General features: G+C 45.2%; 36 protein-coding genes and 2 pseudogenes (2 of these 38 running past the window's edge). 30 read left to right on the forward strand and 8 right to left on the reverse strand.

The window, feature by feature from the left end; all coding sequences use genetic code 11:
• The 3 genes from B050_RS0108400 to B050_RS0108410 all read left to right on the forward strand — a co-directional run.
• Positions 1-1,617: the 3' portion of a sialidase family protein gene (locus tag B050_RS0108400; RefSeq protein ID WP_018473467.1), read on the forward strand. The gene continues 1,035 nt to the left of window position 1, outside the view; 1,617 of the gene's 2,652 nt are visible here — the last part of the coding sequence; its start codon lies off the left edge, out of view; it ends in the stop codon at positions 1,615-1,617.
• A gap of 68 nt (positions 1,618-1,685) precedes the next feature.
• Complete coding sequence (locus B050_RS0108405) at positions 1,686-3,488, forward strand: sulfatase-like hydrolase/transferase (protein WP_018473468.1); 1,803 nt, start codon at positions 1,686-1,688, stop codon at positions 3,486-3,488.
• Between the two features lie 57 nt (positions 3,489-3,545).
• Positions 3,546-5,327, forward strand: a complete 1,782-nt coding sequence (locus B050_RS0108410; protein WP_018473469.1) for an arylsulfatase — start codon at positions 3,546-3,548, stop codon at positions 5,325-5,327.
• A 122-nt stretch (positions 5,328-5,449) separates the two neighbouring features.
• Here B050_RS0108410 and B050_RS0108415 read toward each other — a convergent pair whose 3' ends face one another.
• The 4 genes from B050_RS0108415 to B050_RS0108435 form a co-directional block, all read right to left on the reverse strand.
• Positions 5,450-6,670 (reverse strand): NAD(P)/FAD-dependent oxidoreductase, encoded by a 1,221-nt coding sequence (locus B050_RS0108415; protein ID WP_018473470.1) that lies wholly within the window; start codon positions 6,668-6,670, stop codon positions 5,450-5,452.
• An 87-nt stretch (positions 6,671-6,757) separates the two neighbouring features.
• Positions 6,758-7,066, reverse strand: coding sequence for a 2Fe-2S iron-sulfur cluster-binding protein (locus B050_RS0108420; RefSeq protein ID WP_018473471.1), 309 nt, complete (start codon positions 7,064-7,066; stop codon positions 6,758-6,760).
• 42 nt (positions 7,067-7,108) lie between these two features.
• Entirely contained in the window at positions 7,109-8,260 is a 1,152-nt protein-coding gene (locus B050_RS0108425) for a cytochrome P450 (protein ID WP_018473472.1), read from the reverse strand.
• 547 nt (positions 8,261-8,807) lie between these two features.
• Complete coding sequence (locus B050_RS0108435) at positions 8,808-9,650, reverse strand: AraC family transcriptional regulator (RefSeq protein ID WP_018473474.1); 843 nt, start codon at positions 9,648-9,650, stop codon at positions 8,808-8,810.
• A 166-nt stretch (positions 9,651-9,816) separates the two neighbouring features.
• Between B050_RS0108435 and B050_RS0108440 the strand changes: the two genes are divergently transcribed.
• The 3 genes from B050_RS0108440 (at position 9,817) to B050_RS0108450 (ending at position 14,142) form a co-directional block, all read left to right on the forward strand.
• Entirely contained in the window at positions 9,817-10,944 is a 1,128-nt protein-coding gene (locus tag B050_RS0108440; protein ID WP_018473475.1) for a Zn-dependent alcohol dehydrogenase, read from the forward strand.
• The gene (locus B050_RS0108445) at positions 10,941-11,768 is read left to right on the forward strand and encodes an alpha/beta hydrolase (protein ID WP_018473476.1); all 828 of its coding nucleotides are present in this window, start codon (positions 10,941-10,943) and stop codon (positions 11,766-11,768) included. The genes B050_RS0108440 and B050_RS0108445 overlap by 4 nt, the downstream gene beginning before the upstream one ends.
• A gap of 64 nt (positions 11,769-11,832) precedes the next feature.
• Positions 11,833-14,142 (forward strand): FdhF/YdeP family oxidoreductase, encoded by a 2,310-nt coding sequence (locus B050_RS0108450; protein WP_018473477.1) that lies wholly within the window; start codon positions 11,833-11,835, stop codon positions 14,140-14,142.
• Positions 14,143-14,510: 368 nt separating this feature from the next.
• Here the strand turns inward: B050_RS0108450 and B050_RS22850 are convergent, their stop codons facing one another.
• Both B050_RS22850 and B050_RS22855 read right to left on the reverse strand, forming a co-directional pair.
• Positions 14,511-15,464, reverse strand: coding sequence for a tail fiber protein (locus B050_RS22850; RefSeq protein WP_157492614.1), 954 nt, complete (start codon positions 15,462-15,464; stop codon positions 14,511-14,513).
• Between the two features lie 11 nt (positions 15,465-15,475).
• On the reverse strand, positions 15,476-16,483 hold the full coding sequence (locus B050_RS22855) for a pyocin knob domain-containing protein (RefSeq protein WP_018473479.1): 1,008 nt from the start codon (positions 16,481-16,483) through the stop codon (positions 15,476-15,478).
• 1,676 nt (positions 16,484-18,159) lie between these two features.
• Between B050_RS22855 and B050_RS0108465 the strand changes: the two genes are divergently transcribed.
• From B050_RS0108465 to B050_RS0108485, 3 genes and pseudogenes are all read left to right on the forward strand, one after another.
• Complete coding sequence (locus tag B050_RS0108465; RefSeq protein ID WP_018473480.1) at positions 18,160-19,224, forward strand: serine aminopeptidase domain-containing protein; 1,065 nt, start codon at positions 18,160-18,162, stop codon at positions 19,222-19,224.
• Positions 19,225-20,134: 910 nt separating this feature from the next.
• Positions 20,135-20,965 (forward strand): annotated as a pseudogene (locus tag B050_RS0108480) (RHS repeat-associated core domain-containing protein); the annotation flags it as partial.
• 26 nt (positions 20,966-20,991) lie between these two features.
• Positions 20,992-21,312 carry a hypothetical protein gene (locus B050_RS0108485; RefSeq protein ID WP_157492616.1) on the forward strand — a complete coding sequence of 107 codons (321 nt, stop codon included), beginning with the start codon at positions 20,992-20,994 and terminating at the stop codon, positions 21,310-21,312.
• Positions 21,313-22,240: 928 nt separating this feature from the next.
• On the opposite strand, the gene B050_RS23740 is transcribed toward B050_RS0108485, so the two are convergent.
• Complete coding sequence (locus B050_RS23740) at positions 22,241-22,369, reverse strand: hypothetical protein (protein ID WP_262485347.1); 129 nt, start codon at positions 22,367-22,369, stop codon at positions 22,241-22,243.
• Positions 22,370-22,458: 89 nt separating this feature from the next.
• Here B050_RS23740 and B050_RS22860 point away from each other — a divergent pair, with 89 nt between their 5' ends.
• From B050_RS22860 to B050_RS0108545, 8 genes and pseudogenes are all read left to right on the forward strand, one after another.
• Entirely contained in the window at positions 22,459-24,318 is a 1,860-nt protein-coding gene (locus B050_RS22860; RefSeq protein WP_018473488.1) for an RHS repeat-associated core domain-containing protein, read from the forward strand.
• A gap of 7 nt (positions 24,319-24,325) precedes the next feature.
• Complete coding sequence (locus tag B050_RS0108510) at positions 24,326-24,829, forward strand: hypothetical protein (RefSeq protein WP_018473489.1); 504 nt, start codon at positions 24,326-24,328, stop codon at positions 24,827-24,829.
• Between the two features lie 336 nt (positions 24,830-25,165).
• Positions 25,166-25,702, forward strand: coding sequence for a hypothetical protein (locus B050_RS0108515; protein WP_018473490.1), 537 nt, complete (start codon positions 25,166-25,168; stop codon positions 25,700-25,702).
• Positions 25,703-26,081: 379 nt separating this feature from the next.
• Positions 26,082-26,258, forward strand: coding sequence for a hypothetical protein (locus B050_RS23405; RefSeq protein ID WP_157492619.1), 177 nt, complete (start codon positions 26,082-26,084; stop codon positions 26,256-26,258).
• A gap of 13 nt (positions 26,259-26,271) precedes the next feature.
• Positions 26,272-26,727: a hypothetical protein gene (locus tag B050_RS0108520; protein ID WP_018473491.1), complete on the forward strand. Its 456-nt coding sequence runs from the start codon at positions 26,272-26,274 to the stop codon at positions 26,725-26,727.
• Between the two features lies 1 nt (position 26,728).
• On the forward strand, positions 26,729-27,232 hold the full coding sequence (locus tag B050_RS0108525; protein ID WP_018473492.1) for a hypothetical protein: 504 nt from the start codon (positions 26,729-26,731) through the stop codon (positions 27,230-27,232).
• Positions 27,233-27,457: 225 nt separating this feature from the next.
• Entirely contained in the window at positions 27,458-27,904 is a 447-nt protein-coding gene (locus B050_RS0108535; protein WP_018473494.1) for a hypothetical protein, read from the forward strand.
• A 240-nt stretch (positions 27,905-28,144) separates the two neighbouring features.
• Positions 28,145-29,362 (forward strand): annotated as a pseudogene (locus B050_RS0108545) (ISL3 family transposase).
• 93 nt (positions 29,363-29,455) lie between these two features.
• On the opposite strand, the gene B050_RS0108550 reads toward B050_RS0108545, so the two are convergent.
• Positions 29,456-29,977: a hypothetical protein gene (locus B050_RS0108550; RefSeq protein ID WP_018473497.1), complete on the reverse strand. Its 522-nt coding sequence runs from the start codon at positions 29,975-29,977 to the stop codon at positions 29,456-29,458.
• A 387-nt stretch (positions 29,978-30,364) separates the two neighbouring features.
• On the opposite strand from B050_RS0108550, the gene B050_RS22865 reads away from it, so the two are divergent.
• The 13 genes from B050_RS22865 to B050_RS0108615 all read left to right on the forward strand — a co-directional run.
• Positions 30,365-31,498 carry a LamG domain-containing protein gene (locus B050_RS22865; RefSeq protein WP_018473498.1) on the forward strand — a complete coding sequence of 378 codons (1,134 nt, stop codon included), beginning with the start codon at positions 30,365-30,367 and terminating at the stop codon, positions 31,496-31,498.
• Between the two features lie 69 nt (positions 31,499-31,567).
• Positions 31,568-32,563 carry a LamG domain-containing protein gene (locus B050_RS0108560; RefSeq protein ID WP_018473499.1) on the forward strand — a complete coding sequence of 332 codons (996 nt, stop codon included), beginning with the start codon at positions 31,568-31,570 and terminating at the stop codon, positions 32,561-32,563.
• A 343-nt stretch (positions 32,564-32,906) separates the two neighbouring features.
• On the forward strand, positions 32,907-35,477 hold the full coding sequence (locus B050_RS0108565) for a sugar-binding domain-containing protein (protein ID WP_018473500.1): 2,571 nt from the start codon (positions 32,907-32,909) through the stop codon (positions 35,475-35,477).
• A gap of 66 nt (positions 35,478-35,543) precedes the next feature.
• Positions 35,544-37,187 (forward strand): sodium/sugar symporter, encoded by a 1,644-nt coding sequence (locus tag B050_RS0108570; protein WP_018473501.1) that lies wholly within the window; start codon positions 35,544-35,546, stop codon positions 37,185-37,187.
• A 585-nt stretch (positions 37,188-37,772) separates the two neighbouring features.
• On the forward strand, positions 37,773-37,916 hold the full coding sequence (locus B050_RS23620) for a hypothetical protein (protein ID WP_157492621.1): 144 nt from the start codon (positions 37,773-37,775) through the stop codon (positions 37,914-37,916).
• A gap of 271 nt (positions 37,917-38,187) precedes the next feature.
• The gene (locus B050_RS0108580; protein ID WP_018473503.1) at positions 38,188-41,262 is read left to right on the forward strand and encodes a SusC/RagA family TonB-linked outer membrane protein; all 3,075 of its coding nucleotides are present in this window, start codon (positions 38,188-38,190) and stop codon (positions 41,260-41,262) included.
• A gap of 19 nt (positions 41,263-41,281) precedes the next feature.
• Positions 41,282-42,841: a RagB/SusD family nutrient uptake outer membrane protein gene (locus tag B050_RS0108585; RefSeq protein ID WP_018473504.1), complete on the forward strand. Its 1,560-nt coding sequence runs from the start codon at positions 41,282-41,284 to the stop codon at positions 42,839-42,841.
• A 66-nt stretch (positions 42,842-42,907) separates the two neighbouring features.
• Positions 42,908-46,210 carry an FG-GAP-like repeat-containing protein gene (locus B050_RS0108590; protein ID WP_018473505.1) on the forward strand — a complete coding sequence of 1,101 codons (3,303 nt, stop codon included), beginning with the start codon at positions 42,908-42,910 and terminating at the stop codon, positions 46,208-46,210.
• Positions 46,210-48,357 (forward strand): thioredoxin domain-containing protein, encoded by a 2,148-nt coding sequence (locus B050_RS0108595; protein WP_018473506.1) that lies wholly within the window; start codon positions 46,210-46,212, stop codon positions 48,355-48,357. Before B050_RS0108590 ends, B050_RS0108595 begins: the two co-directional genes overlap by 1 nt.
• A gap of 167 nt (positions 48,358-48,524) precedes the next feature.
• Positions 48,525-52,688, forward strand: coding sequence for a two-component regulator propeller domain-containing protein (locus tag B050_RS0108600; protein WP_018473507.1), 4,164 nt, complete (start codon positions 48,525-48,527; stop codon positions 52,686-52,688).
• Positions 52,689-52,848: 160 nt separating this feature from the next.
• The gene (locus B050_RS0108605) at positions 52,849-54,441 is read left to right on the forward strand and encodes an alpha-L-fucosidase (protein WP_018473508.1); all 1,593 of its coding nucleotides are present in this window, start codon (positions 52,849-52,851) and stop codon (positions 54,439-54,441) included.
• A 161-nt stretch (positions 54,442-54,602) separates the two neighbouring features.
• Positions 54,603-56,279 carry a sulfatase-like hydrolase/transferase gene (locus B050_RS0108610; RefSeq protein ID WP_018473509.1) on the forward strand — a complete coding sequence of 559 codons (1,677 nt, stop codon included), beginning with the start codon at positions 54,603-54,605 and terminating at the stop codon, positions 56,277-56,279.
• Between the two features lie 34 nt (positions 56,280-56,313).
• Positions 56,314-57,671: the 5' portion of a sulfatase family protein gene (locus tag B050_RS0108615; RefSeq protein ID WP_018473510.1), read on the forward strand. Its footprint extends 37 nt past the window's final position; 1,358 of the gene's 1,395 nt are visible here — the first part of the coding sequence; the start codon lies at positions 56,314-56,316; its stop codon lies beyond the right edge, outside the window.

Raw genomic sequence — 57,671 nt, forward strand, 5'->3', positions numbered from 1 at the left:
GAGTTGGATCGGTATCATCGCAGCATGGCCCATTGGTTTGGGATCAGCAAGCAGGAATCCAAAGCGCGCTTTAGCCAATTGCCGCAGGCCATAATGCCGGTGTACAATAGGATAGTGGTAAGTCCACTGGACAAGGATGAGCTGTATATAAGTTATAATAAAAAGCATGATTTCAGCTTCGGTCCTGGCGACGTATGGAGAAGCCTAGACGGTGGCCGGTCCTGGAAGGTGGTGACGCGCCACGGTACTTATTGGGAAAAAGGCAGCGACGAGGCGTATTGGTCAGAGCGCTCCAATCCCAGTGAGCCGAATATAGATTTTGCCCATCTCGAGGAGTATATGAAGAGCAGCTCAGAGAGCTCCGGAAATCGCATGATGGAGATCAATTCACTAGGTGAGCTGTTTGTCGGCATAGACCAGCAGACGCTGAAGTCCACCGATAAGGGCGAGTCCTGGAAGCAGATCGATGATGATGAGACCAGCCCAGACTCTGGCCACTGGATCGGGAGAGGAGGAAGTAATCTTCCGGGTAGATATATGCTGCTCGAGACGGGGATTACTGAGCGGAGGCTGCTGAGCAGTGGCGAGCATGGCCTCTGGCAGACGGTGGCAGCGATCGACTGGCCAGATCCCCAGGCGGTGGCAGTACAGCAGATCGAAGGTCAGGTTCATCCTCATGGAGCACATTCCGTATCCACCGTGGCTGTCCATCCCCAGGATCCAAATATCATCTATATTCTGTCTTGGCGACAGGATCATAGAGGCAAGCTGAGGAGGACCCTTGATGGAGGAAAAACCTGGGAGAATATTGCCAGCATCTTTGATGCCGACAATAATGGTTGGGAAGGCCTGGCCGCCCAAAATTCTCTGCTAATAGACCCCCAAAAGCCCGACAATATGTACTTCTGTGCCACCAAAAACATGATTTCTGAGGTAGGCGCCGGCAATGGCCCTAAACTCAGCAAAGGAGGCTATGGTTTTTATAAATCCACCGATGGAGGATACACCTGGACCCTCTCCAATGCCGGACTGCCGGCGGATGCGAGTGTCCGCAGGTTGATGCTGGATCCCGCAGATCCTAAGCAGATCTATGCCGCAGTCAATAGCCAAAATGGAGGCTTATACAAATCGGTCGATCAGGGTGATAGCTGGGAGAAGCAGACTATTCCCGCTCAGATCCAGTCCGTCAATAATGTATTTATCGACAGGAATACACAGGCTATTTTCCTGTCCACCGGCCGACGGACAGGCAGCTATGAAGAGGGAGGGGTGTGGAAGTCCTCCGACCAGGGACAGACCTGGCAGCAGCTATTCAAAGCTCCCTTTGTATGGCAGGCAGAAAGCTCCCCTGTCAATCCGGACCTGATAGTGATCAGTGTGGCTGGACAGGCGGTGAGCATGGCGGATGACTTCATGAACCCCGGCATCTACCTCTCCACAGATGCGGGAGCCTCATGGACCAAGATCAATAAGGGACTTGGTCAGCCGGACAAAATCGTGGATGTGAAGCCTGATCCCTATAACGAAAATATCCTCTGGTGTGCCTCCTGGGGCGCTGGATGGTATATCACTTACCTGAATGGATACCAAGGCTCCTGGCTCCCTTCGGGAAAATAGATTGACCTCGGTTGGAAGAATTTTCTTTGCCGCAGGCCAGATAAATACACACTAAACTCCTCATTACGATGAAAATCAACCTTGGCTTAAGCCTATTTATCCTCCTTCTTCTCCCTCAGGGGAGCTATGCTCAGCAGAAAGAAGAGCAGCCTAATGTGCTATGGATCCTTACGGATGACCAGCGATATGATGCGATTCAGGCCTTTAATGAGATTCTAAGCGGTCAGGAGATGAGTGAATTGGGCTATGTGGAGTCTCCTAATGTGGATCGGCTGGTGGCGGAAGGGACCACTTTTATCAATACTTACTGTCAGGCGGCGGCCTGCGCCCCATCGAGGGCTTCCATGCATTTTGGACGCTATCCCTTCAAGTCTGGGGTGTATGAGTTTGAATACCATAATACTATGGCGGCACACGTGAGCCCCACCTTGCCGGAGCAGATGGAGGCGATGGGCTACCAGACCTTGCATATCGGAAAGCTGGGAGTGCGGCTGAAGACCCTGGAAAACCAGCGTATGGTCAATGCGGCGATTTACCAGACGAGCATCGACTCAAAGCTGCTTGCGAAAGAGGGACTTTGCGAATGGGGTAAAGATTGGATATATGAGGTGGACGGGCAGAAATTTTCTCCTCCACTGAAGAGTATAGAGTTTTTTGTTAGCCCTTCGGGCCAAATTGAATATTGCTCCAACGAGCTGGAGGATAGGCTCCCCGAGCGGGCTGGTACCACTGCAGCAACGGTGGAGAAGTATGATTTGCTGCGTCATTATAATGAAAAGAAAGGAAAATCGGATGAGTCGGGAATGATACTCGCCGGGGTTAGCCCGCGCCCCGCCGGATATACTCGAGATGGGTATTATGTCCAAGCTTTACAACAGTTCCTGACTCACCCCAATACTGATTTTGAGATGGGCAAATTATCCTTTCAGGGTGTGGATAGTTCCAAGCCTTTGTTTTGTCATATTGGTTTTGACTTTCCCCATACCCCAGTCCTGCCACCGGAAGATTATAGGAAGCGGTTTGCGCAGCATCAGTATCAGGTCCCGGACTTTAGTGAGGAGGAGTGGGAGCAGCTTCCAGCACAGCTGAAGAAGCAGGTGGCCAACGGCTATTCGGATCACTTCACCGCGGAAGAAAAGCAAAAAATGATTCAGGATTACTATGCTTTTTGCGCGTATGGGGATGCCTTGGTGGGGCAGGCAGTGGAGGATTTTGTGGATTATAGCGAGTCCAATGGCCAGGAATGGATGATCGTCTATGTCTGCGGGGATCATGGCTGGAAGCTGAATGATCATGGTTCGGTATCAAAATTTACTCCCTGGGAGGTGGATACTCATAATCCCATCGTGGTGGTCTCCTCGGATCAGAAGGCTTTTCCTCCGGGGAAGGTGGTTTATGATTTTACGGAATTTGTGGATATCGCCCCCACCATCATGGCAGCTGGGGGAGCGGATTTATCAGCCACAGCCTATGGCTATCTGGATGGCTATGACCTATCGCTGATAGAGAAGGGGCAGGTAAGTCCACGCTCTTATGTGCTGGGAGAAAATCATGCTGTCACTGGCCCGCGTGCGTTTATTCGTACCAAGGACTATGTCTTTTCGATGCAAAGCCGCCCCGATAAGGTGCGAGGAAATCAGATGGACTGGGCCCAAAATGCCTCCTATGAGGAGCTGGACCCCGCGCTATACCATACCAGTGCTGATCCGAAAGAGCTTCATAATCTGGCCTTTGAGGCGGAGTATCAGCAGATAGCGATGGAACTTAAAGAAATCCTACTCTCCGAGGTACTTGGTGAGGATAGGGTGGAGGTAAATTGGGGGCAGGATGCCCGGGGAACAGAAGTCTATACCCTCAGCCAGCAGAAGTAGTCGAATTGTTCTCGGCCGATTGTATCAATTTTGCCCCAAAACCTTAGCAATAATCCTATGAAAAATCAGCTTCTTTTTGGCTTTCTGATTGCGGCACTAGTTCTTCAGCGGAGCTTCGCTCAAAGTACTGCCTTTGCGCCAAATGTGATCCTTATTCTTACCGATGATCAGGGGATTGGGGATTTGGCTTGCCACGGAAACCCATGGATCAATACGCCGAATATAGATGCATTTTATGAGGAGGCGGTGCGGATGACCGATTTTCATGTCAGTCCAATGTGCACTCCGACGCGGGCAGCGATCATGACCGGGCAGTACCCGATTCATAATGGGGCCTGGGCGACCTACAAAGGCCGGGATATGCTGGCCGCTTCGCAGCAGACGATGGCGGATATTTTTCTGGCAAATGGCTATCAAACCGCCTTATTTGGTAAATGGCATTTAGGGGACAATTATCCCTCTAGACCTACGGACAGTGGCTTTGGCTATGCCGTGCACCATAAAGCGGGCGGGGTAAATGAACTTTCCGATTATTGGGGTAATAGCTATTTTGACGATGTGTATTATGTGAATAATACCCCCACAGCCTTTGAAGGGTACTGCACGGATGTATGGTTTGAGGAGGCGATGAAGTATATGAAACAACAAAAGGAGGATCCATTTTTCGTGTATCTGGCCACCAATGCGCCTCATTCCCCATTTTATGTGGATGAAAAATACTCCGATCCTTATAAGCCCTTGGAGGAAGCCGGAAAAATCGTTGATGCTAATTTCTATGGAATGATCAGCAATTTGGATGAGAATTTCGGGAAATTACGAGAATTTCTATCCAGCGAAGGCTTGGCGGAGAACACCATTATCATCTATATGACGGACAATGGCAGCTCTGCGGGAATCAGTGCAGATGGCAAAACGGGCTATAATATGGGGCTGAGGGGTAAAAAAGGTAGCCCCAGCGAGGGAGGACATCGGGTGCCGTTTTTTATCCACTGGCCCCAAGCGGGCATACTAGGAGGTAAGGACCTGGCAGCACCCGCCCAGCATGTGGACTTGATCCCTACCTTAGCCTCGCTATGTGACTTAGATATTCCCGATGATCAGGCCTTGGATGGGATGGATTTTTCTCCTTTATTATTAGCAGAAGAACAACAGCTCCCTCCGCGAAATCTATTCATTCATCACAGGCAAGACTGGCGCCCTCCTCATGCCCTGCAAGGGACCTGCATCATCAATGGAGCTTGGAGGCTGGTCAATGGGACGGAACTGTATGATATCGAGCAGGACCGCATGCAACTAAAGGATCTTTCGGCCAGTCATCCTGAGCAGCTAGAGGAGATGCTAGAGGCCAATGCGTTATTTATTGAGGAAGCTCGCGAGACGGATGAATACCAGCAGCTGCCCGTGGTGGTGATTGGTCATCCTGCTCAGGAAGAAATCACCCTGACCATTCAGCATGCTATCGGCGAGGATCAGGGAATATGGATGACCGAGCAGGTCGCCGCAGGAATGAAAAATACTAATAATACCCATGCGCTGGAAGTGGCGAGTAGCGGCACATATATCATCTCCTTGCGCAGATGGCCCATGGAATGCCCCGGCCCGATCTGGGGGATACCCGCCCATAATCCCAAAGGGCGGATGAATTACCAAACCATCCATCCCCAAAAAGCTTCCATCAGAATTGCCAATCAAATCCATGAAAAAGAGATTGTAGGAACAGAGGAGGCGGTAGAATTTAGATTGCAGCTCGAGAAGGGGAAAACCTTACTGGTCAACGATTTTCTGGAAGGAGATGAGCGCTATGGAGTCTATTATACCTATATCAGTAAGGTCGATTGAGGTGGGATTGGCCTTGTCACCTGAACCTCGCTCCTAAACTTCTTTCCACTTTTTCTGCCCATGAAGGCAGAGTACAAGAGGAAATCCTGTCCTAAAGAAAATCAGTCTCTATGGCCAAGGATTTATTTAGAGAGGGGAACTTCAGGGTTTGCCAGGAGCTCTTTATCGAGTAGGCGATCTTCCTTCATGTATTTGGTTCCCAGCACATAGGCCTTGGCATTATTGATGGCATCCACGGCCAGCAGTCGAGTTCCTTCAAAATACCATACGCTTAGCTTACGGTCGTTATCCAGCTCCCGGCGGACCACTAGATTATCATATCCTTGATTTATCCCTACCATTTGCAGCTTGGTATCATACTGATCTGACCAAAACCAAGGCAAGGCTTCATAGGAGAGAGATTGTCCCATGATGTTTTTTGCGATCAATTTGGCCTGATCCACGGCATTTTGGACGCTTTCTATCCTTACCAATCGCCTGTATCGGGGATGGATAAAGCTACAGCAATCCCCAAGGGCATAAATATCGGCTATGGAGCTTTGACAGTGATCATCGATGAGAATGCCGGAATCGGTGGTTAGCCCTGCTTCCTGAGCAAGCCGCACTGCGGGGCGCACCCCGATGCCGAAGATGGCCAGGTCGGCCACCTTGGTGGATCCATCCGTAAAAATCATAGTTACCCGATTCCCTGTTTCAGAAACAGAGCTGAGTGTTTTGCCCGGGAATAGTTGTACCCCATGGGCTTGGTGAAGGGCGCTGAAATAGTCAGCCGTCGGCTGGGCGGCTACACGGGAGAGGATCCTCTCTTCACGCTCATATAGGCTGACGGGATGGCCTAGCTTGCGCAAAGATGCGGCGGTTTCTAGCCCAATAAATCCTGCACCGATGATGGCGATTTCGGGATTTTGCAGGGATTTTAACCTTTCTTTGATGGCGACCACATCCGCAGCTGTCCTCAGGGTGTATAGGTTTTTCGCTTCCTCGATACCTGGCAGGGAAGGCATTATAGCCTTGGCACCAGTGGCCAGGACGACTTGGTCATAGGGAAGTATTTCCCCCGTGTCCAGCACAATTGTTTTGGACTCCGGGAGGATCCGGAGGACTCGTTTACCCAAGTGTAAATTGATGTTTTCGGAGCTATAGCTCTCCTCCGCCCAGAGGCTGTACTGGCTTATGGGTAGGTCTTCATTGAGGAAGGTTTTGGAGAGGGGAGGCCGGTGGTAAGGGAGGTTTGGGTCGGCATCGATCAGGTCGATACTGCCTTGATAGCCTTCCTTGCGCAGGGCAAAGGCACAATTGACGCCACCGTGGCTGGCACCGATGATGATACACTTTTGATTCATGAGACTATATATTTTACCTTTTTGGTAGAGGATGTTAGAGTGGTTCCTGCTCCTGAGGAAAGTACGAGATGGAGGGTGGTTTGAGAGTTAGTTGGCCACCGTAACGATAAGGCCTTCTGGCGCATCCTGGACCTTCACCTGACAGGCAAGCCGACTGGTATCGCTCACATTATCCTCCAGCTCCAGCATCTCCAATTCTATTTCGGAGGCGGCAGGAAGCTGCTCAAAGTGGTCCGGGTGAATGTGAATATGGCAGGTAGCGCAGCTGCAGACTCCGCCGCAGTCCCCGTCGATTCCAGAGATCCTATTGGCTTTGGCGAGCTCCATGAGGCTTCCACTTTCGGCAGAGAGTTCATAGCGCTCTTGGTTTTGGGTGATGAATATTATTTGACTCATTGGTATATAGTTTTATTGACTTAAATAAAGTTTTCTCAGTAATTAAGAAAAGGAAAGATGGATCTGATCATAGCCCACTTTTCGCTGAAATTCTCCCCAATCTTCAATATTTTCCTTTGCTTCAAGCAGTGATATTTTGATGTCATCCTCCGCTAATACCTGAAGTAGTGTCCGCAATACCTGTCGGGCATGGGTGGCACCCAGGCATTTATGAATTCCAAAGCCAAAGCCCACATGAGGGTTTAGCTGTCGCTCAAGGTTGATTTCATTAGGATTTTCGAAGGTATTTGGATCCCGATTGGCGGAGGCCCAGCAGAGTGATACCCGGCTGTCGGCCTTTACGGCATGTTCACAGATTTCGGTATCTGCAGTGACCACTCTACCCATATGGGTAAGGGGCGAAAAGTACCGCACCAGTTCTTCCACGGCGGTGGTGATGATCGCTGGGTTTGCCTTTACCGCAGGCAGCACCTGAGGTTTTGAGGCAATATAAGCAAGGGTGTTGGTGACAGCATTGATTACAGTATCTCGTCCACCCGCAAAGGTCAAAATCATTACGCCCCGTACTTCTTCTTTGGTGAATTTGCGGCCATCGATTTCACTATTCAACAATATGCTATAGAGGTCTTCGCCGGGCGATTCTTCTGCTTTCAGGATTTGTCGATCGATATAGCTATAGAGTATCTCAGCTTTGTCGCCATCCACGGCGCTGTCCTCACTTCTGAATACATGAGTACCCCAGGATATCCATGTTTCTGCCTCAGCATAAGGGATATTTAGTAATAAGGTTAAGGCCCTGGATTGCAGTTTCAAGGAAAACTCCGAAACGGCCTCTACGGAACTTTTGGCCTTCACCTCTGATAGTAATTCTCTGATGATGGCTGCTATAGCTTGCTGGTAATCAGTGTTTTCAGGTCTCCGAAACCAGTCCTCCAGAACTGAGCGGTACTTCCCGTGCAATGGAGGATCCACCTCAAAAGGTATCTGCCTTGTGTCTCGAATGCTTACTTCGGAGGGAACGACGATCCTTCCGGGTTTTGCTCCCGACTGAAAGGTTTTGACATCTTTGGCGGTTTTTCGTACATCCTTGAGCCTCAGTAGCATCATTACATCATCCTCCTGATCCTGTACAGTGCCAAATCCCTTGGCCTCTCTCTCTCCCTCGAAGGGGTCTGGAATCCCAAATTTCTCCATTGCTTTTATAGTTTATCGCTCAATAATTACTTGATGTCCTAAGGAATGAAAATAATCCTATAAACATGCTCACTACAAATTTGAGAAGTACTGCGTCCTTATTCATCCTTTATTTTGATGATTTTATACTCTATTATGTAAGGTATAGAGTATAGTAATTGGATTAAATGACAAAAAAGAATACTATGCATTAGGCAAAAGGGGATATTTAGTTTTGGATGCGGGTAGTATTTGCGGCTTATTCAGGGGGCACACCTTTGAGTATAGGCTTTGAGAATGGATGCGAGTTTCATGTGATTATCTATACCAAAGGTAGAAAAGGATTGCATTTTATACATCCCAACTATCCTCCCCTGAGGGGAAGGGACTTGGGAGATATTTGGTGGGAGTGTATAATCTATATTATTAAGAAAAAATCTAGGGCTGTTATTTTGAAGGAGGAAAATTTTAGTTTGTGCACTTTTTGCCCCTTTAGGCGTGGAGTCGATGATTCGGTTGGGGTAATGGACGATCAGTTTTATTGATAACTAATGACAAAGGTGAAAAACTAGATTTTTTGGAACATTTTTCGAAATTCCAAGGGGCTATGCTTTTTAAACTTTTTAAATTGCTTATAAAAGAAGGCTAAGCTTTCGTAGCCGCAGTCATAGGCTATTTCGGTCATCTGCTTATCTGTTTCCAGTACCAATCGGCTTGCTATATTAATTCGGTATTCGTTTAGGAAAACAAAAAAGGGCTTATGCCAGGTTTTGCTAAAAAACCTTGAAAAGGATTGCTCACTCATATGCAGATGGCCAGCCACATCCGCAAGTTTGATTTTCTCGTGAAAGTGATTTTTCACATAGTTCTGAACCTTTTGGAGTCGGTCGGTGGTGGCTGAAGACAGATCATATGAATAGGATGCCCCCGCCAATACCTCAAACTTCACCTCGGTAGCCAGATAATGCAATAGCTCCACCATTCGCAGGTATTTCTCAGTTTTAGAGGAATTTAGCACCTTAAACATCCCCTCAGTCACGGCTTTTCGGTATTCTGGAAGGAGGTATAATCCCCTCTGGGCCTGATGACATAGCTGCCTGATGTCCTTAAACCAGGGCTGATCGGCAATGATTTCCTCCCTCCATTGCAGAACCAGCGACTTGCTGGAATGACCGGCCACAGAATTGTTTTTCCAGCAATGCGGGATATTAGTTCCCAAAAGCACCAAATCCCCCGGTAGATAATCGGAGATATTATTGCCCACATACCTTATTCCACTGCTCTCTATAATGAGGGTAAGCTCCATCTCCGGATGAAAATGATAAGGAGCATCAAAATCACCTTTATGATACACAAAGGAGCGTACAGGATCCTGGTCTTCCAGGAGGACTTTTTCGAGTATGGCTTTCATGATTATGCTAAAATGCTAATTTATTTCCTAAAATATAAAATATCGTGACATAATAGAGTGGTATTAGGTCAAGATAAGTGAAGTTTAAGCAGAAGTTCCTTGGCAAATTTGTAATACTGTCCATTTTTCAGGATGGTGAATTAATAGAAGTAAACACAATTTAGCTATGAACAAAAATTTTATATCCTCCCGAGCGGCTATTGCAGATGGCAAGGGAGCATTTACCATTGAGGAGATAGCGGTGGCTAGCCCACTAGCGGATGAGGTGCTGGTAAAGGTCAAAGCAGCGGGACTCTGCCATACTGATCATGATTCACTGACTTGGGGTAAGCCCATCATTATGGGCCATGAGGGAGCAGGCTTAGTCGTGGAAGTAGGGGAGAATGTAAAGCATCTAAAGGCGGGGGATGCGGTGCTCTTAAACTGGGCCACACCCTGCATGCACTGTTTCCAATGCCAGGAAGGCAATCAGCATATTTGTGAGAATAATTCACCCGTCACCGCAGGAGGCAATGGCTATACGCCTGGCCATGCGCATTTGGATGGGAGTACCTGGAAGGGGGAGCCGATTGAGCGATCCTTTAATATAGGGACCTTGTCGGAATATACGCTGGTGAAGGCTAGCGCCTGTGTGAAGATCGATATAGCCATTCCTTTTGCAGCGGCCAGTATCCTGAGCTGTGGCGTGATGACTGGCTATGGCTCCGTGGTGAATGCGGCGCGACTTAAACCGGGCTCTTCGGCGGTGGTTTTGGGTGCTGGAGGAGTAGGGCTGAATGTCATTCAGGCCTGCCGGATAGCGGGTGCCTCCCGTATCATAGCGGTGGACATAAATAGCGAGCGGCTGAAGATGGCGAGAGCTTTTGGTGCCACAGAGCTGATCCTGGCGGATAAAGAGGATAGAGGTCTGTCAGGAGTAGCTGAGCAAGTTAAAGGAATGACCGCTGGCCGAGGTGCCGATTATGCCTTTGAGTGCACCGCTATCCCTGCGCTAGGAGCAGCCCCGCTAGCCATGGTGAGAAATGCCGGAGTGGCCGTTCAGGTGAGCGGAATAGAGGAGGAGATCACGGTGGATATGCGCTTATTTGAATGGGATAAAATATATATTAATCCACTTTATGGGCAATGTAGGCCAGAAATTGACTTTCCCAAATTATTTGATCTCTACCAAAAAGGTGATCTGATGCTCGAGGAAATGGTGACCACCACCTATCCCTTGCAAGATCTAGGTCAGGCTTTTGAGGATATGCTAGCCGGCAAAAATGCCAAGGGAGTAATTGTTTTTGAATCATGAAGAAATCAGCATTTAGAACTACGGAGATTTCCGAAGAACATATTTCAGCCGAAGGCTTAAGGTTTATCACCATCAAAAGCCCGCATCTGCAAGGCCGCGGGGATCTGTGTGTGTATATTCCCCGAGGCGTCAACACCGAAAATCTACCCATGGTGACGCTGCTGCATGGTGTCTATGGAAGTGCATGGGTCTGGGCCTTGAAAGGAGGCGCTCATCTGACCTTGCAGCGCCTGGTGGACGAAGGAAAAGTACAGCCTATGGGCCTGTTGATGCCTTCAGATGGGCTTTGGGGAGATGGTTCGGCTTATCTTCCACATCATCAGCGGGATTTTATGTCCTGGATCGCCGAGGACCTGCCTACGGCCGCCATGGAGAATTTCCCCGCTTTCAGTCCTGCGTCGCCTAGATTTATCTCAGGTCTGTCGATGGGGGGATTTGGAGCGCTGGTGGTGGGAGGACATCATGCTAGTCGATATCAGGGAATATCCGCGCACAGCGCCATCACCGATCTGGAGCAGATGGCGGATTTCGTGGAAGAATCGTGGCTGGAAATGAAGAAAGCCAGTGATTTTGGGAATGCTTTTCAGGTACTAAGCAGGGCAGGGAAAAACCTGCCACCGCTGAGATTTGACTGTGGAAAGGACGATGATCTCGCTGAGGCCAATCGTCTGCTGAGCAGGCAGCTACAGGAAGCAGGCATTGCACATGCTTTTGAGGAATTTCCTGGCGCCCATGAATGGAGCTATTGGAATAGGCATTTAGAGGATACTTTAGTATTTTTCGACCAGATCATCCAAGATGCTGACACCAAATCAAAACATTGATCAGCCTATAAAGGTTATCCAAAAAGAATAAGCGCTGGCAGTAACAAGGGCATAATCACCAATTATGGAAGTGGAGAAAATCAGAAAAGTATCGTTTACAGGACCTATAATGCCCGATGGAGGAAGTTTTGGGAGTCCTAAAGTTTACGCAGCAGGTATTCCTGCGGTGAAGGTGGCCCTGGAGCATGCCTTAAAAGAAATGGGCTTAAAGCGATCTGTGCTGACCCTCTCCAAACTTAATCAGCAGGAGGGGATAGACTGCCCAGGCTGTGCCTGGCCAGATCCCGAAAAGCGAAGCCCCTTAGGGGAGTTTTGCGAAAATGGAGTGAAAGCCATCGCTGAGGAGGCCACCAATCAGCGTGTAGATCCGGCTTTTTTTGAGAAATATTCTGTCGAAGAAATGGCCTCTTGGTCTGACTATCAGATTGGCAAGAGTGGAAGGATCACCCATCCTATGGTCCTTCGGCCAGGTTCTTTGCACTACCAGGCCATATCCTGGGCAGAGGCTTTTGACCTTATTGCCGAGGAGCTACACGGTTTGGACCATCCTGATGAAGCTGTTTTTTATACCTCAGGAAGGTCAAGTAATGAAGCTGCATTTCTATATGGCTTGTTTATCAGGGCCTTTGGAACTAATAATATGCCCGATTGCTCGAATATGTGTCATGAATCCTCAGGCGTTGCCCTTACCGAAACTCTGGGGATCGGCAAGGGATCGGTGACTTTGGAGGATATGTACCTCGCGGATGTGGTCATGATCCTGGGACAAAACCCCGGCACCAATCACCCCAGGATGCTGTCTGCTCTAGAGAAATGTAAGGGGAATGGAGGCAAAATAATCTCCATAAACCCACTTAAAGAAGCGGGTTTGGTGCGATTTAAGAATCCTCAGGAAATCATTGGGATGATCGGGCAGGGCACAGGTCTCACCGACCTGTATCTTCAGGTGAAGATCAATCAGGATGTCGCTTTATTAAAATTGATCCTAAAAAAACTATATCATAAAGAACTACAGGAATCAGGGATTTTTGATTGGGAATTTATCCAGGAAAAGACCCAGGGAGTAGAGGCTTTTTTGGAGGACCTAAAAAGATATTCTTCCGAGGAGCTGCTGCGTTCCTGCGGGCTGGATGAGGAGCAGGTGGATGAGGCAGTGGAAATCATTGCGGCCGGCAAAAAGCTGATCATCTGCTGGGCGATGGGGCTTACTCAACATAAAAATGGGGTGGACAATATTCAGGAATGTGTCAATTTACTCCTGCTAAAAGGCAGTATAGGAAAGCCAGGCGCGGGCACCTGCCCCGTTCGCGGCCATAGCAATGTGCAGGGGGATCGCACGGTGGGGATTACCCACCATGTTTCACCACGTCTCAATGCGGCATACCAAAGGGTGTTTAATTTTATCCCTCCCACCAAGGTAGGCTTGGACGTGGTGCATGCGATACAGGCCATGCATGAGAAGAAGGCGAAAATTTTTGTAGCCTTGGGAGGCAATTTCCTTTCGGCTGCCAGCGATACTCACTATACAGGTGCCGCCCTGCAAAACTGCCGCCTCACGGTTCAGATTAGCACTAAGCTGAATAGAAGTCATCTGGTGACTGGCAAAACAGCCTTGATCCTGCCCTCCCTGGGCCGCACAGAACAGGACCTGGAAGGAGGAGCCAAAAGGTATATTACAGTAGAAAATAGCATGGGCAGAGTACATCGCTCTCAGGGGAGGCTGCAGCCGGCTTCAGACCAACTCAAAAGTGAACCAGCGATCATCGCCACTATGGCCAAGGCCTATTTCAAAGATACTGGAAGCATCGATTGGGAGGCATTAGGAGAAGATTATGATCTGATTCGGGAAAAAATAGCCCAGGTATTTGGAGGATTTGAGGACTATTCAGAGCGATCGGCAGGGGCAGGTTTCGACTTGCCCAACAATTCCCGGGAAGCAGATTTTTCCTCCTTGCCGGGAGGCAAAGCCCATTTTACCCGTTGCCAGCTACCCAATCATCAGCTGACCAATGCCAAATACCTACTGATGAGCATACGGTCTCATGATCAGTTTAATACGACCATCTATGGCCTAAATGACCGGTATCGTGGCGTGAAAATGGAGCGTAGAGTGCTATTTATGAACCCGCAGGATGTCGCAGAAGAAGGCCTGAAGAAGATGGATGTCGTTGATCTCATAAGTAAGTACGATGGCCAAATTCGTAAAGCCGAGAACTTCCTGATATTCCCCTATGACATCCCTCAAGGAAACCTGGCGGCCTATTTCCCCGAAACCAATGTACTGGTGCCCATCCATCATTTTGCAGACAAAAGCCATACCCCGATCAGCAAATCAATAGAGGTAGATATCCTCCCCAAACCCAATTCCCAATAGCCTGGGCCAAAATACGGGTTGGAGTATGAATTAAAAGAGGCAATATGAGCTAGATGAAGAAAGGGTAAGGGGGGATAGTTTTAAAGTTTAGCTGGCAGTTTTATAATGCTGCTGTCTAGGGTAGCAGCCTCCCTTTTACTTGCTGCAGTCTTCGATCTCACCCTAGCGGTGTAATGCTTCTGCCTCAAAACAGCCTGATATTCATTAAGTTTCAGCCCTCATTCTGATAACTAATGCATAATGCTGGCTAAAAGGGGGGACTATGGACGAATGGAGGGTGAAAATTTAAATCATTCATTATTTCCAAAGGAGCGGGGATTGGGTTGATTTTTTGGACAATACCGAGTGCATCACATATAACCTGATTTTCATTCCACCTTGCTACTGATGCCTATCAGTTCTTTTTGAAGCAGCTTGTTTTCAATTTCCAGCAACTGGACTTTTTTATTCAAATCGATTACATATAAGGTTAATTCCTCGATTTTCTGTAGAAGCGTGGCATCCATTTTCCCAAGTTCAATACCATTTTCTATCACCTCTTTTTCACTAGGTACATCTGGCAGATGCTTGTGCTGTATTATAAAAAGTTCGACCTCTTGAAGTGAAGGAAGGGAGTAATTATCATTAAACACAAAATCCGACCAACTGCTGGATTCTACTTTTACCTCCCGGGCGCCTATAGAGCCATGTACTGCCAATTTATGGGAGCCCATTGATGTGGTACCTATCCCGATTTGATTAGAGGTGTTGATGGTGAAAACCTGGGACTTATTAGAGTAATTATAAAAGATAAAACTCCCGGAATTGATAGGATAGTTGGAGATAAATCCCCATTTGTTCTCATTGGCATTCATAAACCGAATTACGGATGCATTTGCGGTGGAACTGGTATTGATATGAATGTCTGAGTTCTCGTTGGGGGCAGACTTTACCTCTAAACGCGCGCTAGGATTGGTAGTGCCTATCCCTACATTTTTGGTAATATAGTGTGAAAAGATAGAAATATATTTTTCATCTTGTGCTCCCAAAGGCAAAGTAGGCCCCTCCATACCAGCCCCAATACCAAAACCAGTAGGAAGTGTTACTAAGTCAACATAGGAGTTATGCCGTCCTATTCGGATTCCAGTCATGGTATCGGTACTTAAAGAGTGAAAGCGGGAAATGTATTTAGTGTCAGAATGGACCGATAAGGGCATATCAGGTGTTGCGACATTTATTCCAACATTATCGGTGGTAATAATAGAGCTGCCTTTGTCGGTCCATTGGGCAAAGGATGGCAATGAAATCACTGTAAGGAGCGAAGTAATAATTAGTAGTTTCATAGGGTGTATTTTTAGTTTGAAAGTAAGGCGGTGAGAATCTCTTCCAGCTTTGTAATCTTTTGTTCTAGCATTTCCATCTTTTTCTCCGTGGCCTTTAAAGTCTGATTTTCTACTTTGAGCGCATCCAATTCGTCTTGTTGTTGAATGGTGTGGAGGGTAAGTTCTTCAATCTTTTTCAGGAGCCTCATATCCATGTCTCCAAGATCAAAACCGTTTTCGGCAATTTCAGCCGCTGAGGGGATTTCAGGCAGGTGTTTGTGTTCTTGAATATAGGCTTTCGTGTCTTTAATAGTTCTCAAATTATAACTCTCTTCGAATACATAGTCTGGGACAGTTATATCGGTTTTGACTTTAACTTCCTTGGCAAGGATATTTCCATTAACAGATAGCTTAGCGATAGGATCAGACATTCCAATCCCAACATTACCTGAATTTTCACCGGCATAGGGGATCGTTAAGACCTCTTTATCGGTACCGTTAAGCCTGGTTCTTAAAGTGAATTTATCAGTGATACCGTTTAGAGATAAGCGTACTCCGTGAGAGGAAGGCCCTTCATAAATATTGATATACGCTTGTTCTTCCAAATTAAATTCCCTAGACCCTATGCGCATGCCCGATGACGAAATGTCCAATGATTCTAAAGGGGAGTTGGTGCCTATACCTACCTGACCATTACCGTCGTCCACAATCACCTTTTTCCATTTTTGCCAGGTACTATTGGTGTGAAACCTAAGCCACATCTCCTGCCGGTTTAGGCCAAAAGCCAGCTGGGCATCATACCTGGAGTCTGCAAACTGCGTTTGAAACATCGTCCACCAGTTTTGTTCATTGGGCCAATTATTTAATGTCGTTGGGCCCATAGTGGAATTTCGCCATACCGCAGTGGCTTCTCCAATTGCATTATTTGCATCATTGCCAGGAATAGTTACCTTCATTTTTACTGGAATATCCTGAGCATAAGATATATGACTATATAAGATTGTCAGTAAGAAGAGAATGAAGTAGTTGTATTTTTTCATAGTTGTCTTTAATTAATTGAATAGTGTCCTATTGTTTGATAGAAAGAATTATGATAATAGTCTTTACCCCACATGGCTTTCTATCTTGCACCATTGCACCTACCTATACAATATCGATAGGACCATTTCCTCGGCAATTGATTTCACGAAATTCAGAAAGGCCAAATGAATAAAGATTCTTGTGCCACCTTAGTTAAATAGTTTTTTAGTGGTTGATTTTTATTATTTCAATAGTGAAATTCTATATAGTGTAGGTATAAAAATAAATTGGTATATGAATAAGGTAAAATGTATTTTGTAATAATTGATAAATGGAATTGGTTTTAAAAATAAATATTATTATTTAAAATAAAAGTTATTTTGATGAAATTAATTTTAAAATTTGATTTTTTTTGAGTGGTTGATTAGAGGTTCTGGTTTTATTAATAATGTATGATGGAATTATGATGTATAAATATGAATTGAGCTAAAATATGGGTTAGTGGCAATGTGATTTTTATATTTATTCTTAAATTATATTTGATATAAGACAGGTTTTGAGATAATATCAATAGAATTTTAGATTATAAAAATAATGCTAATATAGCTTCATGATAAAAGGAGGGAGTAGAAATACAGTTAGAGATAGGCTTTAGCCTTAAGAAAGACTTCTATCCTTGCTTTCGAAAGTGTTGATTTGGTATCCAAAATATTTGACAATCAGTATAGACCTACTTTCTAGTGACAGAATAGAGTAATGGATCATAGATCTAATGAAGTCATGAATCAAATCCCTATGTTGAACCTGTTTTTAAGTAGTTTATGTATTTTTTTTAAATTTTCACCTTGTTTTTAATAAAATTCATGATTTTTTATAAATAGGTAGCTATATAAAAAAAACAGCTTTTATAGTGCTCACAAAGAGAGGTTATGATGGTAAAAAAAAATAGTTTTGAAGGTAAAAAAAAATCAATTGGTTAGGAATGATTTACAGTTATGTCAAGTCCACACATGAGTTCGGATTTATCTTTGAACAAAATATAATCAATATTGAAATTATTTTCCCACACCTCCCTAAAATTTATCTAGTCAATTAGTACCAGTTTTAAGTCTGAAAAGAATGGTCTTAGTTAATGTTTGCATTAATAGACGCAAATAAATGGTAAAAATGCATTATTGATTTCTGATTTTATTTTTTGATGGATTTTAATATTTTATTTAAACTTTTGTTTTAATTTTTTTTTTTATATTTTTGATAACGATATGAGTTTTAAGATTTGTATCAATTTGTTAGGTTTGTGTCTATTGTTTTTAAGTGGATCTAAGGTTAATGCGGTAGTGTGAAATATTTAATAAGTTTATCTGTTTGGGTCAATTGGTGATTTTGCAATGGAATGAGAGGTTTAATCTTTAAATAATTACCGTTTATTTTCCTGATCAATTTAAAAAGTATACAGAAATATTAACGCTTTTATAAACCAAGAAAAACAAATCTTAAAATATAATAATTATCTAAGTTCTTTGCTAAAAGAAAATATTAATGGAATGCAAGACAAAAATATTTTAAAGAAAAAGTATTTTAGTAATACCTCATTATTGAACATGGAAGAGCTAGTACTTTTAAACTGAAACCAAAACTAAATATTAATTAATCTTGTGAAAAAAAACTCAGAACAACATATCCTAGAAATTTAATTATGAAAGCATTTAATTTCGGACATAAAAATATCCTGAAAAGAATACTAATATATACAATCTATTTAACTTTAACGATTTCCACTTGTTTTTCACAAAGTGTACTAAGCCATGAGAGAGAAGTAGCGAGTCCTGAAAATTATAATTTTGTAGATATTGAATTCGATAATGAGGAGGAAGGTTTTACACTATCGGGTACTTTGATAACACCAAAATCCAAATTTGATAAAATATTAGTTATTGTCCCAGGTACTGGTAAAGATGGAAGGAATAGTCATTTTAAACTAGTAGATAGTTTATTACAAAACAATGTAGCAGTATATAGGTATGACGAGAGAGGCGTTGGTAAATCTCAAGGGAAATACTCTAACCTATATCTATTTTCCAATATAAGAAAGTACAATGACTTGTATTATTGCTTAAACAAATTGCGTGAAATCGATGAAATTAAAGAAAAAAAAATTGGAGTACTAGGCCACAGTGAGGGAGGATTGGCTTCTATTGAAGCATATGAAAAGGGTGCACAAATTGATTTTTTCATACAGTGGGCAGTACCTATTAAACCTTATGATACTGTTAGATTTCAATATGAAAAAGGATCCAATAAGGGATTTTTTAAAACTTTAAAAATCCCCTCTGATAGACATGCGGAATTTATCGATCTAGTCAATACTACTATCCAATTAAATAAGTATGAAAAAAATTCAAAAATCAGGAAAGTAATTGATAAAGCAGCAAAATCTTCGGGTTTCAACAAAGGGGATTATCAAGAGTACTTATCCAGCACCCTATTTATAAGTTTGCTTAAAAAAGATTATGAAGCAACATATAAAAATATAGAAAGTCCAGTATTTTATATAATAGGCTCAATGGATGAAATAGTAGACCCAATCAAAAACACACAAATTTTAAGAGAAATTAAAAATAACAATATTGATATTTGTGTTATGCCCAACTTATACCATATGCTTAGTAAGGAGAAATTCAGTGAACCAGGGCCCAAAGTATACTTAATTGAAGACGAGGCCAATAGTAAAATAATCCAATGGATCACAAAATCTTTTTAAACCTAACCTAATAACGAATTATGAAATTCTAACTAAAAATAGAATTATACAATAAGAGAATATAAATAAATTGGAGAAAGCCGAAAATCCATTTAAGAGTAGGCGCCATTTAGGGCAAAATAAGCCAGAGGACTGGCGATTTTCAACAATGAGCGCTTTTTGTTATGAGGTAAGCATCTTGCGACCACTTGATGAGAGTCGGACATTTTTGATTAGTTCTTCGATCATTTTGTTCCTAGTTTAGGCAACAAAACCAGTCCAGTTATTTAAGCAGTTAGGAACAGGTTGTTTATTATCATCCTGATGGTGCAATTAATTACACCGAGGTTTACAACAAAAAAGGAAAGCTTAAGAAAACAATAAATGAATAGAATGAAAAATCCTGGTATTGTCCAGGCTTTTTTGCTTTATAAAGCAGCTATATTTTTATTAAAGAAGTCCTGGAACTTCTTTTTAATCAGCATGGTATCAATCATTTTAAAAATCACATTCTGACATCATCTTCGTGCTAATTGATCAATATTAATTGTTGGGTCAATGGTTCATCTTCAGTTACCACTTCAGGGATGCCTTCTTCGAGATTGATAAGCTGGTCAGTAGTCATGGTAAATAGTTTAGCCAATTTGTAAAGAGCTTCAATAGAGAGCTGTCGTTAACCATTTTCGATTTTATTGTAGTTGGACTGATCCAGACCTACTACCTGCTTTCGCAGCATACCATTTTCTTCCCTGGCCTTCTTAATATTCTATCCGATCAGGATTATAAAACTTAGATATGTGTATATTGATGTACCTTGGCACACAGGCCTATCAAATGAAACTGGATCCCGCATTGAAGTGTTTTTCGATGATTTTAAAGTAAGTCATGAAAACAGCCTGATCGTGCAGAAGGATGATTTTATCCTTTCGGCCCCAGCTTTAACTCGTATACAAGGCCGGGTTCAGTGGGGCAGAAGTACCTTTATCAGGGCAAGGATCGCCAGGAACTGACAGGCTGGGATGACTTTGGAGCGAGGATGTATGACCCCGCTATAGGTAGGTGGGGAGTTGTGGATCCGATGGCGGAAATCTATCAGGCGTTCAGTCCTTACAATTATACGTTGAATAACCCTATAAAACTGATTGACCCCGATGGGATGTGGCCGGATAGTCCTATTCCTGTGAGTAATCCTTTTATAAGAGCGATGTTTGATCCTGAAGTATTGCAACATATTGAATCAGCCAGGTCAAGTGCATCAAATATCTTCACTGGAAGTATTAAAATAGGTGAAAAGGCAGGTCCAGGAATAAGTGGGTCGGTAACGTTGGGGCCTGTAAAGGGAGATATTGATTTAGGTACGGTCAGTGTTGGCTTAAGCACAAATGTTTCCAATGGAGGAGAGCTTGAGGGCAATGCCAATATAACAGTTGGAGATGCTTCAGCTTCTTTAAGTGTAAAAGATACAAAACTGGAAGGGACTGCCAGTGCTTTTGAAGTGAATGCGGACTATTCATCTTCAGAAGGGATCGATGTTTCAGCAGAAGGGTTAAAATTAGATGGAAGTTTCAACGAAGGGACAACTGGGGTTGAAGCAACCAATGAGGACCTAACAATTGGGGGAGAGGCGAAAATAGGCAAAGTAGTTAAAGTTGGGGGATCCATTAGTTTAGGAGATGTTTATGATACCGTAAAAAGTACTGCTGAAGCGACAGGAGCATATTTAGAGGCTTTAAGGAATGAGTTTTCAGAATCCTTATATTAGAAATGGAGAATGTTAAATTGAAGGTTATGCGTAGTACCAAGGAGCTAATTAAATCATTGAGCACAAAAAGCCTATTTAAACTTATAGGGATTTGTTGTTCCGCTTTCTATATTCCCGTGGCCATCATTATGGCATTTTTGGCGTTAGCTGGAATAGTTCCAGCTAACCTGAATGGACGGGAATTGACGGGATTCTTAGGGTTTATTGTTCCTTTGTTTACAGCCCCAATATTTATAGCAATCCTAACCGTTGCTCATTGGGCTGTTTTAGCCATAGGGCTGGCCATAGCCAAGTATTGGTTTAGGAAACGGGAAGATAAAATAAAAGGAAACTCTGTTCAGATTTAATTGAGGGACTTGGATGAGTCCACAAGCTCATCAAGTAAATCGTCATCAAACAGGAAGTTTTGTGCCTTCCAATTATTGTCGGGGTTGTAAAAGATAAAAGTAAACCTGATAGGTTGGAGATCGTATTTCATTACATATGAATATAAAATCACTGAATCTCCAACTTTCTTAGTGGCAATAAGTTCATTACCATGAAATTCCCCTAATAATTTAATAGAGCGAGTTAATTGATTTTTTTAAATTTTCTATTTGGGAAGATGATGTATCGGATAACTTATTAGTGGAAAAAAGGTAGTCCAAAGCTTCCGAAGCTTTATTCTTTTCAAACATGGAGAAAAAATTATCAACAATTTTTTCAGGAGAATCCTGTGCTTGGCAAGTAAATGAAAAAGGCGATTGATAGAATTATAAGGTAGATGATATTGAAGGTGCAGGTAATGTTCATTCTGAAGTAGGAAATGTTGCGACTTCTCACGGAAATGCTTCATTTACTAGAGAGGTTGGAGCGTTTCTTTTTGCGGTATCAAGCGGTGATGGTGACAAGACAAAGACTGTAGAGGCGTTTAAGAAAAAGATGGAGGAGCTGGGAATTGAATTTACTTTTAAGAGAAATAATGATAAGAGTTGTTCTTCTTGTGCTTGTTAATGTGGCATTGTTTGCTGGGTTAAGAATATTAAGTGTTTTGATGTCTTTCTTGTTTGGCATTGGAGCAAGTGCTTCAAGCGAAAAGTATACGGACTATATTCTGATTCTAGCATTAATTATTCAACTGCTGACAATATGGTTCCTCTATAATAGAGGTAAATTCATTAAGAATGGGTTGGAGTTTGCAATACTAATTCTGATACCCATGGTATTGTTCGTGTTAGGATATTTTAATATGATACCGTTTTAAATTTATTGTCCTTGTTGAGAGAGATGAATAAATCAAACATCTTGAAGGACACCCTTGCGTGTGTCCTTTAGTTTTTTCTTGCCTACAAAGGCATCAAGTATAGTGAAGATGGTTTTACGCTCATCATCAGAAAGGTTTTCCATCAAGCGTATTTTTTTCATCAATATTTTATCGTAAGAGTTCACCTCCTGAATCGTATTGGTAGTGAATAGTTCAGCTAATTCTACACCAAGAGCCGGAGAATTCCCATGTGGAATCCAAGCAGTTCAAACAGTACGAGCAGGCTACGAAAATAGGGGAGCCACTGTTTGACCACACAGACTCCAAGGAAAGCCAATATGCCATGCGTCTCAGCGGTGGCCAGGGAGAGAATATCGGCATAGCCCGATCGGTAAGCGTTTTACCTGGAGATACAGTAAGAATGCGGGTATTCGGCAAATACCTGGATCTAGACAAAAAGAAAATGAATCCGGCGGTAATGGCCCTGGTGTCTTCGATGACAGGGGCGAATGCCGCATCGGGCATCGATGGAGGAGCAGCTTCCGCTGCAGCCAGGTCCATGGAAAATGCCAGTCCCTTTGCCGGAATGCTGGGCAGCAAGGACAATGATGGGGAGGCACCGCCCTCTTACCTAAACTACCTCTTCTTCGATAAGGACCATAACTACAAGCACGGAGGCTATGTGCAGATGAGCGAGGCGGCACGGGAAGATGGGACCAATGTCGCCCATGAAGAACTTTTTCAAGAAGTGGTCGCAGAAGAGCCGGGGTATTATTATATTTATACCAGTAATGACAGTCCGACTGCGTCGGAAGCGTTCTTTGATGATTTCAGTGTGCAGGTAGCAGAAGGGCCGGTGATCCAGATGACGGACTATTATCCGTATGGATTGATAGCCGAAAACTGGGTTAGGGAAGGGGAAGCGTTTACGAAGGAACTGTTCCAGTCCAAGACCCTTGATGATAAGACAGGCTGGTACGATTTTCATGCTCGGCAATATGACCCGGCATTGGGAAGGTGGTTTGCGGTGGATCCGCAGAACCAGTTTATGAGTCCATACCTGGCCATGGGGAATAATCCTGTAATGGGGATTGATCCCGACGGTGAGTTTGTATTTAGTGCAATACTCCCAGGAGTGGGAACAATAATCGATGCGGCATTGTGGGGAGCTGTACTTGGAGCGGGATCCTCAGCAGCAATGTATGCTACCTCCACTGCAATTTCAGGAAGACAATGGGACTGGGGACAGTTCGGAAGTCAGGTTGGTAGGGGAGCTGCCTTGGGAGGTTTATCTGCAGGGGCGAGCCTAGGTTTTTCCGCTGGGTTGAATGCTTTAGGTGTGGGAGTTCAGGCGTCCAATACAATTGGAGGTGCAATGGGTTCGCTTACAAGTACTTTTGCGGGTGAAGGAATGCCTAGCAATCCACTGGAATGGGCGCGAGCACTTGGAGGTGCTGCATTGAGCGGTAATGCCATGGCCAATGCGAACCCTCTAGGCTTGTCTCAAGGCTATGATGCCACTGCGGTAGATTATGATCAGTTTTACTTGGGAGGGAACTATGTTGATTTAGCTCCTCAAACCATTTCTTCTCTTAAAGGATTTGATGCAGCTGATTGGCATAAACTCTTAGCCAGTGGGCTCAATCCTGTAGCTGGTGGGGTATATGGAGCACATGAGGCATTTGCCAGTAATCCTTTCGGTGGGGCGATATTGAGCATTCCTGAGATGGTTGGAGGGGAGATGGTGTTCAGTGCGGCAATTAGAGGGGTAAGGGCTTTGTCTGCCGCTAAGGGGGTAAATCCATTTGGTCTTAGAGGTGGTTATGGTGTTTTTGGAAAAAACGGGCTGAAAATAGGGAATTATAAAATAGAAGCCCTTTATGCCAACCCAGCAGCTGGTTCAAGAGCTGGAACTATATTTTTTGCTAAGCAGATGAAACCAGGTGGAGCGTTATGGAGATGGGATTATGGAAAGTTGCATTCAACTGGTAAAATGGGGTTACATTCAAGTGTAAGATTCCATTGGAACGGGGTGAAGTATGGTAGTGCAGCTCAAAGAACATGGTATCCATCATCTTTCAAGGCACCATTTTTTAATCCAATCAAATAAAATAGTAATGGATATTAAAACTCATAAGAATGAAAATAATCAACTCCTTTCTATAAAAGGAGTTGATTATGATTATCAAAGCAAACAGTTTATTTTGAAGTTATTGAATAAACTTATTCAGTTTGCGGGTAATGTTTTGATTCAGTTGAGAAGAAATAATTATGAAGATTCATCAATAGATAAATTAAAAAAAGAAGGTGTATCACTTGGTGTAAAGAGCTTGAAAGTTGATTCAAATTTATTTGAAATTTCATTCAATTTTAATGCTGCTAAATCGAAAGAAGAATTACTACCTTTAATAGTTGATTTGTGGTATTGTTTTCAGCAGCCAGTATATTATTTTTTCACAAATGAAGAAAGGTTAGAATATAACAATGAGATTTTACTAAATAATAATTTATCATGGAAAGAAGTTGTTGATTTATCAAACTCATATGTGATGTTTAAAGGAGCGGAAGAGGATGTTATATGGATAGGCAAAAGTGATGAATTGGAATTTGATTTAGAGTGAAATTGCCGCTAAGACGAGTACGCAGGGTGGATTGAATCTTTTCAAATGGGGCGCACCTCAAACTGGTAAAAATGTTGGATGGAAGACAGGGGATTATATGCTCCACTTGCCAAATAAAGGAACTTAAACTGGAAAGCGAACTATGGAGCTTTAAGAAGAGAGATGGGGTTAGGTAAACCCATTTTTGATTCGTATCGAACAACAGGTGGAAACCTGATTCCTACGAAAGGGTTCTTGAATGCGGAAAGGTCAATCCTTCAAGGTAGAGGATGGATTTATAACCCAAGTAAAGGGGCATGGATGCCACCAGGATTTTAAATAAGGAGGTTATAGCACATGGAATTCAATAAACTTATATCTGAAAAACTTCACCCATTATTCATAGAGAATGGGTTTAAACTAACTGAGCAATCAAAGCATATTGTTAATTATGAATCGGGTAGTTTGGTTGTTGCAATGGTTCATAACCCACGTGAGAACTCAAATACTCTATGGATTGGTAGAGACGGTTTTCAAGAAGTTGAAATTGACAATCAAGTAATGAAGGAGTTTTTTAACTCTGATTTGAAACTTTGTAACCTTCCTCAAGAGACTTTTGTAAACAATGTATTCTTGTTTTTTGTAGGGGACGGAGAAGGTTTAATAAAAGGAAATGAATCTGATGTAATTAGTCTTGAAAAGTTCAGCGAGAGAAGAAGTAGTGAATACACGGAAAGCCTAATAAATAAACAATCTTTGGAGGCAGCTAACAAAGCGTGGAAAGAAGGAAATTACACAGATGTTATCAGGCATTTGAAAAAGGTAGATGAAGAGAGTTTACCAACCTCTTTCAAGCAGAAATATAAAATTGCACAAAAGCGATTAAGTAATTAAATCAAAGCCATCCTTCGGGGTGGCTTTTTTATTGAATAGCGACACTATCCCTGAATAGCTTTTAGCTTCACATTGTTAATAATAGCATCTAGAATGTAGAGAGAGACATTGCTTATTCAGTTCAGGAAATATTGAAATATCATTTAGCTGTCTCATCATAGAAGGGTCTTTGAGCAGTTCTCTATCCTTAGTCTCCCCAAGCAAATAGCCACGATCCGGTCTATGACCGACCTGTCCAGCTCCAGTCTGTTTTCCCCACCTCGTTGTTCTGCCAACTGTGCTGCGGAACCTTTCAAGTTGAGTTTCCAACTCAATACCTTATCCCCATGCTTGTAAGGCCATGGCAGGTACATAAAGGTAGGAAGAACTTTTTCAAGAAGTGGTCGCAGAAGAACCGGGGTATTATTATATTTATACCAGTAATGACAGTCCGACTGCGTCGGAAGCGTTCTTTGATGATTTCAGTGTGCAGGTAGCTGAAGGGCCGGTGATCCAGATGACGGACTATTATCCGTATGGATTGATAGCCGAAAACTGGGTTAGGAGCAATTGCTAATGCAGGAGATATTTTGGCTGGCTTCCAACCAAGCGAAGTACAACTTAACACAGAAAATTCTGACGCTATTGGGCATAGCGCATTGACTAAAGTAAGAGAAACCAACCCTCATAATTCTTTTGTATCAGATGGCCCTGACCCAGGAGGGAAATGGATATTCAATCCATTTAAGTTTAATAAGGGAACAAATGACTGGAAAAATAATGTAGATGCTGGTGGGGATGTTTCAAAGGTTACGGTTAAGGGGATTAATCTAAGGATTGCTAAATACGGAGCGGGGCTTGATAAAAGTGTTAAATACAATTTATACTGTAGTAGTTGTGTTAATCATACGGCAAGGGCTTTAACCATTGCTGGCGCACCCTCAATCGGAATCCATCTGTTTATATTGAATGCTCAAATGTACATGAGAAGTATAGGAGCAAGACCATCATTATTTTCATATCATTTGCACAATAGTTATAGATAATATGGTAAAGTCATTTTTAGCAATATTATTAATGGGATTGCTATCCTATAATAATCAACTGGAAGAAATTTATATTGGGAAATCTTTTTCTTGGAAGGTTTATTATGACCCAACTAAATCACAGCCTATTGTAGAAATAAGTGGAATTAAGTATGGTTATCTTGACCACCTTCAACGTGAAAACGAGACTCTAGCAAAGAGTGAAATAGGTGAGTTGTATATTAGAGGGGATGATATGTATTATAAGAATGCAGCACTAAAAATTAATGTTAAGCTTAAGAAGAAAAGCTACTCATCGGAGATCGACAATCAAAGATTGAAGGTTTTTGAAATCAATGCATTTAATGAAATCTCAAGCCTTAAAGACTCGTTGAAAGTTGGTGATTATAAATTTGATTGGCAGGTAAAGGAAGATTACATCTTTTATCGAGACACCGACACTATTCCTGATAACTACGAGCCGAGTTACAAAAAGAAATTTTACAGCAATTTGAAGCCCGACTAGTTCGGGCTTTTTACTACCTCTCTGTCCACTTCTTCGGATCGAGGTAGGTATGGAAAACAGCCCTTACGGTTACGGTTTTATCATCTTCATTGATCGTGGAGTGGATCATATGTATCCGTCCGATTCCCTGAAATTCCAAGCACAATTCCTATGGGTTCCTCGGACGGATACTATTAAAATACCTCCAACAAAAGTAGATATTATCAGACCTAAAGATATTAACCAATGACAGAGAGAGAATTTTTAAAAATTGAGGTATTGAAACTTCTTAATGAGAAGATAAAGCCTTTTGATTTTAAGTTACTAAGGTCTGCGTGTGAGTTTTTACAAAAAACAGAATTTGGATGGAATAAATATCAAATTGTTTTTCTAGTCCGGGAAAATGGTGGTTGGGAACTTAAGCCAAGTTTATTGATACGTTTTGATGTTGTTGAAGATATTTTTCACCGTATTTCAGAATTTGATAAGAAATATCAAAAAGGCACACCAACAATAGGCACTGCGATAGAAGATATGGACAATTATAAAGGAATTAATGCAAGATTTGAATTAACAAATGAAAATCAAATTAATAGTATCGTAGATAATTTATTTGATTTGTTTGAAAATGTTGCGTTGCCTTTTTTTGTGAAGTTTGACAACTTGTCTGCAATTGACGAGCAACTTAATTAAAATATAAATGACACATCGCTTACAGGTGATATTTTTAAGGGGACAAAATCGTTAATAATCGCAAAATTGACGAAAAGGAGTGATTTTGATGAACTTAAGAATGTTTATCATTCTTACTATAAATGTTTTGCTGATGGCTTTTATTTGCCTGAGTATTTAAGGTTAAAGGAATTATTAAGGCTCTATAGGATTTGTAGTGGGTAATATACAACTAAACTAGTAATAGATTAATTTTGCTAGATGAACAGTACGCAGATTTTCGAGATGGCTTTGGGGTTGGAAAAGCCTTGGTTTATTACAAAGGTTGATATGGTTAAGCCAGAGTCTGGTGGTCAGGGACAACTTGACATTTAACTTGATTTTGAAAAGGGATTTAAGTTTCCTGGGGGGAAAACCCATGATACGGTGGAGCGCACTTGGCAGCATCTTAACTTTTTTCAGCATACTTGTTTCCTTCATGCCAGAGTGCCTCGAGTTCAGACATCAGAGGGAAGCACCCGAATGGTCAACGTTTCGTGGGCTCGTCCCGAAATTGGATTTACCTTGCTGTTTGAAGCATTCAGCATGCTACTGATCGAATCGGAAATGCCTGTAAGTAAAGCGGCTGATATCATGGATGTGTATCCGCAGCGTTTATGGAATGTGTTTTCTTACTGGATTGGAAAAGCTCACCAAAACGATTGCCAGTCTGAGACCACGGTTTTGGGAATTGATGAGACCTCCTCAAAAAAAGGCCATAACTACGTGACAGTAGCAGTAGACATGGACGAAAGAAGAGTCATTTATGCAGTCCCCGGAAAGGGAGCAGACACCATCGATGCTATTGCCGGACATCTTGAATCGAAAGGATGCAAGCGGGAACAAATCAAACAAACGTGTATAGATATGTCGCCTGCGTTCATCTCAGGCATCCTGCATAACTTCAAGAAGGCATCGATAACATTCGATAAGTTCCATGTGGTCAAGATTATCAATGAAGCCATGGATAAGGTGAGAAAGCTGGAAAGGAATGAGTTTGCAATGCTGAAAGGATACAAATACACCTTTATGAAAAGCGATAACAAGCTCAGTGAACAAGCCAAGGAAGCAAAATATGATATCCTGACCCTATTGCCCAACATAGCCAATGCGTACAGGCTCAAAGAGCTCTTTGCTGAATTCTGGACATTCAAAACCAAAGAGGAAGCGGGAGCATACCTGTCCTATTGGTGCGATTTAGTAGAGGAATCAAAAATATTCCCTTTCATAAAAGCTGCTAAAAGCCTAAAAGCTCATTGGTTCGGAATCGTCAACTACTCGGAAACAAACCTAAACAACGGTATCTTGGAAGGTATCAACTCTAAAATACAACTAGCAAAAAAAAGAGCACGAGGTTACAGAAATATCAACAACTTTATCAATATGATTTACTTCATTGCTGGCAAACTCAAATTCGACTACCCACTATATTCCACTTAGAGCCAATAAATATTTGCGATCGGCTAAGGATTATTTGAGAAAAATCTACGGAAAGTACATGGGGGAATAAAATAAAGATTACTAAGAAGTAAGCTAATGAGTGTTTTTCAAGCTTAATAGACGATTGTGAAAATTTTCTAAACTTGAAAGTATATTTTCTAATATATTGATATCGACTACTTCTAGGTTGCTAATCTTTAATGATATTTTGTTAGGCTCTATTTCAATATTTGTTTCATTTTTGTTGAATAATGAGATTGTAGGTTCATTATTCAAAGTTTTTTTAAGTAAGTCATTTTTGGGCTCGCAAATAATTTTGCCAGAAAGAGGGAAGAAAAAGTTCATGATTGAATGGGCTCTTTTGATGGTGTATTTTTGATCGCTAATCGTTTCCTCTTCTTCAAGTATAATTGTCAGTTTATTAGTTTTGTTATTATAGCTGGCAGTATGCGATCTTACTTCCTCAAAATTAAGGGAATAACTACTGTTGTTAGCAGAGAAATCAAATGATATAATATGCCTTTCTCCTGTTAAGAATTTTTTTTCTGATTCGTTTAGAGTTGTGCCATTTTTTTTAGCAAAATAAGCAAGGGAATCAAAGGATTTTCTATCCATAAGTTTCTTGTATTTGTAGTGATAATAAGTTTGAGTGTTAATGTTAAGAGGTAGTATATGATTTTTTCTTCAACTTCACTAACTGCTTGTAATAATCTATACTTCTAGAAGAACCTAGGAATATAGAGGGGCTTAGACTTCAAGGGCCTGAAGAAAAGGTTGAATATGCAGAGGGTAAGATCAAGTATACAGAGCCGACCCGAGTCGATAGGGGGGTAGGGCATTTTGGCATGGCCTGAGAGAGAGATAATTATGGCCAGAAACATTTATACCAGACCAAAACACATTTGAAGCAGAAATCTGAAGGGATTTAGGAGAACTTTAGTGCCGTTGTAGAAATAGTATTGCAACGCAAAACAATAATAAACCTAAAATTTCCGATGATCTATGTACTATCCATCTAGCTTCCGAAAGCGGGTCTATCGCGGCTTTCTTGAAATCAAAAGGCTGATTTATAATAGCAAACCCATTATGATGGCTCCCGAGATGTGCGTCATTCCACTGGAAGGCCAGGGCAGTATCACTGCAACTATGGAGGGATTGGCCAAGCCAGCGCTTCCTGCATCTCTAAAACATACCAGGCTCTCACTTTCTATCATATTAGCGGTACTTTCTGTTTCCTGCACTAGCCAGGCGGAGCCTACCTCTGTGGATAGCTCCGCAGATCAAAGAATTATTTCCCCTAGCTTCTTACCGGGACAGGATCCTTTGAATTCTACTGCCTCATGGTCCCTGGTCGGAGACCTGTCGGATGAATTTGATCAGCGGGATTCCCGATCTTCATCCGGATTGAATGTCGATAAATGGACCAATGGCCCCACAGAATATTTCCCCTGGCAGGGATCCACCCAATGCCTTTTTAGCCCATCCACTGTGCAGGTCGATCAGGTGCTGGCCGGAGCAGCGACCATCACTGTACAGCAGCTAGCCGAAAAGCAAGGGGATAGGGAATATGCCGGGGGAATCATCCGATCCACCGCCACTGCCAAGCCGGGCATGTATATGGAAGCGCGCATGCGCGCTAATAAGACACAGATGTCTTCCTCTTTTTGGCTGATCAATGTGCGGAAATACATAGAGGAGGAATGCAAGCGTACTACCGAACTGGATATTCAGGAAAGTGTGGGCCAGCGTGGACCTCTAGCCGAGGAATGGTCCACCCATTGGGATCAGATGATGCATAGCAATGTCCTCAATCGGGAAACCACCGAAGCCTGCTCGCCACTCGAAAATGCTAGAAATCAAAACAAAAAATTGCTCAGCCAATTAGCATCAGAGGATTTCCAGGTGTTTGGCTGCTGGTGGAAGGATCCCAATACCTTCATCTTCTTCCTAAATGGCGAAGAAGTGTACCAGCTTCATCCCAAAAGTGGAGAATTTATCTTCCCCATGTTTATCACGCTTTCCAGCAATGTCTATGACTGGAACAAATACCCCAAGGACCAGGAAGGAATGGCTGGCTTCAGCGAAATCGATCGATCCACGGCCATCGACTGGGTGCGGACCTGGTCGGTCAATTGAAATGATGAATTAATACTCGCAGCTATTTTAACAATAAAACCTAAACAATAGAACCAGAAAAAAAACACAATGAAAAAATACACCAAATTGACATGGAATATCCCCTTCCTGACCAAGCTATGGAGGGGGAGGAATTTTAGCTTTGCCACATCTTTTGTCCTGATGGCCACCTGCTCAGTGGCATGCACCTCAGCAGCGGATGAAGGTCCTGAAATCACAGAGGACTATGATTCTGCGCACCTTACCCTAGCCACGGGTCCTTACTTCCTTCCTGGCGAGGATATTACCCCCGCAGGAAAGTCATGGGCTAAAGTGGAGAATATGTCCGACGAATTTGATGCCGCCACCATCAACACCAGTAAATGGCAGTTGGACCCTGTCGGGAACGGTTGGAACTGGATTGGAAGACCTCCGGGCTTATTTCAGCCCGAAAATGTATCCATCGAAAATGGCAAAATGACCATCACCGTAGGCGAGCTCGATCAGCCCCAGACCATTAATGGGAATGAATTCTTATACAAAGGAGCCATCGTAAGGTCCATCAACCCAGGACAAGTGGGCTGGTATTATGAAACAAAGATGAAGGCCAACAAAACGGAAATGTCATCGACATTTTGGCTGATGACTAAATATGATTGTGAGAAAAAACTGGAATTGGACATTCAGGAATGTGTAGGCGTGGTATCCCCACAAGCCGCCACCTGGGTCAATGGCTGGGACAAAATCTTCCACTCCAACTGCATCCACCGCCAGACCACCTGCGTGGACCATTATCAGCTCCAAAATTCAATTAAACCCTTCACCGAAAATCATCAAAGATACTTCGTCTATGCCGCATGGTGGAAGTCAAAGGATGAAGTGCAGTTTTTCCTTGATGGTAAATATGCCTACTCTATCCATCCTGAAGTGGACTGGGATATGCCCGCTTATCTGCAGATGGCCATCGAAACGTACGACTGGAATCCCGTACCTGCTGATGGGGGAGCTGTCGCCAGCGCCCCTTTGGCAGAACGGAAAACTCAGTATGAGTGGATAAGAACGTGGAAGTTGGAACCCACCCAATGATTTGATCTCATCTCACCGGGTAGCTTGCTGCGATGCCCGGTGATTTCTATTCTCCTAATTCCCCCCTCCTGAGCTTTCACCTAAAAAGAAATCCTCTCGTTGGCTCTCCCCAAAAAAGAAATGAAACCCTACCACTATAACCATTCCCCTTAGAAGAAATTAGTTTATCCTTTGAGGGGATTTCTTAGGATTAATAAAATAGGTGATGGAATAGCATACTTTTAACACAAAATAGGAAAAGCACCTCCGTCTTATTTTTATCAATATTGTAACTGGAAAACCAATACTTCTTCCATGAAGGATGCATTTCCCATTCCTTGCAAATCCAAAATTATACTTTACCATGCGATATCTTTCGAGTTTTTCTATCTCCGTTTGGCTTGGACTAGGCTTGATACTGACAGCGGTATTTGCCCCGGCTTTTACCTGCCATGCCCAGTCCTCCCGTACCGAGGATTTCAACGGGAACTGGTTTTTTAAACTCTCCTATGAAGATCAATTGACAGAATCGGCCTCAGAAGATCAGGGCTGGAGAGCCGTTCATTTGCCTCATGATTGGAGTGTGGAGGAGGCCTTTGATACACTGAATTTGGAAGGGGCTACGGGTTATCTTCCCGGAGGGATCGGCTGGTACAAGAAAACCCTACGCTCCCCAGAATCCTCAGATACCAAAACTTATATTCTATTTGACGGAGTCTATAATCATAGCAATACCTATATCAACGGTAAGCTTCTGGGCTATCATCCCTATGGCTATTCCCCGTTTTACTATGACCTAAGTCCCCACCTGAAGCCTGGTGGCAAGGAAAACACGATCACCGTAAAAGTGGATCGCACACGGTATGCCGATAGCAGATGGTATCCGGGTTCGGGGATTTACAGGAATGTAAAACTAATCCAGACTGGAAAGCTGCATATTCCTGTGTGGGGGGTATTTGTCAGCAGTCCCGAGGTCAGCGCTGATGCTGCCACTCTGGGCATCAGTATAGACCTGACCAATGAATATGCAGAAGCTAAGGAGGCCTCTCTTCAGGCGACGATTATCGATGCCCATGGCACTAAGGTGGCACAGGCTGCCTACCCAGTGGCCATTGCTGCGGGTGATCAACTTAGCTTAAATCAGGAGATGAAACTTGCAAACCCAAGGATCTGGCAGCTCGATAGGCCCGAATTATATACCCTTAAGCTGCAGCTGATGCTGGGAGATAGGGTCGAGGATGTTTATTCAACGCGGTTTGGGATCAGAACCTTCCGATTTGATGCAGATGAGGGATTTTTCCTGAATGGCAAGAATACCAAAATCAAAGGGGTATGTCTCCATCATGATGGGGGCACGGTGGGGGCAGCAGTCCCCAAAGACCTATGGCGCAGGAGACTCGCCAAGCTAAAAGAGGCGGGATGCAATGCCATTCGCATCGCTCATAATCCTGGCGCTGAGGAGCTGCTGGAGCTATGTGATGAGATGGGCTTTTTGGTTCAAGATGAGTTTTTCGATGAATGGGATTACCCCAAAGATAAGCGATGGAATATGGACGAGCAGCATGATGATGCGATCAGCCGAGGCTCATCGGAGTATTTCCATGAGTTCGGCGAGGCAGACCTGAAGGCCACCATCCTCGCTCATAGAAATCACGCTTCGATTTTCCAGTGGTCCATAGGCAACGAAATAGAATGGACCTATCCCAGGAATAAATTGTCCACCGGATTTTGGGATGCTGACGCGGGTGGTAATTACTTTTGGAATCCCACCAGGCTAAGTCCGGAGCAGATTAAGGCGCGGTATGATTCCCTTCCTGCTCCTGCTTATACCATCGGCGCCACTGCCCAGCAGCTGGCCGCATGGACCAGGTCGCTCGACACCACGCGGGTGGTGGTGGCCAACTGCATCTTGCCATCCGCAAGTTATATCAGTGGATATGCAGATGCCTTGGACGTGATAGGATTCAGTTACCGCCGGGTGATGTATGACTATGGTCATGAGCATTTTCCCGACTTACCCATATTAGGAACCGAAAACCTTCCCCAGTGGCATGAGTGGAAAGCGGTAATGGAAAGACCTTTTGTGGCCGGTGTATTTTTATGGACGGGTGTGGACTATATGGGTGAAAGCCACCACCGGGAAGGAAGCACCGCCCGAAGGTCCCGAGGAGTGAAAAGCGGGTTGCTCGACTATGCAGGGTTCGAAAAAAGATCTTATTATATGATGAAATCCCTCTGGACAGATGCTCCGACCTTATCGATCAGCAGCCAGCTGCTTTCTAAAACGGCCTTCCGATATGACACTGATAGTCATGAGGTAGAGGAGAAAGTAAAAGGTGCCTGGGAAAAGTCGATCTGGTATTGGCCGGAGACCAATGAACATTGGAATTATCAAAAGGGCGACAGCATCGTGGTGGAAGCCATCAGCAATATGGAGCAGCTGGAGCTACTTCTCAATGGCCATTCGTATGGGGTCAAGGAACTCGAGGCTTTTCCCGATCGGATATACAAATGGCTGGTGCCATATCAGGAAGGAGAGCTGATCGTACGGGGAAGCAGAGCGGGCGAGCTCGTCCAGTCTTCCCTCCTGAGCGCAGGTCCCGCCAACGCTATCCAGCTCGAGGCAGACCAAAAATACCTCGAGGCGGATGGCTATGAGCTCAGCCATATAATAGCGAAAATATATGATGCACAGGGCAGACCCGTAAGGTATGAAGAGGAAGAATTGACCATCGAGCTGAGCGGACCCGCAAGGGTGCTGGGGCTGGATAATGGGAGCCCCTATAACTTCCGCTCCAAAAACTCAAAGAGCCTACTTACCGAGAATGGCCGTGCGCTTATCATCCTGCAAAGCCTCAAAGGCCAAAGAGGTACGGTACAATTAAAAGTCTCCGCAAAGGGCTATTCCAATACGATCACCTTATATTGTCAATAATAAAACACTAAAACCCAACTGTCTGCTGCCCTAGCTGCATCGCGGAGAGGATAACCAACCAAAACTATGGACTTCACTACATTAGATATAATAATTTTCACTGGCTACTGCCTCCTGATTATAGGGATGGGGCTCTTCGTGTCCAGAGAGAAAAAGGGCCATGAAAAGAATGCTCAGGATTATTTCCTGGCCAGCAAGGCCCTACCTTGGTGGGCCGTGGGCGCCTCCTTGATAGCCTCCAATATATCAGCCGAGCAGTTTATCGGCATGTCAGGCTCTGGCTATGCGCTGGGCTTGGCCATATCCACTTATGAGTGGATGGCTGCGGCCACACTGCTGGTGGTGGGGGTCTTCTTTTTACCCATTTATCTCAAAGAGGGGATTTATACCATGCCTCAGTTTCTGCATAGGCGCTATGACAGCAGGGTGCGATTGGTGATGGCGGTATTTTGGTTGATGATCTATGTGTTCGTAAATCTCACCTCGGTATTGTACCTGGGCGCTTTGAGCCTGGAGACGATTATGGGCGTGCCCCTGCCGTACGGGATTGGAGGCTTAGCCTTATTTGCGATGATATATTCCATCTATGGAGGGCTGAAGGCCGTGGCATGGACGGATGTGGTGCAGGTAGTGTTTTTGGTGGCTGGGGGCTTGGCCACCACCTATCTGGCGCTTAGTCTGGTGGGAGAGGGGAGTGCCTGGGATGGCATCACCTTGCTGAAAGCCGAGGCTCCAAAGCACTTCTCGATGATCGTCCAAAAGGGCGAATTGATGATTCCTGATGGGGCTGGCGGCTTTAGAGATGCCTATATGGACCTGCCTGGCTTGAGTGTTTTGATAGGTAGTATGTGGATTATCAATTTGACTTATTGGGGATGTAATCAATACATTACTCAGCGGGCTTTGGCGGCCAAAAGCCTCAATGAAGCCCAGAAGGGGATGGTCTTTGCTGGCTTTTTGAAGCTGCTGATGCCTCTTATTGTGGTGGTTCCTGGAATCGCAGCCTATGTGATCGTGGAGAAGGGGATCGATATTAGCTTCATCGACTCGATGAAGGATGGTGCCGGGGGCTTGATTAAGTCAGACCGAGCTTACCCCACCTTATTGCAGCTACTGCCCACAGGACTGAAGGGCCTGGCTTTTGCGGCCTTGACGGCGGCGATTGTGTCTTCTTTGGCCTCTATGGCCAATAGCACCTCAACCATATTTACCATCGATATTTACCGCGCCTATATCAATAAGGGCATCTCGGAGGTGAAGCAGGTGCAGGTGGGCAGGATTACCACCTTGGTGGCCTTCATCATCGCCGCTCTCGTGGCCCCACAGCTGCAGAACCTGGATCAGGCATTCCAATATATTCAGGAATATACGGGATTCGTTTCCCCAGGCGTATTTGCCATATTTATCTTTGGTTTCTTCTGGAAGAAAACTACCTCCGATGCCGCCTTGGCAGCCGCAGTGCTCACCATTCCTCTGTCAGCCGTATTCAAATTCCTCACCCCAAACCTCCCCTTTATCGACAGGATGGGCGTCGTGTTTTTGATCCTCGCCGTGATGATGATCGTCATTAGCTTGATCCAAGGCAAAGGAAAAGACAGCGAAAAAGCCATTACTATTGATGCTAGCTTATTTAAAACCAGCTATGGATTTAAGTGGGGAGCCGCATTTATTGTCCTCGCACTTATCATTCTTTACGCCGTATTTTGGTAATCTTGGCCGGGGGCCAAAATTAATAACCTTGATAATGAATTTATAGTGATCAGGATGTGTATTCCTGATCACTATAAATTCATTTCCTACTCTACCCAATCTTCCAGAGAATAAATTATAGGATACTTAACCCTAATAATGCATTTGGAATCGTAATGAGGGCGGAAACTTCTAGAAGAATTAGGCTGTTTGGAATTAGAAGCCGAGCACCGCTATGTCGAAATCGGAACAGCAACGAAGCGAATGGTTTTGGAGAAGTGTCAGGCCGTAATTGATAGGCTAATGAATATTTCGGATTTAGTATTCCCTGCACTCAATAAGCGCCCAAACATAGCCGGCTTCAGGTTTTTTTTCCTTCCTAAAGAATCCCTGATTTTCTCGATAGGAAGTATTTCCTACCGCTTTCCTAAGTGATCCTTATCCGTAAGCTGGATGGAATTGGAATAAGCACTATCTAATAGAGTGGCAGGTTTCTAGCGGCCTATTGGTCTTGCATTCCAAAACCTGCTTATAGCATGAGCCCTGCATTACATAGAAGCGGAGGGCTAAGGGACTGATGAAAGAGATTCCATTATTTATAAGGATATGAAGAAAGCATGCGATGAAATGTCATCGAGATTAAGTTTCCTGTTTATCCCTACTACCACTCCCGGCAGCACTGCATCTAGTGCCATGGAGCTGCTGAAATCGATAGGAATGAGTGGCGGTGCCATTACAATAACCCCCTAATACCAGCAGAAGTCAAGTAACATATGGAGCTTGTGCTTATGCATTCATCCCTGAAATGGTACGGCTAACACGGGGGATAATAGCCTTTAGCTATTGCCAGACATATTTTTTGGGCAAAAACATTTGTGTCAGTTCTAAAGACATATGATATAATGTATAGGGATTAGGAAATTTACCTTTATCAAACAGGATTGCGTTTTATTGGACCTAAAAAGCCGATGCACTTCTGGAGAGATAAATAAATACATAAACCTAATTAACCAAATTCAGTATGAAAAAAGCTCTACGCACCTTTTGGGTGTTAGCTGCTGGAAAGGGCAAACACTTGCTTATTTTCCCTCTGTGCTTGATGGCCATGGTCAGCTATGGCCAGAAAATTACCATCACTGGTCAAGTCACTTCTGCTGCCGATGGGCAGACACTCCCAATTGTAAATGTTTTGGAAAAAGGCAGCACCAATGGCACCGTTACCGATATGGATGGAAGCTATTCCATTCAGGTGAGCGGAGCTCAGGCGGTCCTTGTATATAGCTCCATCGGTTATCTGGCCAAGGAAGTGCCAGTAGGTAATCAGACGGCTATAAATGTCACCTTGGAAGAGGACGTCAAGTCCCTCGATGAGGTCGTGGTTATAGGCTATGGCTCCCAAAAGAAAAGTGATCTTACGGGTTCTGTAGGTACTGTTTCCTCCGAGGAAATCAACAAATACACCAATGCCGATGCCACTCAGGCCATACAGGGTCGAGTGCCCGGCGTAAGAGTGGATGCCAATGGAGGCGCCCCAGGCGCCAATTCCATCGTGACCATCCGAGGTGCTGGTACCTTGTCAGACTCTGGTCCATTATATGTGATCGATGGGATGCTTACCAATAGCATGAATATGCTAAACCCAGCAGATATCGAGTCCATAAGTGTGCTAAAAGATGCCTCTGCCAGTGCGATATACGGTTCTCGTGCCGCCAACGGCGTGATCATCGTCACCACCAAAAAAGGAAAGAAAGGCGAAATCAAAGTGGATACCGATTTCAGCTATGGATGGCAAAAGGCCACCAACACCATTGACTGGGCCACGGCCACGCAGTATGCGGCCATCCGTAACCAGGCTAATGATAATGATGGCACACCTAGAGCTGCCGCCAACGACAGCCAGTTTAACCCGAATATCAATAGCGATATCCAGGCAGCCAGTCTGCGCGTAGCACCAATTTTCAATGGTAACGTCCGCATCTCTGGCGGTGGAGACAATGCCACCTTTAGCATCTCCGCAAACCACCTCGATCAGGTAGGCATCATCCAGGAGTCTGACTATACCCGTACTAATATCCGGGCCAACTCGACTTTCACCAAAGGGAAGTTTAAACTTGAGGAGACCATCGGTTTGACACGCACAGTGAATAACCCGAACAACTATTTCAATCAGGAAAGAGACCTCCTGCCGACTATTCCTATCTATGATGAAAACGGCAATTTTACGGCTTCTTCTATGCCTGATGGCAGTACCACGATCTATGGAGTGGGTAATATCACCAACTCCCTGGGCCTCGCCTCTGTGGAGGATCGTACGGTGACCAGAAATAGTGTGTTGGGGAATATCGCGGCTTCCTATGAGATCATCGAGGGGCTTACCTATAAGCTGAACCTCGGTCTCGACCAGTACAGCCAAAATAACTATACCTTCACCCCTACATTCTTCTTCAATGCCACTCTTCTAGGCAGGCAGGACTTTGCAGAGTTGAGAGAAACCAATACCAATTACCTGTCTGCACTTGCAGAAAATACCCTGAATTTCTCCAGAGTTTTTGGGGATCACTCCCTGAATGTACTGGCGGGATATACCAGCCAAAAGACCCATTCACGCTCTTTAGGTATCGTGGCGACGGGGTTTCCGAATAATGAGGTGAGGGTGGCTTCCGCCGCTGAGAATAGAGCCCAAGCTCCTTCCAGAGATATCACCACGGGTCTCCGCTCTTATTTTGGACGTATCAATTATAATTATAAAAGCCGATACCTGTTGACCACGACTATTCGTCGGGATGGCTCCTCCCTTTTTAGAGAGGGATTACGATGGGGGACTTTTCCTTCCGTTGCCTTGGGCTGGAATATCAGTGAGGAAGCTTTTATGGAAAAAATCACCTTCCTGTCAGACCTGAAACTGAGAGCTAGTTATGGAGAATTAGGCTCAAACAACGTGGACGCGTATGCGATTGATCCAGAAATGAACCTCTTCAGTGAGGCCATACTGGGAGAAGGTCAGGTAAGAGTGCCGGGTACCTCCATTACCAAGCCTGTCAACCGTGATATCCGCTGGGAAACCACCAAGACCACCGATATCGGGCTGGAGTTTAGCATGCTGGATAATAGCCTGCAGTTCACCATGGATTATTTCGTGAAGAAATCCGAGGACATTCTCCTCAGTATTACCGTGCCTAGATATACAGGCATGGACGGTAGGGTGCCTAGTAATGTGGCAACGATCGAAAACCGTGGTTTTGAGTTTAGCACCAATTATAACAGAACCATTGGCGAGGTGAATCTTAATTTGGCTGCCAACTTCACCGTATTGGAAAATGAGGTGACTGCGATAGGGATTCCTGATCCTATCTATGGCGGTGGATACAGCTCCAATGGCCTCAGTGCTACGCTTACTGACGTGGGCCAGCCTGTGGCTTCCTTCTTTGGGTATAAGGTGCTCGGCATATATCAGTCAGATGATGAGGCCCTGCAGGATGGACGTACGGATGGCGCAAAAGCGGGAGATCTGAAATTTCAGGATAGCAATGGCGACGGTCAGCTGACCGAAGATGACCGGGTTTATCTGGGAAGTTCTATTCCTGATTTTGAATATGGCTTTAATGTCAATGCGACCTGGAAAAACTTCGATATGAGCATGTTCTTCAATGGCGTTTCCGGAAACAAAATTCTAAATGGTAACCTATACCGCGGGTATTTTGACACTGAAGGAAACTACCTGGCCGATGCGATGAATGCCTGGACACCTGACAATACCGATACCGATGTGCCAAGGATGACGCTTTTGGACTTTGGGTACAATAGAAGAATGTCTGATTATGTATTGGAAAGCGGCTCATACTTTAGACTGAGGAACTTGCAGATTGGCTATACCTTGCCAGATGCCCTTACAGAGAAGCTTCAGATCAACCGATTGAGACTTTATACCTCACTGCAAAATGTATTTACCCTTACCAAATATACTGGGTACTATCCAGTGGTGGGCCGTGGAAGCAGGGACAGAGGATCTGATCAGGATATCTTTAACCAAGGAGTGGATGAAAGCGCTTATCCTACCCCAAGAACCTATCAGATAGGACTTCAGATATCATTTTAACCCATAGAAAAGTAGAAAGATGAAATTATATATTAATAAAAAAGTAGCCGCTTTGACTTTGGGGATGTCATTGGTCTTCATCTCGGGCTGTGACAAGGACCTGTTGGATCAGACCAACCCCAATGCCATCACTCCAGATACCTTCTGGAGAAATGCGGATGATGCCAAGAAGGCCATCGTCGGGGCTTATAGTCCCTTCTCTGATATTTGGTACTATAGCCGCATGGAGATTTTTGCCTCCGATTATCGCGATGATATTGTCAATGGATTTGGCACCTCGGACCGTACTAACCCCGGGCGATTTGAAGGAACCGCCATCGGCAATGTGAACCTTTGGGTATGGACCACAGTATGGAAGATCATCTCCCGTTCCAATGAGGTGATCGCCAATGTGCCGGCAATAGAAATGAATGAAGAGGATAAGAAGAATATTATTGGCGAAGCCCATTTCTTACGCGCCCTGAATTACTTCAATGCCGTCAACAACTGGCTGAATATCCCTCTGATTACAGAGCCAATAGCCTCTATAGAAGCCGCGAAGGAAGTGACTCAGGCAGCTCCGGAATTGGTCTGGGAACAGATCATTACCGACCTCAAGAAGGCCCAGGAAATGCTTCCATCCAGCTGGGGACCTGCCAATATCGGCCGGGCTACCTCGGGTGCTGCCACCGCCATGCTGGGCAAAGCCTACCTATATACCAAGGACTATTCCTCCGCAAGCGCTGAGTTTGCAAAGATCATGGACGGTCAGTATCAATTGACAGATAACTATGCCGATAACTTTAGCTCTTTTTCTGAGAATAACGAGGAGTCCATCTTCGAAATCCAGTTTACCCTCGACGATAACCGAGGCTGGGGAGGCGATGCTGCCGGGATAGGCAGAACCAATTCCTTTACTCCCGATCTCGCGCCTCAGGGCTTCACCGGCCAGGATGGAATGCGGATCAATGACTGGGTGCTGGACCTGTTCCTAGACGAAAGAACGGTGAATGGGCAGATTGACCCGAGGGCTTTTAATACGCTTTTCTGGAGAACTGATGAGACCACCAGCTATGAGGGCGAGGTACTTCAATCTTCCATCTATAGCGGTAAGAAGTATAATGAGGTCTATGGACCGGATGAAAATAGGGTGTTTGGCAAGAAATACCTCGGACTGGATGAGGGCGTGACCACTTCCAATTTTCAGGAGTCACCAAATAACCTTCGCCTTATTCGCTATGCGGACGTATTGCTGATGTATGCCGAGGCTGAGCTTATGGCCAATGGCGGAACTGCCACTCAGGCGGCTGTAAATGCTGTAAACCTCGTGAGAGCCCGAGCAGATATGCCTGCCTTTGGCCTCAATATGTCCCTTCAAGATGTCATAGACGAGCGTGTAAAAGAACTGTCCCTAGAGAGAGTTCGGTATTTTGACCTGCTCCGCTGGGGATTGGTGAAAGAGAAAATCGTGGATACCCCGGGGATAAAATCCGAAAGCGGTGGTACCGGCGCCTATCGTCCTGGTAGAGAATACCTGGACTTGCCACAGAATGAATTTAATAATAACTCGAACCTGAAACATAATCCAGGCTACGAATAAATTATCTTAAAGGTGCTGCTTTTGGAGCAGCACCTTTTAGCTTTGCTATAAACCCCCGGATTGCCTATGAACTACGCTTACCCCATCATAACCTTCGGATTATTCTATCTCTTTACCGCCTGTACACCAGAAGACAGCCGAGATACCACTAAGGCAGCTTTATTCCAAAAGGTGGCTCCCAGCCATTCCAACGTGGATTTTGCCAATGATATTATAGAAAACGATACCCTGAATTATTTCAACTTCCCCTACCTCTATATGGGCGGTGGCGTGGCCATTGGGGATATCAATGGGGATGATCTGCCCGATATTTACTTTACAGGAAATCACCAGGCCAATAAACTTTACCTGAATAAAGGCGATTTTACCTTTGAGGACATCTCACTATCTGCGGGAGTCCAGGGGGATGATCGCTGGTACACCGGGGCCCTGATGCATGACTTTAATCAGGACGGCTGGCTGGACCTTTACCTATGTGTTTCAGGGAAATCCGGAAATACTGAAAATCAATTATATATCAATAACCAGGACCAAACCTTCACCGAGTCTGCTCGCGAGTATGGCTTGGCGGATAAGGGACATTCGATTCATGCCACCAGCATCGATTATGATCGGGATGGACTCATGGACTTGTTTGTGGCCAACTATCCCTTAGTACCTGTAAGCCAGGGCAACCTATTCTATAAGGAGCTGATGGACCAAAATAAACCGGAGGACTCCGGACATCTCTATCGAAATACGGGGAAGGGGACTTTTGAGGAGCTGAGCGCCGAAGCAGGAGTTCAGCGATTTGGCCTGACACTGGGCCTGATGGCGGCGGATTTTAATGGAGACGGTTGGGATGACCTTTACCTTTCTAATGACTTTAATGTACCGGATTACCTCTATATCAATCAAAATGATGGCACCTTCCGTGAGCAGCTCCAGGCCTCCATGGCACAGACGAGCATGTTTGGGATGGGGATAGATGCGGCGGATTTCAATCGTGATGGCTTATTGGATTTGGTGCAGGTGGATATGACCCCCGAGGATCACCTGCGCTCCAAAACCAATATGGCCAGCATGAGCCCGAGGACTTTTTATGAAGCCATTCAGCTGGGTTTTCATCATCAATATATGCAGAATAGCCTGCAGCTAAACAATGGTACCGATCAGGGCATACCTGTTTTTAGCAATATTGCAAGGTATGCAGGGCTGGCGACCACCGACTGGAGCTGGGCACCGCTGATGGCCGACCTAGACAATGACGGCTGGATGGACCTTTTTATTACCAATGGCATGAAAAGAGATGTCAATAATAATGACGTGAATCAGGAATTCGACAATCAATCTTTTTTTGGAAATGACCTCGTCCTTGATATCAACAAACTTCCGAGTACGCCCATTTCCAACTATGCCTTTCAAAATATCAATGGGCTGGACTTTCAGAAGGTCACCAGCGAATGGGGTCTGGATCATCCCGGCTTTTCCAATGGCCTGGCTTATGCCGATTTGGATGCAGATGGACAGCTGGATTTGGTGATCAATAACCTTAGTGAAGCAGCATCTATTTACAAAAACACCGGCAATGAATCCCGATTTTTAAGGGTCAAACTCCAGGGGCCAAGCTCAAACTCCTCAGGAATAGGAGCCAAAGTTTGGCTTTACAGTCAGGGAAAGATACAATACCAACAGCTCAATCCATCACGGGGCTTCCAGTCTAGCGTGGAGCCGATCTTACATTTTGGACTCGGGGCAGCAGCAGTGGACTCCCTCCTCGTGCAGTGGCCTGATGGCAATACTCAAAGCCTAAAAAACACGCCCATCAATCAGCTGCTTCTCCTGAAACATCAGGAGTCAACAGCACACAAAGCAAGCAGCAAAGCGCCGCAGCCATGGTTTGAGGACATCACGGAGTCGGCAAATATAGACTTTCTGCATCAGGAAGATGCCTATGATGACTTTCAGTATGAGCCCTTATTACCTCATCGCAATTCGCAGATGGGACCAGCGCTGGCAGCGGCAGATGTCAATGGCGATGGGCTGGATGACTTCTATATCGGCAATGGAGCAGGATTTTCCAGCCAGCTATATATGCAAAATACCCAAGGGAAATTTGATCTGGTGGAGGGGCCTTGGCAGGCGGATAGCGCCTATGAGGATACCGGGGCGATATGGCTGGATGCCGATGGCGACGGCGACCTCGACCTGTACGTGGTGAGTGGAGGCAATGATAACAGCAAGCCCGGGGAATTCTTCCAGGACCGATTGTATATGCAGACATCCGCAGGATTTATAAAACACAGGCATGCTACCCTGGCCACCCGGGGTATTAGTGGGCAGGTGGTCCAGCCCTTCGATTATGAGGGCGATGGCGACCTGGACCTGTTCATTCCTGGCAGGATAGTGCCTGGCAAATATCCCAATGCCGCTCCCAGCGTTTTCCTGATCAATCAAGGCGGTCAGGATCAGCATTTACAGTATATTGCCTTGGAGGAGTCTCTTGGACTTGGGGAGCTAGGTCTGGTGACCGATGTGCAGGTGGAGGATTTTACCGGCAATGGCAGGCAGGACCTGCTGCTGGTGGGAGAATGGATGAATATCAGCCTATACGAAAATACACCAAGCGGCTGGGTGGACCTCTCCGCGGATAAGGGGCTGAAGGATAGCCGAGGATGGTGGAATTGTATTCAGGAAACCGACCTGGATCAGGATGGAAAGAAGGATTATATCATAGGAAACCTAGGGTTGAATTATAAATATAAGACTAGCAAAAAGTCTCCATTCACCATTTATGCCAATGATTTTGATGAGAATGGCAGCCAAGATATCGTGCTGAGCTATGAGAAGAAGGGCAAGCTACTTCCGGTAAGGGGAAGGGAATGTTCCTCTCAGCAGGTGCCCGCTATCGCCAAGCGATTTGAGACCTACGAGGCTTTTGCTAATGCCAGCCTGGAGGAGATCTATGGAAAGAATATGTTGGAGAATTCCCTGCATTATGAGGTGAATACCTTCCGGTCTATTTGGCTACACCGCGATGATAAGGGTGGGTTTGTACTAAGTGATTTGCCGGAGGCAATGCAACTGTCCGCTATCCGGACCATGGTGCCTCTCCAGCTCAATTCGGACCAGATTATGGATTATATTGCAGCAGGAAACCTGTACCAGTCGGAGGTGGAGACTCCCCGCAATGATGCAGGAATAGGAACGGTGATGGTGGGCCAGGGTGATGGAAGTTTGGAAGCGATTCCTGCCTCCCAAACCGGGCTTTTCATAAGAGGAGAGGTGAGCAATACTGCGAGCTTGAATATGGCTGGAGGAGGCAAAGCAATCGTCTTTGCCATCAATTCGGGGAAATGTAAAGTGCTGAAGGTAATCGGGGAACGATAATGAGAGTAAGAAGAGTAAGTTTTGAATATTACAGAAATAATCGGTTTTTGCTGCTGCTGATAGGGGCACTTGGGCTATGGGGATGTGCGAGGAATTCCTCTCAGAGTCCACCGCTCAATGCGCTTTCTGAGGCGATCAGTCCCTATCTGCGGCAGCATGCAGATAATCCAGTCCTGTGGCAAGAGTGGTCCGATAAGGCACTGCAGCAGGCTGCGGATGAAAATAAGCTGCTCGTAATCAGCATAGGCTATGCCTCCTGCCACTGGTGTCATGTGATGGAGGAGGAGACCTTTATGGATAGCACCGCCGCTGCAGTGATGAATACTCACTTTGTCGCCTTGAAGATAGACCGTGAAGAACGCCCGGATATAGACCAGATCTATACCAAGGCCGCCGTCCTGCTCAATGGCTCCAGTGGATGGCCACTCAATATCATCGCTCTGCCAGATGGTCGCCCGCTGGCCGCAGTCACCTACCTTCCTACCGACCGCTGGATTCAGCTGCTGGACCGCGCCAGCCAACTGTATCGTGATAATCCCAATGCGCTCTTGGAGCAGGCGAATAGCATTGCCGAAGGCGTGAAAAAATCGGAACCCCTCCCCCTGGAAGGTCAGGGTGCCGAGCAGAATGCCGATGATTACCTGGGCTTTTATAGCAGTCTTAGCCCAGCCTTTGATCCTATAAATGGCGGACTTAGGGAAGAACAGAAGTTCCCACGAGTCGCCCTATGGCAGGCCCTGCTGGAATATGGGGCCTATACCCAAAACCCCTCTGCCTTGGAGGCAGTGGAGCGCAACCTAAAGGCGATGGCTAGCGGAGGAATATACGATCATGTAGGCGGTGGATTCGCACGATATACCACGGATGCCCAATGGCATATCCCTCATTTTGAGAAGATGCTTTATGATAATGCCCAGCTCCTGAGCCTCTATGCGCGGGCGCAGCGGTATTATGATGAGCCTGTATATGAGGAACTTATCCGGCAGACGAGTACCTTCATGACCACCCATTTCCGTTCCCCCCAGGGGGGGTATTATGCTTCTTTCAATGCCGTCTCGGAAGATGGAGAAGGAAAATACTATACCTGGACCAAAGCGGACCTGGAAGACCTCCTCGATGAGGAGCAGCAGCAGGTGTTTTTTGAGTTGTATGCAGTGACAGAAGGTGGCAATTGGAAGGATGGCGAAAATGTCATTTACCAGAAACATAGCAGAGAGGAAGCGGCCATATCCTTGGGCATTAGCCAGCCAAGGGTCAAGGAGCTAATGGCGGATGCCAAAAAGCTGCTGAATAAGGAGCGAGAGAAAAGGAAGGCCCCATCCATAGATGATAAGGTGATCACCGGCTGGAATGCGATGATGCTGAAGGCATTTACAGAAGTGTATCAAAGTACTGGCGAGGAGGAGACGATGCAGCAGGCCCTGGACCTGGCGGAGTTTATCAGCGAAAACCTGCAGCAGGATAGCGGGGAATTATCGAGGGTCTTTCACCCGGATTATGGGAATTCTGGCCAGGGTTTTCTGGATGATTATGCCCACTGGATCGATGCGCTGATCAGCCTGTATCAGACCAGCCTAGACAAGAAGTGGCTGGATCTGGCCCTGAAGACCAGCGACTATGTCCTGAGAAATTTCAGTCAGGAGGATTCTCCTATGTTTACCTATTCTGCGATTTCTAAGCAAGCACTGTATGCCTCTGATGTGCCCCTCTATGATGCGGATACCCCATCTCCAAATGCTCTGATGGCACATAACCTCAGTCTGCTCGGCACCCTCTATGAGCGTAAGGAGCTCCTGCAAAAATCCCGGGATATGCTAGCAGCCATGGACTTCCATGCCCCGGCTTATGCCACAGGTATCGCTAGCTGGTGGCAGCTGCTGGGAGCCCATTCCTTAGGCCTAAATGAGGTGGCCATCTTGGGCTCTGAAGCCCAAACGAAGCTGAAAAGTATGCAGAAAAGCTACCTGCCTTTTACCTTGTTCCTGGGGGGAGATACCGAAAACCTGCCCCTGCTCCAACAAAAGCGGGTCGCTGGGAAAACGATGATTTATGTCTGTCGAAATAAAACTTGCAAGCTCCCCGTTGAACTCCCGCAACAGGCTGTAAGTCAAATCAGGAGTGAAAATAGCCCACAATTGTTTAAGTAATAATTGAATAATATTAGTAAATATATCAGGTTGAAATTTATTCAAATGCTATATTGCTTCCGCATCCACCAATAGTGCTTAGGCGGTTTTTCCGCTAGAATATTGGATGTTTTCTTTAGGAGATTTCCGGAAGACAGCCACCCAAAACATAACCCAAAATATACGCAATGAAATTGCTGAAGATACTATTTACCCTTTCCCTAAGCTGCGGCATATTCTTCTCAGGACATGCACAGTATCAGGATATTAATTTTGAGCATCTCACCACCGAGGAGGGCTTGTCTCAAAACGACGTAAATGCTATTGCCCAGGACAAGAATGGCTTTATGTGGTTTGGCACACATGATGGGCTAAACAAATATGATGGCTATAATTTTCAGGTCTTCCAGTCGGATCCCAATGACAGTACTTCGATCAGTAGTAATCTTATTTTTGCGCTAGCGGAAGATCCGAGAGGGTATCTATGGGTCGGTACCACGGGCAACGGCATCAGCTTATTGGACATTAGCAAGGAGAAATTTAAGCGTTTCTATCATAAGCCCGGGGGGCTCAATACCATTAATAATAACTATATCACTCAAATACTGGTGTCCAGTGCTTCAGAAGTATGGGTAGGTTCCCAAAATGGGCTAAACCTCATCTATTCTGAGGACATGAAGAACTTCAGCATAGAGTCGTTTTTGTCGGTGGAAGAGGGCAATCTGACGGTGCAGTCCATCTATGAAGATCGCCAAAACACGATCTGGATTGGTACCTCACAGGGCCTCTATTATATGGATCGCAAGGAAGGCCGGTACACGGCCATGCCGGTGAAGAAATTTGAAGGATTGCTGGTCCGATCAATAAGCGAAAATTCTAAAGGCCAGCTATTAGTCAATGCTACCAATAGGATTTTTATCAAAGAGGGCATCGACTTTGTCCCTACCGTATCGGGCAATTACCTTTCCCTTACTTCAGATGGAAAGGGAAGAATCTGGGCTGGGTCTAGCTCGGGGATCAATCTCCTCTCGGAGCAAGAAAAAGCACCATTCTTCAAATTGGAAAATGAATTTACCGTACATGTGGAGGACCATGGAAGCATCAACAAAAACAATGTGAGATGCATCTATCGAGGGACTTCGGGGATCATGTGGATCGGCACCAATGGGGGCGGGGTCAATAAGGTGAATTTGGAGAAAAAGGGCTTCCGCGTGTACCGCAAGAATGTAAAGGAAGGGAGCATCAGCTATGACAAAATCCGGGCGATCTTTGAGGATTCTAAGAATGTCCTATGGATAGGCACCGAGGGTGGAGGCTTAAATGTGGACTGGAATAATGCGGTGGGCGATCGCTACGAGTCATTTACCCATTATAAAAACACCATTAACAGCATCTTCAGCATTGCGGAGACGGTGCTGGAGGATAAGCGAATAATTTGGATCGGCTCAGAAGATCAGAGCTTGTCCAGTGTGATTTTTGATAAAGCTGGCAATAGCACTGTGGACCTGGATTTTGGTCAGCGGCATAATATAAAAGGGGCGGTATTTGCGATCTGTAGTGACCGAAATAATACCATCTGGGTGGGCACCTATCACCAAGGCTTATATCGGCTTATCCCCAAAGGTAATGGGGATTATGAGGTGAGGAATTTCACCGAAAAAGATGGGCTTTCCCTTCATATGATCCGAAGTTTATTGCAGGATAAACAAGGAAATCTATGGGTGGGAACGGGCAAGGGGTTGAATAAAATCAGCTATGAGGAGCTCTATAAGCCCAATCCGACTATCGAGGTATTTAAGAATATCCCTGGAGATGACAATTCCCTCGCTTATGATTATATCCTTGACTTGTATGAAACCCGTGAGGGGCAGATATGGGTGGGCACCTTTGGTGGTGGCCTCAATAGGCTGATCGTGGATGGCAATGGTAAGTATTCTTTTAAGTCATTCAAAGAGGCGGACGGTCTTTCCAATAATGTCGTCAAAGGCATCCTGGAGGATAATGATGGGTATATTTGGGTGTCCACCAATAAGGGGCTGAATAAATTTGACCCCTATGGTGGGGAGTTCAAGACCTATGATGTCACGGACGGGCTTCAGAGCAATGAGTTCAGTGAGCTGGCCGCTTTCAAGCGCCATGATGGGGAGATGCTCTTTGGGGGTGTCAACGGCTTCAATGCCTTCTACCCGGAGAAGATCAGGGACAACCCTTTTAGACCAAAAGTCGCCATTACCGATTTTCAGATTTTCAATAAATCTGTCCCTTTGAATGTGCCATTTAATGGTCGGGTGATCCTAGACAAAGCTGTATATGAAAGCGATGAGATCCATCTGAAGTACTGGGAAAATAATTTCACCTTTGAATTTGCCGCCTTACACTATGCCGCGCCTAGCAAAAACCGGTACCGCTATAAGTTGGAGGGCTTTGACCATACGTGGACAGAAACCAGCGCTGAGCGGCGATTTGCCTCTTATACTAATATCGGGCATGGCGCCTATAAGCTGATGGTGCAGGCCGCCAATAATGATGGACTGTGGAACGAGCAGGAGGTGGCCAGCATTAAGGTGATTGTCGCTCCACCATTTTGGCTGACTTGGTGGGCCTATATTATTTACGCCCTCATGTTCAGCGGATTGCTTTATGGCGTGAGGAAATATACCTTGATAGGAATCCACAAAAAGCACCAACTGGAGGTGGAGCACCTTACCATGGAAAAAACGGAGGAACTCCATCAGATGAAGCTTCGTTTTTTTACTAATATAAGCCATGAGTTCAGAACTCCACTCACGCTGATCCTCGGGCCACTGGAGCAGCTGCTGAAGTATAGCGGTGAATACAGTGCCACCGAAAGGAGCCGAATGTATGTCCTCATGCAGAAAAATGCCCGGCTATTGCTCAAATTGATCAATCAGCTGATGGACTTCAGGAAGATCGATCAGGGTAAAATGAAGCTATACCTTATAGAAGAAAATATCAGCAAATTTGTGGAGGACCTAGCGGAGCCTTTCCAGCTGATCGCCTCCAGCAAGGACATTTCCTTTGAGGTGGAGGTGCCGGATCAGGAGATCATCGGCCTGCTGGATCGGGATAAGGTCGAAAAAATCCTCTATAATTTATTGTCCAATGCTTTTAAATTTACCCCGAAGGGGGGGACAGTCACGCTAAAAATAGAGCGAAACCGAAACAGCAAGCTGGCAGGCGGGGATACAGTGGTCATAGCAGTACAGGATACCGGTGTGGGGATCCCCGAAGATCGTGTGGGGAAGGTTTTTGAGCGTTTTTTTCAGGCCAATGAGAAGGGATCTTCCTCCATGGGTACTGGTATTGGTCTGTCTTATACCAAATCGCTGGTGGAGATGCACCAAGGGGCCATTACCTTTGTGAGCAAGCACAAGCAAGGAACGACCTTTTGGGTAGAGCTTCCACTGAGCAAAAAGGCCTATAAAGACTTCGAATTGGCGATTTTGGATGGACAGACGGGATTCGATTTGCTGCCTGAGCGCTGGGTGGACGTGGACCTGGAGACCGATTATCTAGAAGAAATCCCTGGGAAAGAATCCGAAAACACCAAAAAACAACCTCTCAAGGTGCTGGTGGTGGATGATAACGCTGAGATTAGAAGTTTTATCCAATCTGCCTTTCATAATCATTTCACCATTCTGGAAGCCATCAATGGAGAGCAGGGGCTGGCCGTCACCGAAAAGGAAAACCCTGATCTTATCATCACCGATGTCATGATGCCGGTCATGGATGGGGTGGAATTTTGTGAGAAACTAAAAAATAACATTAAAACCAGTCATATTCCTGTCATCATGCTGACGGCCAAAAACTCTGAAGATAGTGAGTTGGAAGGCTTGCAGCATGGAGCAGATTTTTACCTGACCAAGCCCTTTGAAATAGAGAAGCTTCTGCTGTCGGTCAATAACCTGCTGAAAGGCCGGGAGGCGCTGAGGAAGAGATTTACCAATGAAATCCTGCTTCAGCCTTCAGAAATCACCGTCAACTCCACCGATAATTCATTCCTGGGACAGGCTATGGAAGTCGTGGAGGCCAATATGGATAATCCGGAATTTACGGTGGAGGAGTTTGTAAAGGAAATGGGTATGAGCAGATCCAAATTGCACCTGAAGATGAAATCCCTTACCGATCAGTCTGCCAGTGAATTTATCCGTACGGTGCGGCTGAAAAGAGCGGTGCAGCTTATGGAGCAAAGTGATATTTCTGTCAAGGAAATCATGTACCAGACAGGCTTTAATACCGCCTCTTATTTCTCCAAATGTTTCAAAAAGCAATTCGGCGTTTCACCTACCGAATACCTAAACACTAGAAATATCAAGGAAAAGTCCGCATGATTGTCTTCGTGAGTAATAGTTTTGGGAATGGGCTCGATAAAAAGGCTTATGCCGGCGTTCTAAAGCATTTGTGGTACAATCCAAAACATCTGTCTTATAGCCTATATTAGGGATATTTTACCTTTGGTTTACAGAATTAGTATTCATTCGATAGACCAAAATGAAAAAAATAACCTTGAATAAATGGGCAGCGAGCACCGCTGGTCTTTTAAATAAGTCAACGTCGGCCTTCTTACTTTTGGCCCTGAGCACAGGCTTCAGCTATGGACAGACGGAGAAATATACGGCGGATTGGGAATCGCTCGAAACCTATGAAATCCCCGAATGGTTTCAGGATGCCAAGTTTGGGATTTATGCTCACTGGGGTCCGGTTTCCTCAGCTTTTGAGGGATCTGACCCGGGCAAGTTTTACCGCGGTTGGCATGGGATGATGATGTATGAAGACGGTGATATCGTCTCTCTCAACGGATCTGGAAAGCCAACGAATAATTTCCTGCACCATCAGGAGAAATATGGTGATCCTGCCGAATTTGGCTATAAATATATCATTGAGCAGTTTGACCCTAGTGGATTTGATGCGGCAGTATGGGCGGAGCTTTTTGAGAAATCAGGAGCAAAGTTTGCCGGACCGGTAGCCATGCACCATGACAATTTTGCGATGTGGGATAGCAAGGCCACCCGCTGGAATTCCATGAACTATGGAGGGATAGACCCTTCCGCTGCGCTTAAGGAGGAAATCGAAAAGCGGGGAATGAAGTTTATGGGCTCCTTCCACCATGCATTTACCTGGAAGTATTTTGCCCCGGCACATGCCCATGGCGGTATTGACCCGGAGGATTACGACCTCTATACCAATCCCCACGCGATAGATGATGATCATCCGGATAAGGATTTTTATGTCGCCTGGTGGGCCAAGCTGAAAGAATATATCGATACCTATCAGCCCGACCTTATTTGGTTTGACTGGTGGCTGGAGAATATGGATGAAAAAACCCGGCTGGAATTTTTAGCTTATTATTATAATAAAGCCGCCGAATGGGACAAAGAAGTGGTGGTCGCCTATAAGGAAAGTACTTTTACCACCAGCACTGCCGTGAAAGATTACGAGCGTGGCAGGCCAAACCAGCCCAAAAACCCTACCTGGCTGACCGATACCTCCCCAGGTGCTTGGTTTTATCGGCCGGAGGCCCAATTCAAATCTCCAAACGAGCTGATCGATATCCTGGTGGATATTGTCGCAAAAAATGGCATTATGCTTCTCAATGTGCCCCCAAACCCTGATGGAGCCATTCCCGCAGATATGGTAAACCTCCTGACTCATATGGGCAGCTGGCTGGAGGTGAACGGCGAGGCTATCTACGGAACCCGCCCTTGGACCGTATTCGGAGAGGGCCCCACAAGACTGCCTGAAGGTGGACATAAAATCGAGAAATTAGCAATCAACTATACCGAGAAGGATATTCGCTATGTCAGGAAATCCGATCGACTATTCTATGCTATCGTCATGGATACTCCAAAAGGAGAGCTAATCCTCAAGACCCTCAGCACGGATATAGGTGCCCTAAACTCCAAAATTCTTAATATATCGCTACTCGGAAGCGAGGAAACCCTCAGCTGGACGAGAGATGCCCGCGGCCTCGTAATAGAAAAACCAGACCATTTTCCAACCGACTATGCCCATTGCTTTAAGATCACCTTGGAGGGATATGCGGAAAATGATATCGGTGGAGCGGTGGAAGCTCATATGGATTAATGGTGAAGAAATTATTCTAAAATAGCGCTTTACTTTCTTGAAAATACCTAAGGAGCAATGGGGCTGGGATTATCCTTTTTCTGCGGCAATGAGTCAATAGGAAATGGCTGATCCCGGACCTCTCCATTAGGATGAACTGAACATTACCCAAAATAATACCCATGAAAATCCGCTCTAAACTTATCCTATTATCGGCCCTACTTTTGGGCCATCTCCCCATAAGCAGGGCGCAAAATAGCACGCGGCCCAACTTTATCTTCGTGCTCACCGATGACCAGCCTTATGGGTATATGGGCTGCACAGGCAATACGCTGATTAAGACTCCGCACCTCGATCGCCTGGCAAATGAAGGCGTGCTTTTTACCAATGCCCACGTGACCAGCGCCATCTGCACGCCCAGTCGAGCCAGCATCCTGCTCAGTCAGTTTGAGCGTAAGCATGGGGTAAACTTCAATTCGGGTACCAGCATGGCGGAAGAAGCCTGGCAGGACAGCTACCCGATGATTTTCAGATCAGAGGGGTATTTTACTGGATGGATAGGGAAAAACCACGTTCCCGTAGGGGAAGGTGGCTACTCCAGCGGACTGATGGATTCCTCCTTTGATTTTTGGTATGCGGGCCATGGACACCTGGGATTTTATCCCAAAGACAGACATGAGATTTTTCAAAATGCTGGCGCAGATACCCAGATTGAAATTATTGATGAAGGCGTGGATTACTTCCTCACCAATGGCCAAAAAGTGGATGGCGCTATGCAGTTTCTGAAAGGCCGACCGACTGATAAGCCATTTATGCTTTCGGTATGCTTTAATCTGCCCCATAGCGCAGGCACCAGCAGTATGAAGATGAGGGAGACGGATGATGATTTGTACAAAAGCAGTTATCGGGATCAGGAAATCCCTCTGCCGGACCATTATATCGCCAGGAAGGATATCCAGGAACCTAAGCTACCGGCAGGCCTTCTCCGTGCATCGGATCGCCAGGCTGGATATGACTATGTGGACAATCCGGAAGATGAAAAGGAAACTTATATCCGACAGCTGCAGGCCGTCACCGGCATTGATCGCTTTGTGGGACACCTGCGGGAGAAGCTGGAGCAGGAGGGTTTGGCGGACAATACCATTATCGTATTCACCTCCGATCACGGTTTATTTATGGGCCAATATGGCCTGGGAGGTAAGGCATTATGCTATGAAGTGACCACCCATGTGCCCATGATCTGGTATGATCCTGCACTTTCAGCCGATCAGGCGGGGCAAGCCTCTGAGGCTTTGGTGCAGACGATTGACCTAGCTCCGACCATGCTCGAAAGAGCCGGGATCGAGGTGCCGGCAAGCTATCAGGGAAAGTCGCTTAAGCCTTTGCTCCAGGGAGCCTCTTCCACCAGAGAATATTTATTTACAGAAAATCTTTGGTCCACCCAGTTTGGGAATCCTCGCTGCGAGTCGGTACAGGACCAGGAATGGAAATATATACGGTATTATGAAAACTCCACTCTTCCCGCCTCTGCCAAAATAGAGGCCGCTAAGGCCTTTGGGCTTCCTGTAAACTCCCTGCTATACACTGTGCATGACCATGATATGGTCCAATATCGGTATTTCGCGGAATCTTATTTGAGATATGAGCAGCCCGTATATGAGGAGCTATTCCACCTTGCTGAAGACCCCCAGGAAACCAGTAATCTGGTGGACGATCCCCAAGCCAAAGCCGTGCTGGAGCGCCTAAGGAAGGAATGGGAGCTGCAAATCCGACAGGCAGCTGGTACAGAGAAACCCAAAGTACTGAGATATACCTATGAAGGGGAAATAGAACAAGGCAGGAATATCAGTTCAAAATAATGATACCTAGTAGTAACAGACCATACTCCAAGTGATGAATAAGCAATTTACCCAATTATTGACCTTTCTAGCGCTGACGCTCAGCCTAAATGCTCATGCACAGCAGCCCAATGTTTTGATTATCGTCTCTGATGATCAGGGTTGGGGAGATGTAGGATTTAATGGCAGCACGGATATTCCCACTCCCAATCTGGATGCCCTAGCAGCGGATGGAGTGGTGTTTTCTCAGGGCTATGCCTCTCATCCCTATTGCAGCCCCAGTCGGGCGGGCTTACTTTCCGGGAGATACCAGCAGCGGTTTGGTCACGAAAACAATATTCCCTATGACAGGGTCACCGAGGACGACGGCTTGCCACTTAGCGAGCTGCTGCTATCCGAGCATCTGGTCAGTCAGGGCTACCATACAGCGGCAATAGGAAAATGGCACCTGGGGGATCATGAGAAATTTTGGCCCATCAACAGAGGCTTTGAGGAATGGTTTGGATTTTATGGTGGAGGCATGAGCTACTGGGGAGATACCGGAAATAAATCAGCCGATCATGGCGTCCTGAGGAATGGAGAGATAGTTCCTTTGGGAGAACTTAGCTATTTGACCGATGACTTCACCACGGCGGCGATAGAGTATATTGATGATTTTGCGCAGGAGGAAGAGCCATTTTTTATGTATCTGGCCTATAATGCTCCCCATGCGCCGATACAGGCCCCGCAAAAATACCTGGATCAGGTCAGCCATATTGAAGATGGCGAAAGAGCTGCCTATGCCGCTATGGTAGTGGGCATGGATGACGGCATAGGAAGAGTCATCCAAAAACTGAAAGATACCGGCGAATATGCCAACACCTTGATTTTCTTCTATAGTGATAATGGCGCGCATATCCATGGAGCCAGCAGCGCACCCTTTCGCGGTCATAAGGGGATGATGTTTGAAGGGGGCATACGCGTTCCCTTCCTCTTTACCTGGCCTGAGGGAATAGCTGGTAATCAGGTATATGATCATCCAATATCAGCCCTGGATATATTCCCAACGGTCATCGAGGCGGCAGGGATCAAGTCTCCAGATAAAAAATTGGATGGGGTAAATATCCTTCCCTATATGAGGGGCATAGCAGAAAAACCGCATCGTGTATTGTATTGGAGGTATTCGGATGGCGCCGGCTATGCCGTGAGGGATGGAAATTACAAAATGGTTTACTCTGGATATAAGGAGGAATACTTCCTTTTCGATATGGAAGAAGATCCCTTTGAGCATACCGACCTCAAAACCTTGTTTCCAGAAAAACTCCATAGCCTGCAGCAACTCTATAGCGCCTGGAACGAGAATACTGTTCCTGCAAAATGGTATGATCCTCATGCCGAAAATGTATTGAAGGAGGAGGCTGAGCGCCAAAATTA

Source organism: Echinicola pacifica DSM 19836 (genome assembly GCF_000373245.1).
Classification (GTDB): Bacteria; Bacteroidota; Bacteroidia; order Cytophagales; family Cyclobacteriaceae; genus Echinicola; species Echinicola pacifica.

Excerpts from the sequence above, each read along its gene's own strand:
- B050_RS0108405 (WP_018473468.1), top strand. The coding sequence starts at position 1,686 with ATGAAAATCAACCTTGGCTTAAGCCTATTTATCCTCCTTCTTCTCCCT.
- B050_RS0108410 (WP_018473469.1), top strand. The coding sequence starts at position 3,546 with ATGAAAAATCAGCTTCTTTTTGGCTTTCTGATTGCGGCACTAGTTCTT.
- B050_RS0108415 (WP_018473470.1), bottom strand. The coding sequence starts at position 6,670 with ATGAATCAAAAGTGTATCATCATCGGTGCCAGCCACGGTGGCGTCAAT.
- B050_RS0108420 (WP_018473471.1), bottom strand. The coding sequence starts at position 7,066 with ATGAGTCAAATAATATTCATCACCCAAAACCAAGAGCGCTATGAACTC.
- B050_RS0108425 (WP_018473472.1), bottom strand. The coding sequence starts at position 8,260 with ATGGAGAAATTTGGGATTCCAGACCCCTTCGAGGGAGAGAGAGAGGCC.
- B050_RS0108435 (WP_018473474.1), bottom strand. The coding sequence starts at position 9,650 with ATGAAAGCCATACTCGAAAAAGTCCTCCTGGAAGACCAGGATCCTGTA.
- B050_RS0108440 (WP_018473475.1), top strand. The coding sequence starts at position 9,817 with ATGAACAAAAATTTTATATCCTCCCGAGCGGCTATTGCAGATGGCAAG.
- B050_RS0108445 (WP_018473476.1), top strand. The coding sequence starts at position 10,941 with ATGAAGAAATCAGCATTTAGAACTACGGAGATTTCCGAAGAACATATT.
- B050_RS0108450 (WP_018473477.1), top strand. The coding sequence starts at position 11,833 with ATGGAAGTGGAGAAAATCAGAAAAGTATCGTTTACAGGACCTATAATG.
- B050_RS22850 (WP_157492614.1), bottom strand. The coding sequence starts at position 15,464 with ATGAAACTACTAATTATTACTTCGCTCCTTACAGTGATTTCATTGCCA.
- B050_RS22855 (WP_018473479.1), bottom strand. The coding sequence starts at position 16,483 with ATGAAAAAATACAACTACTTCATTCTCTTCTTACTGACAATCTTATAT.
- B050_RS0108465 (WP_018473480.1), top strand. The coding sequence starts at position 18,160 with ATGAAAGCATTTAATTTCGGACATAAAAATATCCTGAAAAGAATACTA.
- B050_RS0108485 (WP_157492616.1), top strand. The coding sequence starts at position 20,992 with ATGCGTAGTACCAAGGAGCTAATTAAATCATTGAGCACAAAAAGCCTA.
- B050_RS23740 (WP_262485347.1), bottom strand. The coding sequence starts at position 22,369 with ATGAAAAAAATACGCTTGATGGAAAACCTTTCTGATGATGAGCGTAAA.
- B050_RS0108510 (WP_018473489.1), top strand. The coding sequence starts at position 24,326 with ATGGATATTAAAACTCATAAGAATGAAAATAATCAACTCCTTTCTATA.
- B050_RS0108515 (WP_018473490.1), top strand. The coding sequence starts at position 25,166 with ATGGAATTCAATAAACTTATATCTGAAAAACTTCACCCATTATTCATA.
- B050_RS0108525 (WP_018473492.1), top strand. The coding sequence starts at position 26,729 with ATGGTAAAGTCATTTTTAGCAATATTATTAATGGGATTGCTATCCTAT.
- B050_RS0108535 (WP_018473494.1), top strand. The coding sequence starts at position 27,458 with ATGACAGAGAGAGAATTTTTAAAAATTGAGGTATTGAAACTTCTTAAT.
- B050_RS0108550 (WP_018473497.1), bottom strand. The coding sequence starts at position 29,977 with ATGGATAGAAAATCCTTTGATTCCCTTGCTTATTTTGCTAAAAAAAAT.
- B050_RS22865 (WP_018473498.1), top strand. The coding sequence starts at position 30,365 with ATGTACTATCCATCTAGCTTCCGAAAGCGGGTCTATCGCGGCTTTCTT.
- B050_RS0108560 (WP_018473499.1), top strand. The coding sequence starts at position 31,568 with ATGAAAAAATACACCAAATTGACATGGAATATCCCCTTCCTGACCAAG.
- B050_RS0108565 (WP_018473500.1), top strand. The coding sequence starts at position 32,907 with ATGCGATATCTTTCGAGTTTTTCTATCTCCGTTTGGCTTGGACTAGGC.
- B050_RS0108570 (WP_018473501.1), top strand. The coding sequence starts at position 35,544 with ATGGACTTCACTACATTAGATATAATAATTTTCACTGGCTACTGCCTC.
- B050_RS23620 (WP_157492621.1), top strand. The coding sequence starts at position 37,773 with ATGAAGAAAGCATGCGATGAAATGTCATCGAGATTAAGTTTCCTGTTT.
- B050_RS0108580 (WP_018473503.1), top strand. The coding sequence starts at position 38,188 with ATGAAAAAAGCTCTACGCACCTTTTGGGTGTTAGCTGCTGGAAAGGGC.
- B050_RS0108585 (WP_018473504.1), top strand. The coding sequence starts at position 41,282 with ATGAAATTATATATTAATAAAAAAGTAGCCGCTTTGACTTTGGGGATG.
- B050_RS0108590 (WP_018473505.1), top strand. The coding sequence starts at position 42,908 with ATGAACTACGCTTACCCCATCATAACCTTCGGATTATTCTATCTCTTT.
- B050_RS0108595 (WP_018473506.1), top strand. The coding sequence starts at position 46,210 with ATGAGAGTAAGAAGAGTAAGTTTTGAATATTACAGAAATAATCGGTTT.
- B050_RS0108600 (WP_018473507.1), top strand. The coding sequence starts at position 48,525 with ATGAAATTGCTGAAGATACTATTTACCCTTTCCCTAAGCTGCGGCATA.
- B050_RS0108605 (WP_018473508.1), top strand. The coding sequence starts at position 52,849 with ATGAAAAAAATAACCTTGAATAAATGGGCAGCGAGCACCGCTGGTCTT.
- B050_RS0108610 (WP_018473509.1), top strand. The coding sequence starts at position 54,603 with ATGAAAATCCGCTCTAAACTTATCCTATTATCGGCCCTACTTTTGGGC.